The organism is Streptomyces sp. NPDC096040 (genome assembly GCF_040303265.1).
In the GTDB taxonomy this organism is placed as follows: domain Bacteria; phylum Actinomycetota; class Actinomycetes; order Streptomycetales; family Streptomycetaceae; genus Streptomyces.
Genome location: NZ_JBEOTA010000025.1, coordinates 1 through 55419 on the forward strand (window position 1 = coordinate 1; position 55419 = coordinate 55419).

55 protein-coding genes (1 of these 55 only partly in view) are annotated in these 55419 nt (G+C 72.1%); 17 read left to right on the forward strand and 38 right to left on the reverse strand.

All coding sequences use genetic code 11. The features are described 5' to 3' along the window. Window positions 1-101: 101 nt before the first annotated feature. Together ABTY98_RS30025 and ABTY98_RS30030 are read right to left on the reverse strand one after the other, a co-directional pair. Window positions 102-860 (reverse strand): class I SAM-dependent methyltransferase, encoded by a 759-nt coding sequence (locus ABTY98_RS30025; RefSeq protein WP_352224189.1) that lies wholly within the window; start codon window positions 858-860, stop codon window positions 102-104. A gap of 5 nt (window positions 861-865) precedes the next feature. After that, a complete protein-coding gene (locus ABTY98_RS30030) occupies window positions 866-1171 on the reverse strand; it encodes a 4a-hydroxytetrahydrobiopterin dehydratase (RefSeq protein WP_352224190.1) in 306 nt (101 codons plus the stop codon). Between the two features lie 168 nt (window positions 1172-1339). On the opposite strand from ABTY98_RS30030, the gene ABTY98_RS30035 reads away from it, so the two are divergent. From ABTY98_RS30035 to narJ, 5 genes are all read left to right on the forward strand, one after another. After that, complete coding sequence (locus tag ABTY98_RS30035; RefSeq protein ID WP_352224191.1) at window positions 1340-2170, forward strand: helix-turn-helix domain-containing protein; 831 nt, start codon at window positions 1340-1342, stop codon at window positions 2168-2170. Between the two features lie 86 nt (window positions 2171-2256). After that, on the forward strand, window positions 2257-3120 hold the full coding sequence (locus ABTY98_RS30040) for a Sco1979 family transcriptional regulator (protein ID WP_352224192.1): 864 nt from the start codon (window positions 2257-2259) through the stop codon (window positions 3118-3120). 141 nt (window positions 3121-3261) lie between these two features. After that, entirely contained in the window at window positions 3262-4920 is a 1659-nt protein-coding gene (locus ABTY98_RS30045) for an IS1182 family transposase (RefSeq protein ID WP_352224193.1), read from the forward strand. Between the two features lie 50 nt (window positions 4921-4970). Beyond that, a complete protein-coding gene (locus ABTY98_RS30050; RefSeq protein ID WP_352224194.1) occupies window positions 4971-5786 on the forward strand; it encodes an SAM-dependent methyltransferase in 816 nt (271 codons plus the stop codon). A 324-nt stretch (window positions 5787-6110) separates the two neighbouring features. Beyond that, on the forward strand, window positions 6111-6605 hold the full coding sequence (narJ, locus tag ABTY98_RS30055) for a nitrate reductase molybdenum cofactor assembly chaperone (protein WP_352224195.1): 495 nt from the start codon (window positions 6111-6113) through the stop codon (window positions 6603-6605). 33 nt (window positions 6606-6638) lie between these two features. Here the strand turns inward: narJ and dnaK are convergent, their stop codons facing one another. From dnaK to ABTY98_RS30085, 6 genes are all read right to left on the reverse strand, one after another. Further along, window positions 6639-8489 carry a molecular chaperone DnaK gene (gene dnaK, locus ABTY98_RS30060; protein ID WP_352224196.1) on the reverse strand — a complete coding sequence of 617 codons (1851 nt, stop codon included), beginning with the start codon at window positions 8487-8489 and terminating at the stop codon, window positions 6639-6641. Window positions 8490-8625: 136 nt separating this feature from the next. Continuing rightward, the gene (locus tag ABTY98_RS30065; RefSeq protein WP_352224197.1) at window positions 8626-9051 is read right to left on the reverse strand and encodes an OsmC family peroxiredoxin; all 426 of its coding nucleotides are present in this window, start codon (window positions 9049-9051) and stop codon (window positions 8626-8628) included. Window positions 9052-9120: 69 nt separating this feature from the next. Continuing rightward, window positions 9121-10932: a vWA domain-containing protein gene (locus tag ABTY98_RS30070; protein ID WP_352224198.1), complete on the reverse strand. Its 1812-nt coding sequence runs from the start codon at window positions 10930-10932 to the stop codon at window positions 9121-9123. Then, complete coding sequence (locus tag ABTY98_RS30075) at window positions 10929-11990, reverse strand: ATP-binding protein (protein ID WP_352224199.1); 1062 nt, start codon at window positions 11988-11990, stop codon at window positions 10929-10931. The genes ABTY98_RS30070 and ABTY98_RS30075 overlap by 4 nt, the downstream gene beginning before the upstream one ends. 358 nt (window positions 11991-12348) lie before the next feature. Then, window positions 12349-14370, reverse strand: coding sequence for an alkaline phosphatase family protein (locus ABTY98_RS30080; RefSeq protein WP_352224303.1), 2022 nt, complete (start codon window positions 14368-14370; stop codon window positions 12349-12351). A 134-nt stretch (window positions 14371-14504) separates the two neighbouring features. Continuing rightward, window positions 14505-14936, reverse strand: coding sequence for a hypothetical protein (locus ABTY98_RS30085; protein ID WP_352224200.1), 432 nt, complete (start codon window positions 14934-14936; stop codon window positions 14505-14507). 84 nt (window positions 14937-15020) lie between these two features. Between ABTY98_RS30085 and ABTY98_RS30090 the strand changes: the two genes are divergently transcribed. Both ABTY98_RS30090 and ABTY98_RS30095 read left to right on the forward strand, forming a co-directional pair. After that, window positions 15021-15794, forward strand: a complete 774-nt coding sequence (locus tag ABTY98_RS30090; protein ID WP_352224201.1) for an MBL fold metallo-hydrolase — start codon at window positions 15021-15023, stop codon at window positions 15792-15794. 14 nt (window positions 15795-15808) lie between these two features. Then, a complete protein-coding gene (locus ABTY98_RS30095) occupies window positions 15809-16441 on the forward strand; it encodes a DedA family protein (RefSeq protein WP_352224304.1) in 633 nt (210 codons plus the stop codon). A gap of 21 nt (window positions 16442-16462) precedes the next feature. Here the strand turns inward: ABTY98_RS30095 and ABTY98_RS30100 are convergent, their stop codons facing one another. The 3 genes from ABTY98_RS30100 to ABTY98_RS30110 form a co-directional block, all read right to left on the reverse strand. Continuing rightward, window positions 16463-17587, reverse strand: a complete 1125-nt coding sequence (locus tag ABTY98_RS30100) for an MBL fold metallo-hydrolase (RefSeq protein WP_352224202.1) — start codon at window positions 17585-17587, stop codon at window positions 16463-16465. Then, window positions 17584-18864, reverse strand: coding sequence for an aminotransferase class I/II-fold pyridoxal phosphate-dependent enzyme (locus tag ABTY98_RS30105; protein ID WP_352224203.1), 1281 nt, complete (start codon window positions 18862-18864; stop codon window positions 17584-17586). The genes ABTY98_RS30100 and ABTY98_RS30105 overlap by 4 nt, the downstream gene beginning before the upstream one ends. A 125-nt stretch (window positions 18865-18989) precedes the next feature. Further along, a complete protein-coding gene (locus ABTY98_RS30110; RefSeq protein ID WP_352224204.1) occupies window positions 18990-19691 on the reverse strand; it encodes a hypothetical protein in 702 nt (233 codons plus the stop codon). 209 nt (window positions 19692-19900) lie between these two features. Between ABTY98_RS30110 and ABTY98_RS30115 the strand changes: the two genes are divergently transcribed. Then, entirely contained in the window at window positions 19901-20281 is a 381-nt protein-coding gene (locus ABTY98_RS30115; RefSeq protein WP_352224205.1) for a DUF2795 domain-containing protein, read from the forward strand. A gap of 55 nt (window positions 20282-20336) precedes the next feature. Further along, on the forward strand, window positions 20337-20873 hold the full coding sequence (locus ABTY98_RS30120; RefSeq protein ID WP_352224206.1) for a type 1 glutamine amidotransferase domain-containing protein: 537 nt from the start codon (window positions 20337-20339) through the stop codon (window positions 20871-20873). A gap of 14 nt (window positions 20874-20887) precedes the next feature. On the opposite strand, the gene ABTY98_RS30125 is transcribed toward ABTY98_RS30120, so the two are convergent. From ABTY98_RS30125 to ABTY98_RS30135, 3 genes are all read right to left on the reverse strand, one after another. Continuing rightward, complete coding sequence (locus ABTY98_RS30125; RefSeq protein ID WP_352224207.1) at window positions 20888-21145, reverse strand: DUF6158 family protein; 258 nt, start codon at window positions 21143-21145, stop codon at window positions 20888-20890. A gap of 82 nt (window positions 21146-21227) precedes the next feature. Next, window positions 21228-22847 carry an ABC-F family ATP-binding cassette domain-containing protein gene (locus tag ABTY98_RS30130; protein WP_352224208.1) on the reverse strand — a complete coding sequence of 540 codons (1620 nt, stop codon included), beginning with the start codon at window positions 22845-22847 and terminating at the stop codon, window positions 21228-21230. Between the two features lie 77 nt (window positions 22848-22924). After that, the gene (locus ABTY98_RS30135; protein ID WP_352224209.1) at window positions 22925-23584 is read right to left on the reverse strand and encodes a histidine phosphatase family protein; all 660 of its coding nucleotides are present in this window, start codon (window positions 23582-23584) and stop codon (window positions 22925-22927) included. Window positions 23585-23656: 72 nt separating this feature from the next. Between ABTY98_RS30135 and ABTY98_RS30140 the strand changes: the two genes are divergently transcribed. The 3 genes from ABTY98_RS30140 (at window position 23657) to ABTY98_RS30150 (ending at window position 26300) form a co-directional block, all read left to right on the forward strand. Next, window positions 23657-25141: a bifunctional phosphatase PAP2/diacylglycerol kinase family protein gene (locus tag ABTY98_RS30140; protein ID WP_352224210.1), complete on the forward strand. Its 1485-nt coding sequence runs from the start codon at window positions 23657-23659 to the stop codon at window positions 25139-25141. Window positions 25142-25266: 125 nt separating this feature from the next. Beyond that, the gene (locus ABTY98_RS30145) at window positions 25267-26088 is read left to right on the forward strand and encodes a class I SAM-dependent methyltransferase (protein ID WP_352224211.1); all 822 of its coding nucleotides are present in this window, start codon (window positions 25267-25269) and stop codon (window positions 26086-26088) included. Window positions 26089-26129: 41 nt separating this feature from the next. After that, window positions 26130-26300 (forward strand): hydrophobic protein, encoded by a 171-nt coding sequence (locus ABTY98_RS30150; protein ID WP_352224212.1) that lies wholly within the window; start codon window positions 26130-26132, stop codon window positions 26298-26300. A gap of 21 nt (window positions 26301-26321) precedes the next feature. Here ABTY98_RS30150 and ABTY98_RS30155 read toward each other — a convergent pair whose 3' ends face one another. From ABTY98_RS30155 to ABTY98_RS30220, 14 genes are all read right to left on the reverse strand, one after another. Next, window positions 26322-26630: a gas vesicle protein K gene (locus tag ABTY98_RS30155; protein WP_352224305.1), complete on the reverse strand. Its 309-nt coding sequence runs from the start codon at window positions 26628-26630 to the stop codon at window positions 26322-26324. Between the two features lie 32 nt (window positions 26631-26662). Next, window positions 26663-26851: a gas vesicle protein gene (locus ABTY98_RS30160; RefSeq protein ID WP_352224213.1), complete on the reverse strand. Its 189-nt coding sequence runs from the start codon at window positions 26849-26851 to the stop codon at window positions 26663-26665. Continuing rightward, on the reverse strand, window positions 26848-27633 hold the full coding sequence (locus ABTY98_RS30165; RefSeq protein WP_352224214.1) for a GvpL/GvpF family gas vesicle protein: 786 nt from the start codon (window positions 27631-27633) through the stop codon (window positions 26848-26850). Before ABTY98_RS30165 ends, ABTY98_RS30160 begins: the two co-directional genes overlap by 4 nt. Further along, window positions 27630-27974, reverse strand: a complete 345-nt coding sequence (locus tag ABTY98_RS30170; protein WP_352224215.1) for a gas vesicle protein — start codon at window positions 27972-27974, stop codon at window positions 27630-27632. The genes ABTY98_RS30165 and ABTY98_RS30170 overlap by 4 nt, the downstream gene beginning before the upstream one ends. Then, entirely contained in the window at window positions 27971-29050 is a 1080-nt protein-coding gene (locus tag ABTY98_RS30175) for an SRPBCC family protein (RefSeq protein ID WP_352224216.1), read from the reverse strand. The genes ABTY98_RS30170 and ABTY98_RS30175 overlap by 4 nt, the downstream gene beginning before the upstream one ends. Beyond that, the gene (locus tag ABTY98_RS30180) at window positions 29047-29688 is read right to left on the reverse strand and encodes a DNA primase (RefSeq protein ID WP_352224217.1); all 642 of its coding nucleotides are present in this window, start codon (window positions 29686-29688) and stop codon (window positions 29047-29049) included. The genes ABTY98_RS30175 and ABTY98_RS30180 overlap by 4 nt, the downstream gene beginning before the upstream one ends. Then, window positions 29685-29948, reverse strand: a complete 264-nt coding sequence (locus ABTY98_RS30185; protein ID WP_352224218.1) for a gas vesicle protein GvpG — start codon at window positions 29946-29948, stop codon at window positions 29685-29687. The genes ABTY98_RS30180 and ABTY98_RS30185 overlap by 4 nt, the downstream gene beginning before the upstream one ends. Before the next feature lie 17 nt (window positions 29949-29965). Continuing rightward, window positions 29966-30730, reverse strand: a complete 765-nt coding sequence (locus ABTY98_RS30190; protein WP_352224219.1) for a GvpL/GvpF family gas vesicle protein — start codon at window positions 30728-30730, stop codon at window positions 29966-29968. After that, window positions 30727-31155: a gas vesicle structural protein GvpA gene (locus ABTY98_RS30195; RefSeq protein ID WP_352224220.1), complete on the reverse strand. Its 429-nt coding sequence runs from the start codon at window positions 31153-31155 to the stop codon at window positions 30727-30729. The genes ABTY98_RS30190 and ABTY98_RS30195 overlap by 4 nt, the downstream gene beginning before the upstream one ends. A 46-nt stretch (window positions 31156-31201) precedes the next feature. Further along, window positions 31202-31558 (reverse strand): gas vesicle protein GvpO, encoded by a 357-nt coding sequence (locus ABTY98_RS30200; RefSeq protein ID WP_352224221.1) that lies wholly within the window; start codon window positions 31556-31558, stop codon window positions 31202-31204. Between the two features lie 144 nt (window positions 31559-31702). Beyond that, window positions 31703-32638: a non-homologous end-joining DNA ligase gene (gene ligD / locus ABTY98_RS30205; protein ID WP_352224222.1), complete on the reverse strand. Its 936-nt coding sequence runs from the start codon at window positions 32636-32638 to the stop codon at window positions 31703-31705. Between the two features lie 48 nt (window positions 32639-32686). Further along, on the reverse strand, window positions 32687-34534 hold the full coding sequence (locus ABTY98_RS30210) for a transketolase (protein ID WP_352224223.1): 1848 nt from the start codon (window positions 34532-34534) through the stop codon (window positions 32687-32689). Beyond that, a complete protein-coding gene (locus ABTY98_RS30215) occupies window positions 34531-35874 on the reverse strand; it encodes an NAD(P)/FAD-dependent oxidoreductase (protein ID WP_352224224.1) in 1344 nt (447 codons plus the stop codon). The genes ABTY98_RS30210 and ABTY98_RS30215 overlap by 4 nt, the downstream gene beginning before the upstream one ends. 189 nt (window positions 35875-36063) lie before the next feature. Beyond that, window positions 36064-36534 carry a phage holin family protein gene (locus tag ABTY98_RS30220; protein ID WP_352224225.1) on the reverse strand — a complete coding sequence of 157 codons (471 nt, stop codon included), beginning with the start codon at window positions 36532-36534 and terminating at the stop codon, window positions 36064-36066. Window positions 36535-36621: 87 nt separating this feature from the next. On the opposite strand from ABTY98_RS30220, the gene ABTY98_RS30225 reads away from it, so the two are divergent. Continuing rightward, a complete protein-coding gene (locus ABTY98_RS30225; RefSeq protein WP_352224226.1) occupies window positions 36622-36972 on the forward strand; it encodes a VOC family protein in 351 nt (116 codons plus the stop codon). Here the strand turns inward: ABTY98_RS30225 and ABTY98_RS30230 are convergent, their stop codons facing one another. The 10 genes from ABTY98_RS30230 to ABTY98_RS30275 form a co-directional block, all read right to left on the reverse strand. Continuing rightward, a complete protein-coding gene (locus ABTY98_RS30230) occupies window positions 36973-38895 on the reverse strand; it encodes a DUF5107 domain-containing protein (protein ID WP_352224227.1) in 1923 nt (640 codons plus the stop codon). Between the two features lie 63 nt (window positions 38896-38958). Beyond that, window positions 38959-39510, reverse strand: coding sequence for a GNAT family N-acetyltransferase (locus tag ABTY98_RS30235; RefSeq protein WP_352224228.1), 552 nt, complete (start codon window positions 39508-39510; stop codon window positions 38959-38961). A 99-nt stretch (window positions 39511-39609) separates the two neighbouring features. Beyond that, on the reverse strand, window positions 39610-40533 hold the full coding sequence (locus ABTY98_RS30240; protein ID WP_352224229.1) for a S66 peptidase family protein: 924 nt from the start codon (window positions 40531-40533) through the stop codon (window positions 39610-39612). Next, a complete protein-coding gene (locus ABTY98_RS30245) occupies window positions 40530-42464 on the reverse strand; it encodes an LpqB family beta-propeller domain-containing protein (RefSeq protein WP_502994394.1) in 1935 nt (644 codons plus the stop codon). The genes ABTY98_RS30240 and ABTY98_RS30245 overlap by 4 nt, the downstream gene beginning before the upstream one ends. A gap of 8 nt (window positions 42465-42472) precedes the next feature. Continuing rightward, entirely contained in the window at window positions 42473-43777 is a 1305-nt protein-coding gene (locus ABTY98_RS30250) for a M20/M25/M40 family metallo-hydrolase (protein WP_352224230.1), read from the reverse strand. Continuing rightward, on the reverse strand, window positions 43770-44603 hold the full coding sequence (locus tag ABTY98_RS30255) for a M55 family metallopeptidase (RefSeq protein WP_352224231.1): 834 nt from the start codon (window positions 44601-44603) through the stop codon (window positions 43770-43772). Before ABTY98_RS30255 ends, ABTY98_RS30250 begins: the two co-directional genes overlap by 8 nt. A gap of 167 nt (window positions 44604-44770) precedes the next feature. Further along, on the reverse strand, window positions 44771-45496 hold the full coding sequence (locus ABTY98_RS30260) for a class I SAM-dependent methyltransferase (RefSeq protein ID WP_352224232.1): 726 nt from the start codon (window positions 45494-45496) through the stop codon (window positions 44771-44773). Window positions 45497-45920: 424 nt separating this feature from the next. Beyond that, a complete protein-coding gene (locus ABTY98_RS30265) occupies window positions 45921-48368 on the reverse strand; it encodes an ATP-binding SpoIIE family protein phosphatase (RefSeq protein WP_352224233.1) in 2448 nt (815 codons plus the stop codon). 175 nt (window positions 48369-48543) lie between these two features. Beyond that, the gene (locus ABTY98_RS30270; protein WP_352224234.1) at window positions 48544-50931 is read right to left on the reverse strand and encodes an MFS transporter; all 2388 of its coding nucleotides are present in this window, start codon (window positions 50929-50931) and stop codon (window positions 48544-48546) included. 180 nt (window positions 50932-51111) lie between these two features. Continuing rightward, the gene (locus tag ABTY98_RS30275; protein ID WP_352224235.1) at window positions 51112-51555 is read right to left on the reverse strand and encodes an SRPBCC family protein; all 444 of its coding nucleotides are present in this window, start codon (window positions 51553-51555) and stop codon (window positions 51112-51114) included. 181 nt (window positions 51556-51736) lie between these two features. On the opposite strand from ABTY98_RS30275, the gene ABTY98_RS30280 reads away from it, so the two are divergent. The 4 genes from ABTY98_RS30280 to ABTY98_RS30295 form a co-directional block, all read left to right on the forward strand. After that, a complete protein-coding gene (locus ABTY98_RS30280; RefSeq protein WP_352224236.1) occupies window positions 51737-52777 on the forward strand; it encodes an Rv2578c family radical SAM protein in 1041 nt (346 codons plus the stop codon). 152 nt (window positions 52778-52929) lie between these two features. After that, a complete protein-coding gene (locus tag ABTY98_RS30285; RefSeq protein WP_352224237.1) occupies window positions 52930-54498 on the forward strand; it encodes an alpha/beta hydrolase in 1569 nt (522 codons plus the stop codon). A gap of 56 nt (window positions 54499-54554) precedes the next feature. Beyond that, window positions 54555-54953 carry a RidA family protein gene (locus tag ABTY98_RS30290; RefSeq protein ID WP_352224238.1) on the forward strand — a complete coding sequence of 133 codons (399 nt, stop codon included), beginning with the start codon at window positions 54555-54557 and terminating at the stop codon, window positions 54951-54953. 46 nt (window positions 54954-54999) lie between these two features. Next, window positions 55000-55419: the 5' portion of a GNAT family N-acetyltransferase gene (locus ABTY98_RS30295; RefSeq protein ID WP_352224239.1), read on the forward strand. 114 nt of this gene lie beyond the right edge of the window; the window shows 420 of its 534 coding nt (coding positions 1-420); it begins with the start codon at window positions 55000-55002; its stop codon lies off the right edge, out of view.

A 55419-nucleotide genomic window follows, 5' to 3' on the forward strand; every position in this document is an offset into this window, starting at 1 on the left:
CCCGCGCCGCCCTCGTCCTGCTCCAGATCGAGCACGGACGCACCACCTGAAACGAAGATCACGAACCGTCACGAGAGGTTACCGAGAAGGGTTCACTGACTTCAGCCGTCCGCCGGTTTCCTGAACGCGCGGACGCGGAAGCGGGGGTCGGGGCGGTGGCGGTCCTGGTCGGGCAGGGCTGCCAGTTGGTCGGCGAACCGCTCGACGCGGGGGTCGCCGGGCCGTAGCACCGTGAAGCAGCCGCGCCGCAGGTCGGCGATGGTGGAACGGGGGGTGCGGCCCTGGCCGTGGCCGAGGAAGGCGGCCTGTCCGGCGGGAGACAGTCCGCTGTCCGAGGCGTGAGCCGCGACGACGGCGGCCTCGTCCGGGGCCGGACGGCGCGGGCGCGATGCGAGGACCGCGTCGATGTCGCTGCCGACGTCGTGCGCGGCGGCCTTGTCGACGGTGGTGACGTACACCCCGCCGGGCCGCAGCACCCGTGCGCACTCGGCGACGATGGCGCGGACCTCGGCGGTGTCCGCTATGAGATGGAGCAGCCAGACGGTGGTCACCGCGTCGAACGTGGCGTCAGGGAAGGGGAGTTGACAGCTGTCGGCCAGCAGGACCGATCCCGGCAGCCGGGCCGCCGCCAGCCGCGCCATGCCGTGGGCGCGGTCCGCGCCGGTCACCTGGAGCGCGGGGCGGGCGGCGGCGAGGCGGCGGGTGACGATGCCGGTGCCGCAGGCGAGGTCGAGGAGACGGCCAGGGCGGTCGGGACGGCTGGGGATCAGGCCGAGGACGGCGTCGGCGGCCGCCTCGGCGCGCGCTTCGCCGCCGCGCGTCGCGTCGTAGGCCCCGGCTTCCTTGTCGTAGTCGAGCACATGGCTCAGTGTGCGCCGTGGCCTGGGGCGATGTCCTCCACCCTGCGGGCGAGTTCGAAGTCCAGGCCGGTGACGGCGCCGCCCACACTGTGGGTGTTCACGGTGAGGGTGACCGTGTGGTAGCCGAGGGTGAGGTCGGAGTGGTGGTCGAGCTCGTCCTGGATCCGGGCGATGTGCACGACGAGTGCGGCGGCGGCGAAGTGCGAGTCGAGACGGTAGACGCGGGCGATCCGGTCGCCGTCCAGCGACCAGCCCGGCAGCTCGGCCAGCCGGTCCTCGATCTCCTGCTGCGCCAGCGGTTCGACGGCCATGGTGCGGCTTCCTTCCGTGGGGTGCCCGGGGGTATACGTGTGCTCAGCCTGCCATGACCAGGACTTCCGGGCGCGTTCGCACGGCGGTGCCGGTTCCACGTGTCCTGCACCCTCGACAGAGCCTCCTCGGCCCGGTCCCCCGCGCGCTCCTCGGTTACGGTCGTCGGTATGACCCTCGTCGCGTCTCGCCCCGCCTCCTCGCCCGCCCCCGACGGCAAGGGTGTCGGCCCGCTGCTGCGCGCCTGGCGGGAGATGCGGCGGGTCAGCCAGCTGGAGCTGGCACTGCGTGCCGACTCCTCGGCCCGGCACATCAGCTTCATCGAGACGGGCCGCTCGCGGCCCAGCGAGGAGATGGTGCTGCGACTGTCCGAGCACCTGGACGTGCCGGTCCGGGAGCGCAACGCGCTGCTGCTGGCGGCCGGTTACGCCCCGCACTACCCGGAGACCCCGCTGGACGACCCGGCGCTGGAGGCCCTGCGTGACGGCATGGAGCGGCTGATCCAGGGCTACGAGCCGTATCCGGCGCTGGTCGTGGACGCCATGTACACGGTGGTCGCCGCCAACCGGGGCATCACGATGCTGCTGGAGGGCGTACCGGAGTCGCTGCTCACGCCCGCGCCGAACGCGATGCGGCTGACCCTGCATCCGGAGGGTCTGGCACCGCGCATCCGCAATCTGCGGGAGTGGCGCGGGCATCTGCTGGAGCAGATGGAACGGCAGATCGCGCTCCACCGCTCGGACGCGCTGCGGGAGTTGTACGAGGAGGTCGCCGGCTATCCGGCCCCGGCGGGCGTGGCGGACGACGGACAACCCGCCGAACCCGTGGCCTACTTCGCGCTGCCGATGCGGATCGAGCACCAGGGGCGGGTGCTGTCGTTCGTGTCGTCGATCTCGACGTTCAACACTCCGATGGATGTGACGGTCGCCGAGCTGGCCATCGAGACGTTCCTGCCGGCGGACCCGGCGACGGCCAAGTTCCTGCACTCACTGGCAAGTTGACGTAAGAGGTTGCCTCGACCAGGTGTGCGAGACGGCATCGCGTGACACACTGCTCCCCGTACTTGTGCACGTAGGGGAGGCGTGGCGTGAGTGAGCGGCGTGCTGCGCCCACCGTGGGGCAGGTCGTGCTCGGCAAGCGGCTGCAGGAGCTGCGGGAGGCCTCGGGCCTCGGCCGGGACGAGGCGGCGCGGGTGTTGCGGGTCGCGCAGGCGACCGTACGGCGGATGGAGATGGCCGAGGTCGCGCTGAAGATCCCGTACGTCCAGGTGCTGCTGGAGACGTACGGGGTGCCCGAGGAGGAGCAGGCCGCGTTCGTGCGGCTGGCCGAGGAGGCCAACCAGCCGGGCTGGTGGCAGCGGTTCCACGATGTGCTGCCGGACTGGTTCAGTCTGTACGTGAGCCTGGAGGGCGCGGCCCGGGTCGTCCGCTCCTACGAACCGCACTTCTTCCCCGGCCTGTTGCAGACCGAGGCGTATGCGCGGGCCGTGCTGGAGGCCGGGACGATAGGGCACAGCGACCCCTCGGCCGTGGAACGGCATGTGTCCCTGCGCATGACCCGGCAGCGGCTGCTGGAGCAGGACGATCCACCCCATCTGTGGGTGATCATGGACGAGACGGTGCTGCGGCGCCCGGTCAGCATCCACTCCGAGGTGATGCGCGACCAGGTCGACAAGCTGCTCGCCTTCGTCGAACGGGATCGGATCACACTCCAGGTCGCCGAGTTCGCGAGCGGCCCGCACCCGGGGACGTACGCGCCGTTCACGCTGTTCCGGTTCGCCGAGCCCGAGCTGCCCGACATGGTCTTCACCGAGTATCTGACCGGCGCCCTCTACCTGGACTCCCGCGACGAGGTCGGCGCCCATCTGGAGGTCCTGGACCATATGACGGCCCGGGCCGCCTCGGCGCAGCGGACCGAGGAACTGCTGCGGGAGTACCGCGACAACCTCTGAGCTTGACTCTGTCGGTGATCTTGGAGTTTCCCGGTGGAACGGAGTGATCAGCGGGCATGCTCGGGGCTGTTCCGCAGGCCGACGCAGTTTCCGAGGTGTCCGTTGTCGCTCCGTCCTCGTTCCGGTGAGCAAGTCCCGTCTTTGACCGCGCAGATCGCGCGGGCGAGCAACCCGGGCGGCACGACGGCGATGTGGGTGAGAGACCGCCTCGACGGGCTGTGGTGCGACGAGGACTTCGCCGACTGGTACCCACGCGACGGCCGTCCCGGTCTCTCGCCCGCCCAGCTGGCCACCGTCTGTGTGCTGCAGTTCGTGCTCGGTCTGTCGGATCGTCAGGCGGCAGAGGCGGTGCGCTGCCGCATCGATTTCAAGTACGCCATGGCCTTGGAGCTGGACGATCCCGGCTTCCACCACAGTGTGCTGGCCGACTTCCGCGACCGTCTCGCCGAGGGCGACCGCGCCGACCGTCTTCTCGACCTCGCGCTCGCGCGCCTGAAGGAGGCCGGACTCGTCCGCGAGCGCACCACGCAGCGCACCGACTCCACCCACGTCCTGGCCGCGGTACGCGACCTGACCCGGCTGGAACTGGTCACCGAGGCCGTCCGCGCCGCGCTGGAAGAAGCCGCCCGCGCGGCCGGGCACCTTCTGATCGATCTGGTCGACGAGGAGTGGGGGCGCCGCTACGGCCGTCCAGTCCGCCTGGGCAAGAACCCCACCCGGCCCAAGACCAGGATCCTCGCCGCCGGCGACGACGCCTGTCGGCTGCTGGAACGCCTCCACCGGCACAAACCGGGCTACCGGCCAGGCCCGCAGGCCGAGGCCCTGCGGCAGATCGTCGTGCAGAACTACTACCGCGACGCGGCAGGCCGCCTGCGCTGGCGCACCGCCGACGACGGCGGGCTGCCGCCCTCCTCCTCGGCGGTCGTCTCTCCCTACGACACCTCGGCGCGCTACGTCCGGCACGGGCACATCATCAGATGGAAGGGGTTCGCCGCGCATGTCACCGAGACGTGCGCCTCCGACAGCGTCAACGTGATCACGGACGTGGCCACCACCTCGGCCGCCACGAACGACGGCCAGGCTCTGCCCGGCATCCACATCCGCTTGGCGCGTCGCGGACTGCTGCCCGCCGAGCACCTGGTCGACGGCGGCTACACCTCCCTCGTCCACCTGGAACGAGCCCAGCGCGAACACCAGATCACCGTCAGCGGCCCGCTGCCGGGCAACCCCACCCGCCAGCACCGCAAGAACGAGGGCTTCGACCGGGACGACTTCCACATCGACTTCGACCGCCGGCAGGTCACCTGTCCCCAGGGCCAGGTCAGCGCGGGCTGGCACGGCCCCTACCCGACGTCCTCGCCCACCGCGGCTCCGCTGATCGTGGCCCGGTTCACCAAGGGCCAGTGCCGCCCCTGCCCGGTCCGCACCCGGTGCACCACCACCGCCGACAGCGCCCGGACCGTGGGCTTTCCCCCACGAGAACTCCGAGACCTGCAACTCCGCGTCCGCGCCGAGCAGCAGACCCCCGACTGGAAGACCCGCTACGCGGTCCGCTCTGGAGTCGAGGGCACCATCAACGAGTTCGCCCACGGCCACGGCATGCGCCACTGCCGCTACCGTGGACAGCCGAAAACCCATCTGCAACACGTGTTCACGGCCATCGCCGTGAACATCGAGCGCCTCAGCGGCCTGCCACCGACTGAGGAAACTCCCTCACCACGGCCACCGACCGCCTTCCAGACCTTCCTGGACCAGCACGGCATCCCCCGGTCGAAGTCCTGGCGGACGCTGGGCAGTTGACCTCGACCGCTCCAAGATCACCGACAGAGTCAAGCTGAGGAGCAGAGACCGTGACCGCACCCGAGCCCGCGCCCACCGCCATCGACACCAGCCGGCCGCATCCGGCGCGGGTGTACGACTGGTGGCTGGGCGGCAAGGACAACTACCCGGTCGACGAGGAACTCGCCCGGAAGATCCTCGCCGTGGACGGCACGGTGCTGCGCGGGGCGCGCGCCAACCGCCGGTTCATGCAGCGTGCCGTGCGTGCCGTCGCCGAGTCCGGGACCCGCCAGTTCCTGGACATCGGCACCGGCATCCCCACGGAACCGAATCTGCACCAGGTGGCGCAGGGTGTCGCACCGGAGTCGAGGGTGGTGTACGCGGACAACGACCCGATCGTGCTGCGCCACGCCGAGGCCCTGCTGCGCGGCACGCCGGAGGGCAGCACCGCGTACGTCCACGCCGACGTCCGCGACCCCGACACCCTGCTGGCCCAGGCCGCCGAGACCCTGGACTTCGGGCGGCCGGTCGCCCTGTCGCTGGTGGCGCTGACCCACTACCTCGACGACGACCCGGACGGCGACGACGTCCACGGTCTGCTGAAGAGGTACGTCGAGGCGCTCGCCCCGGGCAGTCATCTGATCCTCTCCCAGGTCACACCGGACCTCAGCCCCGCGCCCGTGGAGCAGGCGGCCGCGCACTTCCGGCGCAGCGGGACGCCCTTCCACCCGCGCCCGCTGACCGGCTTCCACCGCTTCTTCGACGGCCTGGAACTGCTCGGCCCCGGGGTGATCCCGGTCTCCGGCTGGCGTCCGGACCCGGAGGACGTGGCCCTCCAGCAGGAGGGCATCGTGCCGGTGTACGGAGCTGTCGCCCGCAAGGCCTGAGCCGTTCGGGTGCTCCGGACCGGCGACGCGTCCGGATCTCCTGGACGGGGACCCGGCCGCACGGTTCGGCCGGGTGACCCGTTCGGATCGCCTGGACAGGTGCGTTCCCGCGGCCGCCCCTAGCGTCGAAGCGAAGGGGGAGGTGAGCAAGGGAGCGCAGGTGACCGACAAGCAGACACCCCCCGGGGAGCCCGGCGCGGACATACGCGGTACGCCGGCCTGCGGAGCCGGCCCTCCCTCGGGGGTGCGGCCTCGACCACGACGGCTGCCCCTGCATGGGCGGCGACGTACCGCCGCCACCACGGACGAGGCCAAGGAGGCCTGATGCCCACGGACGCGGTGTTCTACCAGGCGGCGGCGCTCTGCCTCACCTACCCGGACGACGACTTCATCGCCCGGCTGCCGCTGCTGCGCGAAGCCGCCCCGCAACTGAGGGAGTTCACCGACCACGCGGCGGTGACCCCACCGCGGGAGCTGGCCGCGCACTATGTGCAGGTCTTCGACGTCGATAACCGCAGGCGTCTGTATCTCAGTTGGTGGCAGGACGGCGACACCCCCCGCCAGGGCACGTCCCTGGTCCGCTTCAAGGACGTCTACAAGGCGTACGGCATCGAGTTCACCGGCGAGGAACTGCCGGACTTTCTGCCCGCCGTGCTGGAGTTCACGGCACGCACCGGCAACACGGACCTGCTCACCGAGCACCGTGACTGTCTGGCACAACTCCGCCGCAGGCTGACCGCCTTCGGCACGCCCTACGCCTGCGTCCTGGAGGCGGTCTGCGCGGCTCTGCCGCCCGCGCCCACCGGAGCGCGCCCATGACATCCTCCTGCGGGGCCCCTGCCCCGCATCGCCTCACCCGGTCGCGCCCCGCTCGTCGTCCACGATCTCCGCGTCCACCACTCCCTCTTCGTCGGCCTCGGGCGGGCGCTGCTCTTCGGTCGTCGAGCCGCCGGAGGCACCCGCGTACATGGCCTGACCCATCCGCTGACTGACGCTTGCCAGTTTCTCGACGCCCTGCCGTAGCTCCGCGGTGTCGGCGTTCCGTTCCAGCAGCGCCTTCAGTTCGGTGATCGCCGACTCCACGTCGGTCTTCGTGTCGCCCGGCACCCGCTCCTCGTTGTCCCGGATGAACTTCTCGGTCTGGTAGACCAGTTGCTCTGCCTGGTTGCGGGTCTCGGCGGCCTCGCGGCGTTTGCGGTCCTCCTCGGCGTACTGCTCGGCCTCCCGCATCATGCGGTCGATGTCGTCCTTGGCGAGGGCGGAGCCGCCGGTCACGGTCATCTTCTGCTCACGGCCGGTCGCCAGGTCCTTCGCCGAGACGTGCATGATCCCGTTCGCGTCGATGTCGAAGGCGACCTCGATCTGCGGTACGCCGCGCGGTGCCGGCGGCAGGCCGGTGAGGTCGAAGACGCCGAGCTTCTTGTTGTAGGCGGCGATCTCCCGTTCGCCCTGGTAGACCTGGATGCCGACCGAGGGCTGGTTGTCGGCGGCGGTCGTGAAGATCTCCGCACGCCGGGTCGGGATCGTGGTGTTGCGCTCGATCAGCTTGGTCATGATGCCGCCCTTGGTCTCGATGCCCAGGGACAGCGGGGTGACGTCGAGGAGCAGGACGTCCTTGACGTCGCCGCGGATGACGCCCGCCTGGAGGGCCGCGCCGACCGCGACCACCTCGTCCGGGTTGACGCCCTTGTGTGGGTCCTTGCCGGTGAGTTCCTTGACCAGGTCGGTGACGGCGGGCATCCGGGTCGAGCCGCCGACCAGGATCACATGGTCGATCGCGGACAGCTCCACGCCCGCGTCCTTGACGGCCTGGTGGAAGGGCTTCTTGCAGCGGTCGAGCAAGTCCGCGGTCAGCTCCTGGAACTGAGCCCGCGTCAGCTTCTCGTCCAGATGCAGCGGGCCCTCGGCGGAGGCCGTGATGTACGGCAGATTGATCGAGGTCTCCGTGGACGAGGACAGCTCGATCTTCGCCTTCTCGGCTCCCTCGCGGAGCCGTTGCAGGGCCATCCTGTCGTTGCCGAGATCGATGCCGTACTGCCCCTTGAAGCGTTTGACCAGGTGCTCGACGATCCGCTGGTCCCAGTCGTCGCCGCCCAGGTGCGTGTCGCCGTTGGTGGCCTTCACCTCGATCACACCGTCGCCGATCTCCAGCAGGGAGACGTCGAAGGTGCCGCCGCCGAGGTCGAAGACGAGGACCGTCTGCTCCTCGCCCCGGTCGAGGCCGTAGGCGAGCGCCGCGGCTGTCGGCTCGTTGATGATCCGCAGCACCTTCAGGCCGGCGATCTCCCCGGCCTCCTTGGTGGCCTGCCGCTGGGAGTCGTCGAAATAGGCGGGTACGGTGATCACCGCGTCGGTGACGTCCTCGCCGAGGTAGGCCTCGGCATCCCGCTTCAGCTTCTGCAGCACCCGCGCCGACAGCTCCTGGGCCCGGTACCGCGTGCCGTCGACGCTCCCGCTCTCGGGGAACCGCCAGGCCCCGTCGCCCATGTGCCGCTTCACCGAGCGCGCGGTGCGGTCCACGTTGGTCACCGCCTGCCGCTTGGCGACCTCGCCGACCAGCACATCGCCGTTCTTCGCGAAGGCCACCACCGAGGGGGTGGTGCGCGCCCCCTCGGCGTTGGCCACGACGGTGGGCTCACCGCCCTCCAGCACGGCCACCACCGAGTTCGTCGTACCGAGGTCGATTCCGACCGCCCGTGCCATGTCCGTCCCCTTCCGCCCGGCCACTTCCCCGACTCCAGCACAAAACTTGAGCGGGCCGTTGTCAATGCCGGGTACCCCGTAAACGACGATGCCGCGCCCCCTTGACGGGGACGCGGCATCCGAAGGGCCACGACGGTCAGGCGAGCTTCGCGTCCAGGGTGATGGTGGTGCCGGCCAGGGCCTGGCTGACCGGGCAGTTCTTCTTGGCGTCCTCGGCGGCGGCGGCGAAGCCGGCCTCGTCCAGGCCGGGCACCGTGCCCTCGACGGTCAGGTGGATCCCGGTGATGCCCTCGCCCGGCTGGAAGGTGACGTCGGCGTTGGTCACCAGCTTGGTGGGCGGGGTGCCGGCCCCGGCCAGGGCGTGCGAGAGGGCCATGGAGAAGCAGCTGGAGTGGGCACCGGCGATCAGCTCCTCCGGGCTGGTCTTGCCGTTCGCCTCCTGGGAACGCGAGGCCCACGTGACCGGCTGCTCGCCGATACCGGAGGAGTCGAAGGTGATGACACCGTTGCCCTCGAGGAGGTTGCCTTCCCAAACGGTGTGTGCGGTGCGCGTGGTGGCCACGGTTGTTCCTTTCGGCGTACGGGGGCGAGTGAACCGGTTTCGCTGCCTCCCATCCGATCACATCCTTGCTCACCGCACGCGGAAGACCGGCCCACGGGGAGTGAACGGCAGGCGACGGCCGTCGGGGACGAGGTACGCGTGCTCCCGCCGCACCCGCAGGACGTCGCACCAGCCGTCGGTGATCACCAGGACCGGTGCGTTCGGCGGAAAGTCGTCCGCGCGGTGCAACAGGTCGATACCGGGCTGGAGGACGGTACCGCCGCGGCCGTGCACCCGGACCCGCCCGGCGATCTCGGTCGTCGGCAGGTACCCGGCGTCGTGCGGGGCGGCGTCGCAGAACACGACACGGGCGGCCGGTACGTCACGGGCCTCGGCGTAGGAGGCGATCGCGCCGAGGGCCTTGCCGAGCAGGGTGCGGTCCATGGAGCCGGAGGTGTCCAGGACCACGCCGAAGGTGCAGCGGGCGACCTCCTCGGGCGGGAAGTACCGGCCGGCGCGCGGGATGTCCGGGGTGGACGACTGGCGGCGGGAGGGCCGGGCGTACGACCGTACGGCTTCCGGACGGGGCACGAACTCGTCGAACCAGCGGGCGAGTCGGGCGTCCCAGGGCAGCGGTGGATGGCTGAGCGCGCGGATCTCCTCGACCAGGCCGCCGGGCAGGAAACCGCGGCCCTGCGCCTGGTGCAGGTCGAGGCCCTGGCCAAGGCCCCGGCGGTAGAACTCGTCGAGGTCGGCACAGGCACCGGGCGGCCCGATCGGCGCGCCCAGGACATCGCCGCGCCCCTTGCCGCGCAGGGTGGCGAGGCGCCGCATCCGGCGCAGGTCGACGGCGATCCGGTCGTACACCTCCTCCGCCGACAGGTCTTTCAGCTCCGGGTCGTGCAGCAGCCCTTCGGGCATGGTGCCGACCTGCATCTCGACCAGCCAGCCATTGATGACGTAGTCGCAGGCGATGTTGAAGAGGTAGGGGTCGCGGCCGCCGAGGCGGTCGCCGTGGCGCAGGGCGGCGTGCAGCATCTCGTGGGCGAGGACGAACCGCCATTCCTCGCCGTCCAGGGTGCGCAGCGGGTTGACGTAGATCTCGCCCGCCTCGGGGTTGACGGCGGCGATGGCGATGTCGTGGGCACGGGCCAGTTCGGCGTCGGCGACCAGCTTGATCCCGGCCGCGATACCGCCGAGCAGCGGATAGGAGGAGACGAACCAGCTCAGCGCCTGTTCCCAGGGGCGCAGCGGAGTCGGCGGCCCGGTCATGGAGGTGCGGCGGCCGCCGGCCAGGTCCATCGCCCGGGACATGGTGCGGGTCAGCGCGTGCGCGAACCCGACCTGCCAGTCGGGGACTTGGCCCGCCCACTCGTTCCAGGAGAGGAGGAGCTGGTCGGGTTCGCCACCACTGGTGCCACCGCGCTCATAGGCGGCCGGGACACTGCCGACGCGGCGCCAGCCGGCGGCGAGGCGGTCCTCGTCACCCTCCGGGTAGGACGCCGGCAGATGGTCCGGTGCCTCGCCGACCGGGAAGGTCCGCAGGAAGCGGTTGACGACGGTGCAGCGGGCGGCGAGGTCGTAACGGTCCGGCTGCGTGCGCGGTCCGGTGGCGGCAGGCAGGTGACCGAAGCCCAGATGGATGGTGCAGTGCGCCAACGCCCAGGCCCACTCGGCGGGTTCGGCGCGCCGGGTGGCGTGGGCGTGCAGCACACCGTCGGAGTCGGCCCGGACGAGGCCTTCGTGGGGCGCCAGTTCGCAGTTCTCGTGCCGGCAGATGGTGAACTCGACCGCGCGCAGGGCAGGGTTGGCGCGCAGCAGCTCGACCCCGGCCGCGAAGTTCTCCGCGGCGGGGTCCTTCTTCTGTTCCTTCTTCTGTTCCTTGCGGCCGCCACGGCTCATCGTCGGGCCTCCACCAGCCGGGGCATGTCCCGGGCGGCCTCGATCAGGAACCAGGCGGGCAGCACGGGGTTGCCGTCGGTGTCGGAGGCGATGACGGTCTGGGCGACCTCGACGGAGATCTCGGCGAGCTGCACCAGCAGCGACTTGGCGCGGTACGCGGTCTGCCGGCCGTTCGCCGACATGTGCTCCTTGTCGACGGGCAGTTCCTTGACCAGCCGTCCCCGGAACGACTCGGCCAGGTAGTAGAGCAGGTCGCGGTCCTCGATCCGGTGCGGCCAGCCGGCGTCGCCCTTGAGGATCGCCTCGATCCCGAACCGGCTGCGCACGATCTTGACGTATCCGCAGAAGGCGGTGGCGTGGGGCGGGGTGAGCGTGCCGTGCGCGAGGACCTTCAGGGTCTCCTCGTCGAGGTCGCGCCCGAAGGAGTGCAGGGCGTCGGAGAGCATGTGCCAGGAGCGCGGGGTGGAGAACGGTTCCTCGGTCTTCGGCGGCTTGGACCACAGATGGTCGGGCCGGTCGGTGAGGTGGTCCAGGATCCACGGGTGGACGCCGTTGCCCGCGGCCCAGGCGAGCCAGTCGTTCGAGGAGGCCTCCAGGTGGACGTGGGCGAGCCGGTTGACGAGCGCGGAGGCGATGGGCCGGGCGAGGGCGTTGTCGGTGGCCCGGTTGCCGGCGCCGATGACGATCGATCCCTTCGGCAGCTCGTAGTTGCCGATCCGGCGGTCGAGAATCAGCGAGTAGAACGCCTTCTGCACATCCGGGGTGGCCGCGTTCAGCTCGTCCAGGAAGAGACAGTACGGCTCGTCCCGGGCGATCACCTCGGGCGGGCAGAACACCGACCGCCCGTCACGGATCTGCGGGACGCCGATCAGGTCCTCGGGCGCGAGCTGCGTACCGAGCAGACTCACACAGTCCAGCCCCAGAGATTCGGCGAACTCCCGCACCAGGGAGGACTTCCCGATACCGGGAGCGCCCCAGAGGAAGACCGGCCGGACGGTGGCGAGGCCGAGGAGGAGTTCGGGGAGACGGGCGGGGGTGACGGTGACGGCTGCCTGCAAAGGGTGGGCTCCTGAGGAGTGTTCGAGGAGGTGACGATTACCTCCGACCCGAACAGTGTGTGCCGGGAGCCGGGCGGACGCAGCCGATTTTTCACGGGTCGGCCTGAGTCGCCCCTCCAGGGGCGCGGGGCGGCGTCCATATGCGGTTTCGCTGCGTGGGCAGTTCCGCCGCGTGAGCGCAGCCACCGCGTGGGCGCAGCCACCGCGTGGGCGCAGCCACCGCGTGAGGCAGCCACCGCGGGAGCGGAACCACCGCGGGAGCGGCACCACCGCGGGAGCGGCACCACCGCGGGAGCGGCACCACCGCGTGGGCGGCACCACCGCGTGTGCACGTCCACCCACACCGTCCCGCAGCCCCCTACGCGGCCTGCCCCTCCTCCGCGGTCCTCTCCGCCTGCCCCGCAGACAACGGAACCTGCGGACCGTCGGCCTCTCGAAGCCACCGCCGCAGCACCCCGTGGACGGCCTCTGCCCCCACAAGGTCCTCGCCCTCCTCCACCGCTGCCGAAACGCACACCGGCGACAACAGGAACGGTCTCCCCTGAGCGCCCCCCAATCCCCCGTGCGACCCGATCTGCTCCTCGAACGCGAGGACCTCGCCGCCCTCCGGGTCGTACGACGAATTCACCATGATGTCCGCGGTGTGCGGGAACGAGTGCGTCCGCCGGACGGCGTCCGCCGCACCCGCGCCGAAGACGGCCAGCGGACCCGGATGCCCGTCGAGCCGGTCGAGGGGTATCTCCGCGCCGTACGCACCGAGCACGACCCCGCCGTGCTTTTCGCTGCGCACCAGCAGAAACCCGATGCCGGGGTGGTTGGCGAGGGTGGTGAGCAGTGCGGGGTACCGGGCGTCGATCTCCTCCTTGGTCATGCGGTGCGGCACCTCCGGGAAGGAGACCAGGCCGAGGTTGCCGGAGGCGAGGACGACCGGTTCCGAGTGCCGGGTGAGCCGGTGCTTCTCGCCGGCTTCCTCCACCGGTCTGCGCAGGGCCGCGCGGACGGCGGCGCGGGCCTCGGTGCCACTGTGAGTACGCTCGGCGCGACGCGGCACGTGCAGTCCGCAGCCGGCCCGGACCAGGTCGCCGAGGGTGAGGCCGTAGCGGCTGTGGAAGGTCTCGCCGGGGCTCTGCCCGTGGTCGGAGAGGACGACGATCCGGTACTGCCGCGGAGCGTGCTCGGCGACCTTCTCGATCAGCGCGAGGGCACGGTCGAGGCGTTGCAGCACCTTCTCGACGTCGCGGCTGTGCGGCCCGGAGTGGTGGGCGACCTCGTCGTAGGCGACGAGGTCGGCGTAGACGGCGGTGCGGCCGGCGAGCAGGTCGCCCATGACCGCGGCGACGACGACGTCCCGTTCGACGACGGTGGCGAAGGCGCGGACGAAGGGGTAGAGGCCGCCGCGTTTGACGCGTGGCCGCTGCTTGCGCATCCGGGCCGCCGTCGACTGGCCGATCTCGCGGCCGACCTCGGCGAAGAAGGAGAGGGCGGTGCGGACGGCGTTGGCCGGGTCGGAGAAGTAGGCGAAGTAGCCGGCGCGGGAACGGTTCTCCCGGCCTCGGCGGCGGGTCGCTATGGACAGCACGAGGGCCTGCTCGTCGGCGCCGCCACTGAAGAGGTTGCCGCGGCTGGCGCCGTCCAGGGTGAGCAGTCCCCCGTCGGCGGTGCGCTCGACGGCACGGCGCTGGAGTTCGGCGGCGCTGGTCGGCCGGTTGCAGACCATCACCTCCCGGCTGTCCTTCTCGTACCAGCGGAAGGCCGGGACGTCGAAGTTCGAGCCGTGCAGGATGCCGAGCTGGCTTGCGCCGGTCTGACTGGACCAGTCGGTGCGCCAGGGGTTGAGCCGGTGGGTGGTGTCCAGCCAGGCGGCGACCGTCGGCATCAGGCCCTTGGCGACGGCTGCGGTGAGGACGTCATGGCCGACGCCGTCGAGCTGGAGGAAGACGGTGCCGGGGGTGGCCGAGCAGGGCGGGTGGGAAAGGCGGCGGCGGGTGGCGAGGCGGGAGAGCCGGCGCCGGTAGGCGTCGTCGTCACGGACGGCGAGGGCACCGCCGGTGGCGGAGGCGACGGCGGACATCACGGCGGCCACGATCACGGCGGTCTCCGGGGCGGCCTCGCTCTGCCCGGAGGGGTTGATGCGCAGGGCGACGAGGAGGAGGGAGCCGTTGAGGAAGAAGACGAGCAGGCCGAGGACGAGTGCGGGCACGAGCAGCAGCAGTCGTACCAGCAGGGGCCATACGACGGCCGACAGCACACCGAAGGCGCCGGCGCCCAGGGCCGCGGTCATGGCGATCCGGGTGGCGCTGTCACCGTCGGCGGACTGGAGCTGGAAGTCGGGCAGGATTCCGGCGAGCACCAGCATGGTGACGGTGGACACCGCCCACACCACGACGCTCCGTCCGACCTGACTGACGACCCGCCGCCACCGCACGCCCCACCGACCTCACATCCGCGACCCGCGTCGGCCGCGGGTCTGCTGCCGTCAACACTGTCATACGGCCGTGGGGTGCGAGCGGGCGCTCACCCCCCGTCGTACCCCGCCGTCGGCATCGACAGTCTCCGGTGGACCCGCGCCTTCATCTGGGCGTCGTAGCAGGGTTCGGCCCGCCCCACCGTCTCCACCCGCACCCCGCGTCTCGCGCACTCCGCCGTGAAGTCCTCGACCGAGGACAGCGCGCTCTCCAGGACCCGTCTGCTCGGTGCGACGAAGATGTCGAGGCCGGGGCGGACACCCGCCCACAGGGCGCTGTGGTCGTGGCGCAGTCCGCGGACCAGGAGTTCGCGGGCGATGACATACCCGTGTTCCACGGCCCAGCGGGCACACATCGCGTGCTGGCTGCGGGAGTCGACCAGGAAGGGGTCGATCTCCAGTTCCTCCAGGGGCGTCAGACTCGCGATGGCGGTCACCCGCACCGGCGCGAACCCGCCGTAGGCACCCCGCACCTGTCCCATGGCGTCCCCCCTCACCTCCGGGTTTCGCCGCCGACCCTACTCCTGCACGTAGGCTTCGGGGAGTCGCGCGAAGGAGGCAAAGAGGTGCCGGTGGAGATCACCTGGTGGGGTCACGCCACCTGCACGATCGAGGATTCGGGCATACGACTGCTCACCGATCCTCTGTTCGCGCGCCGGCTCGCGCATCTGCGCCGGCGGCGGGGCGCCCCGCCGCCGGCCGAGGCCCGTCAGGCGGACCTCGTGCTCGTCTCCCATCTGCACGCCGACCACCTGCACGTCCCCTCGCTGGCCGGGCTCGCCCCGGGCACGCGCCTTCTTGTACCCCGGGGCGCACCACGCGCGGTGCCCGCGCTCCGCCGGCTCCGGCAGCTGCGGATCACCGAGGTCGGTGTCGGGGACGAGATATCCGTCGGCCCCCTCGTCGTACGGGCCGTGCCCGCGCGGCACGACGGCCGCCGGCTGCCGGTCGGCCCGCACCGCTCCCCCGCCCTCGGATATGTCGTCGAGGGCGCGGCACGGACGTACTTCGCCGGGGACACCGGGCTGTTCGACGAGATGGCCGAGGCGGTCGGGCCGGTGGATGTGGCCCTGCTGCCGGTCGGCGGCTGGGGGCCCTACCTGGGCGAGGGGCATCTCGACGCCGGGCGGGCGGCGCGGGCGCTGGCCCGGCTGGCGCCGCGCAGCGCGGTGCCGGTGCACTACGGGACGTACTGGCCGATCGGCATGGACGGGGTGCGTCCGCACGAGTTCCACGCGCCCGGCGACGAGTTCGTGCGTCTCGCGGCGGAGTACGCGCCGCGGGTGGCGGTGCACAAGCTCGGTCACGGGGAGAGCGTGCGGCTGGAGGTCGCGCGGTGAGGCTGCTGGTGGTGATGGCGGCCGCCGCCGGTGCCACGGCAGCCACCTCCTCGACCTCGTCGACGGAGTCCACGCAGCAGGTGATCGGCTATCCGACGCTGTTTCTGCTGGTGCTGGTCGGGGCGCTGGTGCCGGTGGTGCCGACGGGGGCGCTGGTGAGTTCGGCGGCGGTGGTGGCCTTTCATCAGACGGCGCCGTTCGCGCTGGCGCTGGTGCTGGTGACGTCGTCGCTGGCCGCCTTCCTGGGGGACGCGGCACTGTACTGGCTGGGGCGGCGCGGGATGCGGTCGAAGAACGGGTCGCGGTGGCTGGCGGCGATCCGGGCGCGGGCGCCGGAGGACCGGCTGGAGCAGGCGCAGGAGAAGTTGGCCGGGCACGGGGTGCTGGTGCTGGTGCTGTCGCGCCTGGTGCCCGCCGGGCGGATACCGGTGATGCTGGCATGTCTGCTGGCGGAGTGGCCGCTCAGACGGTTCGCGCGGGGCAATGCGCCGGCCTGTGTGGCGTGGGCCGTGACCTATCAGTTGATCGGGATTCTCGGTGGGTCGTTGTTTCCGGAGCCGTGGGAGGGCGTTGTGCTGGCGGTCGCGCTGACCGTGGTGATCAGCGCGACGCCGAGTGTGTGGCGGCGGGTTCGGTCTGCCGGGTGATGTCTCGCTGCGGGGTTTGAGTTACTGGGCGCTGTCCAGTGTGGCCCGCTCGAGAATCCTCGACCCTCCAACCGGCAGATCCCACAGGCACTCCCGGTCCAGGCCCGCCTTCTCCCAGGCCGTCCGTACCCGTGTCAACGGCTCCAGCACCGGTTCCGCGGAGAGGATGAAGGTCCCCCAGTGCATGGGTGCCATCCGCCTGGCCCCCAGGTCCTCGGTCGCCCGGACCGCCTCCTCCGGGTCGAGGTGGACGTCGCTGAGCCACCAGCGGGGGTCGTAGGCGCCGATCGGCATCAGGGCCAGGTCGATACCCGGGTAGCGGCCGCCGATGCGGGAGAACCAGTGGCCGTAACCCGTGTCGCCGGCGAAGTAGACGCGCTGCCCGTCGGGGGCGGTGAGGACCCAGCCGCCCCAGAGGCTGTGGCAGGTGTCGGTGAGGGTGCGCTTGGACCAGTGGTGGGCGGGGACGAAGTCGAAGCGGACACCGGACAGTTCGGCCGCCTCCCACCAGTCCAGCTCGGTGACGGTCGTGAAGCGGCGGCGCCGGAACCAGCTGCCGAGGCCGGCCGGTACGAACACCGGGGTGTCGCGCGGGAGTCGGCGCAGGGTGGGGGCGTCCAGGTGGTCGTAGTGGTTGTGGCTGATGACGACCGCGTCGACGCGCGGCAGGGTCTCCCAGTCGACGCCGACCGGGGTGACCCGGGCCGGGGTGCCGATGATGCGGCGGGACCAGACGGGGTCGGTGAGCACGGTCAGGCCGCCGATCCGGACTACCCAACTGGCGTGTCCCGCCCAGGTGACGGCGACCGTGTCGGTGTCGACGCGGGGTAGCGGGCCCGGCTCGTAGGGCAGCCGGGGGAGGTCGGCGAGGCCCTCGCGCCCGGGGCGCACCGAGCCTTCACGGGCGAACCGGGCCATGGCCTTGAGGCCGGGCAGCGGTGCGGTCAGACGGTCGTGGAATGTCCGTGGCCAGACCCGGAGTTCGCCCAGCGGGCGGGGTTCGGCGAGCGGCGGGAACGGAGGCGCGTAGGGAGTCGGGGCTGTGGGCGTGGTGGTGGCATCCCGGGTCGTCATGGCAGTCGTGTCGGCAGTCGTCGCGGGTGCAGTCGTCGTGGTGGACCCTGACTCATGCGTCTGCTGCGTCATCGAGGAGGCTCCCATCGCTGAGCGTCGTCGCGGAGATCGTCGAGTACCGACCTCAAGGACATCAACGCGCGTTGCACGTGTGGCAGTTCCAACGGCGCGGGTGACGTGAGGCATTCCAGCCGTTCCTCGTCGGTGCCGCCCAGCAGTGGCCCGGTGGCGAGCCGGACGCGCAGCGCCTGGAGGTCGTCGCCGAAGCGGTGCCCGCCGGGCGCGGGCATTCCGAGCCGGGCGGTGAGGAAGTCCTCCAACTCCTGTGCGTCGCCGACCCCGTGGGCGCCGAGTGCGGCGCGCAGTGGTTCCAGGTCGGCGTACAGGTGACGGCCCGCTTGCGGCGGCCGGGCCAGGCCGCCGCCGGCGACCACCGCTGTGTGTGCGGCGGCGGCCACGCGCGCGTGCAGGCGTACGGCGGCCTCCCGGCGGCCGGTGACGGGCCCGGGCTCGTCGAGGGCGTGGCCGGCGGCGACCGCGACCGGTCCGGCGAGGCGGGCGCCGAGCGCGGTGAGAACGTCGAGCACGCGCGCGTGCAGGGCCGTACCGGTGTCCCCCTCGGGGAACCGGGCGACGGCGGCGGGCCAGCCGGCCGGCAACAGGGCGCCGGCCAGGTCGGTGACGACGGTGACCCGGTCCGGGAGCATCTCGGCGGGGCTGAGCAGCACGGTGGCGTCCGGGGCGTGCAGGGTGTCGCGCCAGGTCTCGTCGCTGACCAGATGGAGTCCCTCGCCGGTCGCCGCCTCGACGGTCTCGTGCAGCAGTTCCGGCGGGGCGACGGTGGCGGTCGGGTCGTCGGCGACGGAGAGCACGAGGAGCCGCGGGTCACCGCCCTCCTCCCGGACCCGGCGCACGGTCTCCAGCAGCGCGTAGAGGTCGGGTACGCCCCCGGACTCGGCCGGAGTGGCCACGTGGAAGACGGGCCGGCCCAGGAGTCGGGCGTACGGCGCCCACCAGGCGGCGCAGGGGCGCGGCACCAGGACGTCGCCGCCGAGCGCGGCGGTGAGCGCCAGCAGGAGGGCCGGGGCGCCGGGGCCCGCGGTCACCCGGCCGGGCGTGACGGGCAGCCCGCGGCGCTCCCAGTAGCCGCAGGCCGCGTCGAGCAGCGCCGGGCCGCCGCCGACGGGTTCCTCTCCGCCCCGGCTCGCGGCGGCGGCCAGCGCGGCGGAGAGCTCGGGCAGGACGGGCAGCCCGTCGTCGGGCAGCGGCGGCCCGTACCGGACGGGTCCGTGGCCCCGCGCGGGTGCGTCCCGGACCGGCTCCTGACCCTCGGGATCCGTCCGCCGCATGTCCGCCTCCGCGCAGTCCGTGGTGCCGTGTGCCGTCCGGTCCGGGCCGTGCTCTTCGTCGGGTGGCGCGTACGGTGCCGGAGTGTGCCGGAGTGGTCGCCCCGGGGTACCCGGTGGCGGTCGTCTCACCCGTCCGCGCGGGACCTTCCGCCGGCCAGCCGGTACACCGCGCCACCGCACGCGGCCGCGATCAGCACGCCGCCCGCGACCAGTGCGGGAACCGAGTCGGTGAAGGCGCCGCCTTCCCCGGCCTCCACCCCGTGCTCCACGGTCGGCGGATCGCAGGACGTGTCACCGCCGCGTGGCTCGTCACACGCGTGATCGTCCGCACAGGAGCCGGAGGAGCCGAAGGAACGGGAGGAGCCGGAGGAAGCGCACTCGCGCCCGCCACCGGCGCACGACTTCCGCCCAGCGGAACAGGGCCGCTCGTCATTTCCCCCGGGCGCCGTGCCGACCCCGGCCTCTCCTCGGGAACCCGTGGCATCGTCACCGCGGACAGCCGTGCCGTCGTCGCCCCGAGCGGCCGTGCCGTCGTCCCCCCGAGCGCCCGTACCGTCGTCGCCCCAAGGGCCCGTGGCATCGTCGCCGCGTGGGGCCGTGCCGCCGTCCCCGTGAGGAACCGCGCCGCCCCCACCGGGAACCGTGCCGCCGCCGCCCGGGGGCACCCCGCCCCCCTGGCTCGGGGCGACGGTGGAGTGTGTGCTCCAGGGGCGCGCGCTGCCGGGGCTCGCCTCGGCGGCGGGGCCGGACGCGGCGGCCGTACCGGCGACGCCGAACGCGGCACCCGCCAGGACGGCGACGGACAGGGCGCGAGCGGTACGGCGCATGGGGTGGCTCCTCGGAAGTACGACTCCGGGGACACGCGGCTGGTGCCCCCGCAGCCATCACAGCCCGCCCCACGCCGTGCCGCGCGCGGCCGACCCCCATTCGCGGGACCCTCCCGCCCTTTCGGGTGACCTCAGGGGCCCGTTCCGGCGTGTCGGCCCCTCGTCACCGGGTACGCGTCCGGCACCCCCTGAAGCACCTGGAGGGAGATATGCAGCGAGGCAGTGACCGGCTGAGTGTTCACCGGGACGACGAGATGAAGCACGAGTTGCAGGGCCTGCTCAGGTCCGGGCATCCGACGCGCACCGAGGACTGGAACGACCCCGAGCCGCCGGCCGATGACGATCCGGAGATGTACCGCGCCCCGATGCAGCCGTGGACCAGTGAGCAGCCGTCACTGGCGACCGTACGGCTGGAACTGGCCCGGTCCCTGACCCGGCACGACTTCCCGGCGCAGCCGAGCGAACTGGCACGCGTGCTGCGCCGCGGCAACGCCCCCGACGCCCTCGTCCAGAGGGTGTCCCGACTGCCGCGTTCGACGCGCTACCGCAACCTGCTGGCGCTGGCCGAGGCCGTGGTCGGCGGGGAGTGAGCCGGGACGCCGGCACGGAAGCCACGGAAGCCAAGGAAGCAAGGGAGTGAACATCATGCGTATCGCGTTTCTGACCGCGCCCGAGGGCGTCGAGCAGGTGGAGCTGACCGAGCCGTGGAAGGCGGTCTCCGACGCCGGGCACGAGCCGGTGCTGGTGTCGACGAAGCCGGGAGAGATCCAGGCCTTCGACCATCTCGACAAGGCGGACACGTTCCCCGTGGACGAGGTGGTCGCTGACACCTCGGCGGACTCGTTCGGGGCGCTGGTCCTGCCCGGCGGGGTCGCCAATCCGGACTTTCTGCGGATGGACGAGAAGGCCGTCGCGTTCGCGAAGAGCTTCTTCGAGGCGGGCCGGCCGGTCGCCGCGATCTGTCACGCGCCCTGGACGCTGGTGGAGGCCGATGTCGTGCGCGGCCGGACCCTGACGTCCTGGCCGAGCCTGCGGACCGACATCCGCAACGCCGGCGGCACCTGGGTCGACGAGCAGGTCAAGGTCTGCGAGGCCGGGCCCAACACGCTGGTCACCAGCCGTAAGCCGGACGACCTCAAGGCGTTCTGCGAGGCCTTCCTCGACACGCTCAGCGAGGCCTGAGAAGGACGTCGGCCTCAGCTCGCGGAGGCGCCCGGTGTCGTCGTCTCGGCGCAACTGCGCTCCCGGGCGCCCTCCCGGGTGCGGCCGGCGGCGACGATGCGGCGCGGATTGCGGCGCAGGTACTCGCCCTCCAGCTGGGCCATGCGTTCGTTGTGGGCGCGCAGCGCGTCGTTGGAGCCGTACAGCAGGGTGTCGTGGCGCGTCCGGTGGATGGTCTCCAGCTCCTTCATGAGCTGCTGGTCGTCCAGCCGGCTGGGGTCGACTCCGGTCATGGTGGTACCCCGCTCGTCGTGTCCGTCCCGGCGGTCCGGATCCCTGTATCCACTCTACGGAGGTCCGGGCTCCCGGGCCTGTCTAGCGGGCTCGCTCCACCCGGCGCTCGTCCCACACCGGCTCCGGGGTCTCGCGGACCCGGCCGTCGGTGCCGAAGACCAGGTAGCGGTCGAAGGAGCGGGCGAACCAGCGGTCGTGGGTGACGGCGAGCACCGTGCCGTCGAAGGCCTCCAGACCCTCCTGGAGGGCTTCGGCGGACTCCAGGTCGAGGTTGTCGGTCGGCTCGTCCAGCAGCAGCGCCGTTACACCCTGTAGCTCCAGCAAGAGGATCTGGAACCGAGCCTGCTGGCCACCGGAGAGCCGATCGAAGGTCTGTTCGGACTGGTTCGTCAGCTCGTAGCGGCGCAGCCGGGACATCGCGGCGCCCCGGTCCTGGGAGTGTTCCGTCCACAGGATGTGGAGGAGGGTACGGCCCTGGAGCTCGGGGTGGGCGTGAGTCTGCGCGAAGTGGCCGGGCACCACCCGTGCGCCCAGCTTCCACTGTCCCGTGTGCGCCACCTCCTGGCCGGCCAGCAGCCGCAGGAAGTGCGACTTGCCGGAGCCGTTGGAGCCGAGGACGGCGACCCGTTCGCCGTAGAAGACCTCCAGGTCGAAGGGTTTCATCAGGCCGGAGAGTTCGAGTCCCGCGCAGGTGACGGCCCGCACACCGGTACGGCCGCCGCGCAGCCGCATCCGGATGTCCTGGTCGCGCGGCGGCTCCGGGGGCGGCCCGGCCTCCTCGAACTTGCGCAGCCGGGTCTGGGCGGCCGCGTACCGGGACGCCATCTCGTGGGAGACGGCGGCCGCCTGGCGGAGGTTCAGCACCAGCTTCTTCAGCTGGGCGTGCTTCTCGTCCCAGCGACGGCGCAGTTCCTCGAAGCGGGCGAAGCGTGCACGCCGGGCCTCGTGGTAAGTGGCGAAGCCGCCGCCGTGCACCCAGGCGTCGGCGCCGGTGGGCGAGGGCTCCACCGAGACGATCTTCTCGGCGGCGCGGGCGAGGAGTTCCCGGTCGTGGGAGACGAACAGGACCGTCTTGCGGGTCTCCTTGAGCTGCGCCTCCAGCCAGCGCTTGCCGGGGACGTCGAGGTAGTTGTCCGGCTCGTCGAGCAGCAGCACCTCGTCGGTGCCCCGGAAGAGGGCCTCCAGCACCAGCCGCTTCTGCTCACCGCCGGAGAGGGTGCGCACCTGCCGCCACTGGGCCTTCTCGTACGGCACGCCGAGCGCGGCCGTCGTGCACATGTCCCAGAGCGTCTCGTGTTCGTAGCCGCGCACCTCGGCCCAGTCGGCGAGCGCCTGCGCGTAGCGGAGCTGGGCGGCTTCGTCGTCGACGGTCATGATGTCGTGCTCGGCCCGGTCGACGGCCTGCGCGGCCTCCCGGATCCCGGGCGGCGCCACGGACACCAGCAGGTCACGCACGGTGGTCTCGTCCCGTACGGAGCCCACGAACTGGCGCATCACGCCGAGGCCGCCGCTCACGGTCACGGTGCCGCCGTGCGGCTTCAGCTCTCCGGAGATCAGCCGCAGCAGAGTGGTCTTGCCGGCGCCGTTGGGGCCGACCAGCGCGACGGCGGCCCCATCGCCGACCCGGAAGGACACATCCCCGAGCAGGGCCCTCCCGTCGGGGAGGTAGTACTCGAGATGCGCGGCTTCCAGATGTCCCATGGTCTGGGATTCTGCGTGGCGCCCCCGACCGGGGGCAAACCGTTATCAGGCCGACGCCTGCGGGTGCGGGCGCGTAGTCACTCCGCGGCGGACTCCAACGGCTCCCCCGTCGGCCCGCTCGCCCCTGCCGGCTCCACGACCGCGCCCTCCCAGGACACCGCTTTCCAGCCGTCCTGGGGTGAGCCCTCCAGGATGACCACGCCGGTGTTGTCGAGGGGGCGGGCGGCGGCGTAGGGGATGTCGACGTTGTCGGCGCGGGCCGCTGTCCACAGGCGGATCGCGGCGCCGTGGCTGATCACGGCGACTGTCCTGGCGCCACTCGCCGCGGCCTCGGCGATCACGGCGTCGTAGCGGGCCAGGGCCTCGTCTCCGGTCTCCCCGCCGGGCATGCGCAGCGCGGTGTCCCCGGCCGCCCAGGCGAAGACGGTTCGCATGTACTCCTCGCCCCGCTCGGAGTGACCGGGCAGCATCTCCAGGTCGCCGGCGGAGACCTCGCGGATGCCGTCGCGGACGATCGGGCGGAGACCGCGGGCCGCGGCCAGCGGGGCGGCGGTGAGCTGGGTGCGGGTCAGCGTGGAGACGTAGAGAACCTCGATGTCCTCGTCGGCGAGGGCCTCGGGAAGGGCCGCCGCCTGCTGTTCGCCGAGCGCGGTCAGACCGGGGCCCGGTACGCCGGTGTCGAGCAGGAAGTCGACATTGGTCGGGGTCTGCCCGTGACGTATGAGGAGCAGGCGCATCCGTGGGGTTCCTCTCACTCGACCGCACCGCGTACCGGCAGGAAACAGCCACTTCAGGGTAACCGGACCCGCATGAGCCCAGATGTTGACCTGACCGTCCTGAAGCCGGGCCGGCACGCGCTGCGCGACCGGCTGCTCGCTCTCGACCTGAGGCTGTTCGAGGTGGCCGCCGAGCGGAACTGGCCGTTCGCCGAGCCGGTGCTGCCCCGGCTGAGCCGCAGCGCCAACCACGGCGTGCTGTGGTTCGCGGTGGCGGCCGCGGTGGCCGCGTCCCGCACCCCCCGGGCCCGCCGGGCCGCCGCCCGCGGCCTGGCCTCGCTCAGCCTGGCCTCCCTGACCATCAACACCGTTGGCAAGCGCTCGGTGCGCCGGCACCGGCCGGTCCTGGACCCGGTGCCGGCGGTACGGCATCTGAAGCGGCAGCCGATCACCACCTCCTTCCCCTCCGGACACGCCGCGTCGGCGGCCGCGTTCGCGACCGGCGTCGCCCTGGAGTCCCCGGCGTGGGGCGCGGTGGTGGCGCCGGTGGCGTTCTCCGTCGCCATGTCCCGGGTCTACACGGGCGTGCACTTCCCGAGCGATGTGCTCGCGGGCGCGGCGCTGGGCGCGGGCGCCGCGTTCGCCCTACGCCGGCTGGTGCCGACCCGGGGCCAGAACGGCCCGCCGCCCCGGCCCCGTGCGGACGCCCCGGCGCTGCCCGACGGGGACGGCCTGGTGATGGTGGCCAACCGGGCCTCGGGCAGCGCCGACCGGGTCCGGGCGCTGCACGACGAGCTGCCGAAGGCCGAGCTGGTGGAGTGCGAACCGTCCGAGGTGCGGGCCGAGTTGGAGAAGGCGGCGCTGCGGGCGCAGGCGCTCGGGGTGTGCGGCGGCGACGGCACCGTGAACGCGGCCGCCCAGATCGCCCTGCGGCACGGCCTGCCGCTCGCGGTGCTGCCCGGCGGCACCCTCAACCACTTCGCCTACGACCTGAGTGTCGAGGACGGCCGCGCCCTGGGCCGTGCGGTGCGCGACGGCGAGGCGGTCCGGGTGGACGTCGGCCGCTTCGCCTGCGACGGCCGGGAGGGCGTCTTCCTCAACACGCTGAGCCTCGGCGTGTATCCCGAGCTGGTGCGCGAGCGGGAGCGCTGGGCGCACCGCATCGGCGGCCGGCCCGCCGAGGTGCTCGCGGCGCTGCGCGTGCTGCGCACGGACCGGCATCCGCTGGAGGTCGAACTCGGCGGCGAGGCCCACCCGTTGTGGCTGCTGTTCATCGGCAACTGCGTCTACCACCGGATGGGCCTGACACCGGGCCGCCGTACCGACCTGGCGGACGGACAGCTGGACGTACGGGTGGTGCACGGCGGCCGGCATCCCGCACTGCGCCTGCTCTCCGCCGCCGTCGCGGCCCCGCTGGTCAGTTCCCCCGCGCACGCGGAGGTGCGGGTGAGCCGGCTGCGTCTCACCGGCCTCAAGACCGGCACCCCGCTCGCGTACGACGGCGAAGTCACCGATGTGACGGGGGAGGTGACAGTGGAGAAGCTGCCCGAGGCGCTGACCGTCTACCGGTCGCACTGACGGACCGTCAGTCCATATCGTAAAACGCGGATCTCATCATTCGGCATGCGGGCGTAGCGTTGCGGACAGCGCGGGACGGGGTCGACCGGCCCCGTCCGCCCGGTGTGAAGCGAAGGGGCTGAGCCATGTCGAAACCGCAGGAGACCGCTGTCTACACGCACGGGCACCACGAGTCGGTGCTGCGTTCCCACACCTGGCGTACCGCCGCCAACTCCGCGGCGTATCTGCTCGGTGCGCTGAAGCCCCACATGAGGATCCTGGACATCGGCTGCGGCCCCGGCACGATCACCGCCGACCTGGCGGCACTGGTGCCCGAGGGCCATGTCACCGGCGCCGACCACGCGCCTGGCATCCTGGAGCAGGCCCGGTCGACCGCCGCCGGGCGCGGGCTGACGAACGTGGACTTCACGGTCGCCGACGTGCACGCGCTGGACTACCCGGACGACACCTTCTGCGTGGTCCACGCCCACCAGGTGCTCCAGCACGTGGGCGACCCGGTGCGGGCGCTGCGCGAGATGCGCCGGGTCACCAAGCCCGGCGGTTTCATCGCCGTACGCGACTCGGACTACGCGGCGATGACCTGGTACCCGGCGGTGCCGGGGCTGGACGAGTGGCTGGAGCTGTACCGGCGGGTGGCGCGGGCCAACGGGGGTGAGCCGGACGCCGGGCGGCGGCTGAAGTCCTGGGCGCTGGCCTCGGGGCTGACCGACATCACCGCCACCTCCGGCACCTGGACGTACAGCACGGCCGAGGAACGGGAGTGGTGGGGCGGGCTGTGGGCGGACCGCACGGTCGCCTCGTCCTACGCCGCGCGGGCCACCGAGGGCGGTCACGCGAGCACCGGTCAACTGCACGCGATAGCGGCGGCCTGGCGGGAATGGGCGGCCCAGGACGACGGCTGGTTCGCCGTCCTGCACGGAGAAATTCTCTGCCGGAAGCAAGTCTGATCCGTGTCATTCGGGAAACTCGGATCACAGGAGGTCAGACTATGGTTCCCATTCTGCTGGTACTGCTTCTGGTGCTGATACTTTTCGGTGCCGGATTCGCGGTGAAACTGCTCTGGTGGGTCGCGCTCGCCGTACTTGTGCTGTGGCTACTCGGATTCCTGGTCCGCGGCACGACCGGCGCCGGCGGCAGGGGCCGCTGGTACAGGTGGTGAGGCCACCTCCTGGTGGCCGGCTCACTCGCGCGGCAACAGCGGTCCCAGCGGCCCGAGGTCCAGATTCAGGTCCTCGGGCCGCAGTCCGTAGCGGTCCCGGAGTTCGGCCATGCGGTCCTCCAGGAGCATCAGGGTGAGCCCGATCCGCTCCTCCTGCTGCTCGGTGAGGTCCCCGGTGTCGAAGCGGCGCAGCGCCTGCCGCTCCATCAGCTGACGCAGCAGCTCCACGACGGTCAGCACCAGCTTGACCAGGTCGCGCTCGACGGTGTCCGGGTCGAGGTCCAGCCGGTTGCGGCGTTCGCCCGGCTCCAGGATCTCGCCCCGCTCCATGTTCTCGCCCGGCTCCGGGTCGCGGTGCTCACTCACGTCGGCTCCCCCCAGGGCGCGGGCACTTGGGCGTTGACCGAGCTGATCAGCGCGTTGAGGTCGATCCGGACGAGGTCGACATCCGCGATGCGCAAGGTGATGTCGCCGGTGATGACGACCCCGCCGGCCAGCAGCCGGTCGAGCAGGTCGACCAGGGCGACCTCACGGCGTTCGACGATGGTCACCGCCCGGCCCCCTCCCCCGGTTCCGGCGTCGGTTCCGTGAACGAATAGGCCGCCCAGGGGCCGGTGAGTTCCACCCGCATTCCGGGTGCCTCGTCCTTGGTACGGTCGACCAGTTCCACGAATTCCTCGGATTCCGCGCGTGCCACCAGATAAGCCGCGTTGAGTAGATTCTGTCCCGGTGCTCCGGAAAGCACCGCGTTCTGCGGTGGGTGCAACCGGGAATCCTCGGCGTGCTGGGAAAGCCGCCTGTGCAGGGCGGCGGCGAATTCCTCGGCGGCCCGCCATTTCTCCTCGTGCTCGCGGCTGCGCGTTCGCCGCTGCCGCAGATAGTCCCGCCCGCTGACGGGTTTGCCGACGGGCGCCGGCTCCTGCTCGGGCGGGTCGGCGTACAGCTTGACGCCCCACTCGACCCGTCCCTCGAGCCGGTCGAGGGTGCGCAGGAAGTCGGCCTCGCGGGCCTCCATCATGGTCCGTACGCCGCTGTCGTCCCGGAAGACCGTGGCGAGCCGCAGCGGCAGCGGGGTGGTGACCGTGGTGAGCGCGTCGATCACCCCCTGATGGGCGCGGGCGGTCGCGGCCAGCCAGTCCAGATCCTCCAGATGGTCCCGCAGGGGCCCCTCGGCGAAGTCCCCCTCCGGGACCGTGCTGACGACGGCGACCAGCCCGTGGTGCCGGAGCAGCCCGGGCGGGGCGCCGGCCACACCGGTGAGCTGGGACTGGAGGGCCGCCTCGAAGGGGCGGCAGACGGCGTACACGTACCGGAGTCCGGCCTGTGCGGTCATCGGTCCTCCTCCTGCTGCCGCCCGCGTCCGGCCTCCAGCGCCTCCAGCGCCGCGAGCCGCTCCCGCAACTCGTGGTTCTCCCGCGTGAGCTGGTCGCGGCGGGCACGGGTGGACAGCTCGGGGTCGTGCTCCCACCAGTCGATGCCCATCTCCTTCGCCCGGTCGACGGAGGCGACGACCAGGCGAAGCTTGATGGTGAGCAGTTCTATGTCGAGCAGGTTGATCCTGATGTCACCGGCAATGACGATGCCCTTGTCCAGGACGCGCTCCAGGATGTCGGCGAGGTTGGCACCTCCGCCGTCACGTCCGTACGGCTCGGGCAGCCGACCGGGCATCGTCATCGACGGCTCCCGGACTCGGCGTACTCGTCCTCGTCCTCGTCCTCGCGCTCGGTGCCCTCAGAGTCCTCGTACTCGTCCTCGGGCTCCTCCTCGGCCTCTTCGCCTTCCTCTTCGTACTCCTCATCCTCCCCCCGCCCGGCGGCCTCCGCCTCGTCGTACGGCTCCTCGTCCTCGTACTGCTCCTCGCCCTCGTTCTCCTCGTTCTCCTCGTTCTCCTCGTTCTCCTCGTTCTCCTCGTTCTCTTCCTCGGCCAGGGCGTCCTCGTGGCTGCGGACGACCTCGCCGTCGCGGATCTCGCCGCGCCAGCCGTCGTCCACCTCGCCCTTGATGGAGATGTGCCGGGCGAAGTGCTTGAGGTCGAGACGGGTCCGGCGGCCCGAGGCGCGCCAGATGTTCGCGGTCTTCTCGAAGAAGCCGCTGGGGTAGTACTCCATCACCAGGAGGATGCGGGTGAGGTTCTCGCCGAGCGAGTGGAACGTGACGACGCCCTTGTGGGTGCCCTTGGCGCCCTCCGAGGACCACTGGATGCGGTAGTCGGGGACCTGCTCGACGGTGTGGCCCTTCCAGCTGCGGCTGGACCACCAGATCTTGCCCTGCCAGTCCGACGTGGTGTCGTCGGTACGGCTGGCGCTCTTCACACCCTTGGCGAAGGTGCTGAAGTCCTGGTAGCGGGTCCACTGGTCGTAGGCGGTGCGCACCGGCACGCCGACGTCGACCGACTCGATGATGACGGTCGGCTTCTGACCGCTGCCCTTCCCCTTGCCCTTGCCGCCCCCGACGTTGCGCACCTTGTCCATGACGGTGTCCTTCGCGTGGGACAGGCCGATCTCCAGTGCGGAGCGCACCGGGCCCTTGCCCTCGGCGACCTTGCGGCCGGCGTCCAGGGCCAGCTGGGCGAAGCCCGGGCTGTTGCCCTCGGCGATGTCGTTGAGCTTGCCGGTGGTCTCGCCGAGCTTGCGTCCTGCGCCTACGAGCAGGCGCTGGGCCTGGGCGGCGAGGTACTCCTGCACCTCCGCCTTCAGGCGGTCGGCGGCCTCGGAGCGGGCCGCGTCCGTGAGCGGGCTGGTGTTGTTCATCGGTCACCGCCTCCCTTCGGGGCCCGGCCCGCCGTCTTCTTGGCGGCGGCCCGGCCCTGCGCGGCCTTCTTGGCCGGAGCCTTCTTGGCGGCCGTCTTCTTGGCCGGAACCTTCTTGGCCGCCTGCTTCGCCGGGGCCTTGCGGGCGGGCCCCTTGTCGCGCTTCTCCTCGCCACCGCCGCGCTCGTCGTCGTCCTCGGCCCGCCCGCGACGGTCCTCGTCGTCGTCCTCGGCCCGCCCGCGACGGTCCTCGTCGTCCTCCTCGGCGTCCTCCTCGTCGTCCCGGTCGTCGCCGAGACCGAGGGTGCCGGTGTCCGGCACGACGCCGGCCAGCTGGTCGCGCACCTCGGCGGTACGGCCGTGCAACCGGTCGGCGAGGGAGTCGAGCTGCCGTTCGACCATGGCACCGGAAGCGGCCCGGCCGACCCCGCGCAGATCCTCGCGCAGCTGGTCGCCTATCTCCTTGAACTGCGGGTTGTCACGCAGCTGCTGGTTGACGACGCTCATGAGCGCCCCCGGGCTCAGATTCAGCTTCTTGCCGGCAACCAGCGTGCCGACGGCAAAGGCCAGCTTCAGCTTCTTGGTCCGGCCCAGGAGGTATCCGGCCCCGATCGCGAGGCCCAGTCCTGTTCGGTTCATGTATGCATCCCATTGCCGGGCCCGGCGCCTTTGCGCAGGGCGATCTCCAGCCGGTCGAGGAGTTCGTCCTCGGCCCGGTCGAACTCCTCCTCGTCGATCTCACCGGCTTCCAGCCGTTCCTCAAGCCGGGCCAGTTCGGCCCGGATCGCGGCGGGGTCGTAGTAGATCCGTTCCGCCTCGTGCAGTACCTGCTCGACGACCCAGGCGCTGCCGCGCACGGGTGCGAAGGGCAGTAGCAGCAGCTCCTTGATCAGTCCCATGGGTACGTGCTCCTGCTCTAGGCCTCGGCGCCGCCTGCCGTGGTGCCGGCGGGCTCGGAAGCGCCCGGTTCGACGAAGCTGTACGGCGGCAGCGGCCCGTTGATGCGTATGTCCAGGTGCGGATGGCTCTTGCGCAGCCGTTCGACGGCGGCCAGGAAGTTCTCCGCGGAGTCCCGGTCGACGAGGAAGGACACGTTGGCGAGCCAGCCGGTGGAGTCGGGGCCCACGCTCACAGCCGCCGCCTCCGCTTCCAGTGCCTGCCGCAGCTCCACGGCGTCCTCGGCCTCCCGGGCCTGGACAGCGGCCACCACCATCTCGCCCAGTTGCAGCCGGCTCTCGTAGCTGCCGCCGCCCGCCTGCCGATTGGCCTCGGCGAGGGCGCGCAGCTCCGGGTTCTCGGACATCACCCGGTGCAGGACCGCCTCTTCGACGTGGCTGGCCTTGATGTTGTACTCGACCTTGCCGTCGAGGGTGCGCAGCCGCTCCTCGTAGTGGTCGGCGCGTTCGGCGAGGACGCCGGTGACGGCGTCGTCGTCCGGGGCGACACTGCCGAACCGCATGGGCAGCACACACCCGCCGCCGCCCGCCTCGGCCAGCACCTGCTGGTGAGCGAGCAGGTCCTTGCGCTTGGGGCGCAGTCCCTCCGGGGCCTCGCTCACCAGGGCGGCGAGCGGGCCCTGCGTCAGCACGCGCACCGGCCGGGCGGGGTCGCCGACGCCGCCCATGCCCTCGGGCAGTGAGGGGTGTCCGGCGGCCGTGATGCCGTAGACATAGGTGCTCACTCCTGCTCCTCCTTCCGGCGCGGGGCGGTCGACTTACGGGGGCGCGGGCGGGACTCGCTCTCCCCGGAGCGCTCGTCGCGAGCCTGCTGGAAGGCGTCGGAGATGGTCTCGGCGGCGCCGGAGAGGGCGCCCTTCGACTTGCCACGGGCACCGGACTCGGTGACCTGGCCGACCACGTCCGGCAGGCCGGGGCTCTTGTTCGGGCCGGACTCCAGGTCGAGCCGGTTACAGGCCTCGGCGAAGCGCAGATACGTGTCCACGCTGGCGACCACGACCCGGACGTCGATCTTCAGAATCTCGATTCCGACCAGAGAGACCCGAACGAACGCGTCAATGACCAGTCCTCGGTCGAGAACGAGTTCGAGTACGTCATAGAGGCCGCTGCTGCCGCCTCCGCCGGTCTGCTGTGCCGGTACGACCGTCATGCCTGTCCACCCTCCTTGTCGTGTGATGTCTCCGCTGGCAGGCGGCCTAGCGGCCGCCGGACCGGTGTGCGTCGGCGCGTCCGCGTTCGTAGCGGCCCATGCGCCGGTAGCCGGTGAGCTGCCCGTCGGGGTCGAGTTCGACCCGGTAGCTCGCCATCAGGCTCATCGTGTCGGGCACCCTGGGGAGTTCGAGGACCTCGACCTCCAACACCCAGCCGTCCTCCGTCTGTTCGAAGGACGACACGGACTCGGCGGCCATACCGGTGAGTTCGGCGAGCTGGGCACGGGCCTGGCGCAGCACCTCCATCGGGCGCGGCCGGTTCTCCTCGGGGCCGGGCCCGTCCTCGTGTTTGCGGTCTTTTGGTGAATCCTGCGTCTTTGACGTGTCATTTGTGTTCGTCATGGCCACCTCTTGGTCCGAGTGGCCGGAGGTCCCAGGATCAAACCTTCACAGTCGGCCGGTGACGCAACGCGTCCGGACGGCGACACCTTGCGTGCGCCGGAGCCGGCTCGGCCGATTCCGCCGTGAGGTGTGCCGGACCCCGGCTCAGCCGGTGCCGGCGCGCAGCGCGTCGAGGCGGCGGCGGGCCGGGCCCAGGGCGCGGCCACGGGACGGCAGGCCGCCCCAGGGGTCGGTGCGGGCCTGGTCGACGGCGTCGGCGATGGTCCAGCGGCGGGCGTCCAGGCCGGGGTCGTCGAGCTGGTCCCAGGTGACGGGTACGGCGACGGGGGCGCCGGGGATGGCCCGCACGGTGTAGGGGGCGACCGCGGTCTGGGCGTAGGCGTTGCGCCCGACGTCCAGGAAGAGCCGGTCCCCGCGGTCCTCCTTGCGGACGGCGGTGGTGAGCCGGTCGGGGTGTTCGGCGGCGAGCAGCTCGGCCAGGTCGTGGGCGAATGCGCGTACCTCGTCGAAGTCGTGCCGGCCGTTCAGCGGTACGACGAGATGGAGTCCCCGGGAGCCGGTGGTCATCGGAGCCGACGGCAGCCGCAGCCGGTCGAACAGGTCACGGGCCCAGCCGGCGGCCTCCCGTACCGGGGCGAAGTCGGTGCCGGGAGGGTCCAGGTCGAGAACCAGCTGGTCGGGGCAGTTGAGGCGGGTGGTGCGGGAGAGCCAGCGATGCAGGGTGATGCAGGCCTGGTCGGCGAGGTAGAGGAGAGTGGCGGTGTCGCCGCAGACCACATGGGTCACCGTGCCGCCCTCCTTGGCGACCTCGGCCCGCTCGATCCACTCCGGGTAGTGGTCCGGGGTGTTCTTCTGCATGAACCGGGGCCCGTCAAGGCCGTCGGGGTGCCGCTCCAGCATCAGCGGGCGCCCGCGCAGCTGTGGCAGCAGGTAGGGCGCGACGGACCTGTAGTAGTCGACGAGGTCGGCCTTGGTGTACTCCTTCGCGCCGTCGCCTCCGGGGAAGAGCACCTTGCCGGGCCGGTGCACCTCCACCGTCCGGCGACCCGCCCGCACCGGCCGCACCTCGTCACCGCTCATCACATGATCACCTCGTCGGCGGTCATCGCACGACCACCCCGTCACCGGTCATCGCACGACCGCCTCCTCGACCAGCAGTCGCCCGGCCGCCGCGATCGACTCGGCGTCGATGCCCGCCGTGTGCAGCTGCTGGTCGGGCGCGGCCGAGCCCGGCATGGTCCGCACGGCGAGCCGTACCAGGCGCGGTACCGGCCGGCCGTCGGCGAACGCCTCGGCGACCGCGTCACCGAGTCCGCCCTCCTCGCGATGGTCCTCGACGGTGAGCAGACAGCCGGTTTCCTCGGCGGCCCGGCGCAGGGTCTGCTGGTCGACGGGCTTGACCGAGTACAGGTCGACGACCCGGATCCGGATGCCGTCCTCGGCGAGCGCGTCGGCGGCCTTCAGCGCCTCGTGCAGGGTGACCCCGGCGGCGACCACGGTCAGCCGGTCCTCGGCGGAGGAGCGCAGCACCTTGCTGCCGCCCACCGGGAACTCCTCGTCCGGCCCGTAGATCACCGGGCTCGCACCGCGCGAGGTGCGCAGATAGCGGATGCCGTCGAGCCCGGCCATGGTCACGACGAGCTTGGCGGTCTGGTTGGCGTCACAGGGGTACAGCACGGTCGAGCCGTACACGGAGCGGAACATCGCCAGGTCCTCCAGGCCCATCTGGGAGGGCCCGTCCTGACCGATCGAGACGCCCGCGTGCGAGCCGACCAGGTTGATCCCGCTGCCGCTGATCGAGGCCATGCGGACGAAGTCGTGGGCCCTGGTGAGGAAGGCGGCGAACGTGGCGGCGTACGGCACCCAGCCGCGGGTGGCCATGCCGACGGCGCCCGCGACGAGTTGCTGCTCGGCGATGTAGAACTCGAAGTAGCGGTCGGGGTGTTCCTTGCCGAAGAACTCGGTACGGGTGGAGTCGCCGACCTCGCCGTCCAGTGCGACGACGTCGGCGCGTGCGGTGCCGAGCGCGGCCAGCGCCTTGCCGAAGGCGTCCCGGGTGGGAACCTCGTCGCCCTTGTCGTAGCGCGGGAGTTCGAGCGTGCCGGTGGGCACGGAGTGCAGGGCACGGGCCGCCGGAGGCTCCTGCACATGAACGTGGAGGTCGCGGATTCCGCCCAGTTCGGCGATGGCCTCCTCGGCGTCCGGCAGCGGCTTGCCGTGCATGCCCTCGCGGTCCTCGACGGCGGCGACGCCCCGGCCCTTGCGGGTGCGGGCGAGGATCACCGTGGGCTGTCCGACCGTGGACGCGGCCTCGCCATAGGCGCGGTCGACGGCGTCCACGTCATGGCCGTCGATCTCCACGGTGTGCCAGCCGAAGGCCTGGAAGCGGCGGGCGTAGGCGTCGAGGTCGTGGCCGTGCCGGGTGGGGCCGCGCTGACCGAGCCGGTTGACGTCGACGATCGCGGTGAGGTTGTCGAGGTGCTCGTACCCGGCGTGCTCGGCGGCCTCCCAGACAGAGCCCTCGGCCAGTTCGCTGTCCCCGCACAGCACCCAGGTCCGGTACCGGCCGTGCTCCAGCCGCTTTCCGGACAGCGCGATGCCGACGCCGACCGGCAGGCCCTGGCCGAGGGAGCCGGTGGCGGTCTCGACCCAGGGCAGCCGGCGCGGGGTGGGGTGCCCCTCCAGGTGGGAGCCGAGCTTACGGAAGGTGAGCAGTTCGGCGTCGTCGATGGCACCGGCCGCCTTGTAAGCGGCGTACAGCAGGGGCGAGGCGTGGCCCTTGGAGAGGATGAGGCGGTCGTTTCCGGGGTGGGCGGGCCGGTCGAAGTCGTAGCGCAGATGGTGGGCGAGCAGGACCGCCATCAGATCGGCGGCGGACATCGACGAGGTCGGATGCCCGGACTCGGCCGCGGCGGCCGCCCGCACGCTGTCCACGCGCAGCTGCTGGGCGAGTTCGACGAGTTCTGCGGTGTTCATGAGGCTCCTTCGGAGGGAGTGTCCGTAGTGGTTTCGGGGGCCTTCGGCAGCTCCGGTGAGGCCGTGTCCAGCGGCACCGACCAGGACCGCACGAGGCCCAACTGCACGCCCTGGCGCGGCAGTACGGCGTCCAGCAGCCAGTCGGCGGCGACCCGTACCCGGCCCGTGGGCATCGCCGCGAGGTGGTAGCCGCGGGTCACCAGCCCGGCGGCCGGCCCGGACAGGGGCACCCCGAGCGGGTCGGCGGCGGCCTGGAGGCCTCCGAGGTCGACGACGAACCCCAGGTCACGGTGGCGGTAGGGGCGCCGGGGCCTTCCGCTGCCGAGCGAGGCGGCCACGTTCTCGCCGGCCACCCGCCCCTGCCGCCAGGCGTGCTGGGCGGTCATCGGGGTGAACGCGCCGGGATTCGCCAGGTCCGGCACAGCGGCCGCGTCCCCGCAGGCGAACACGTCGTCGCAACCGGGGAGCTGGAGATACGGGTCGACGATCAGCCGCCCCTTCTCCAGCGGCCGCCCGGTGCCCTCGACCAGCGGGTCGGGCCGCACCCCCACACACCACACCAGGGTCCGGGAGGCGACGAACTCGCCGTCGGAGAGCAGCACCCCGTCCCGGGTGGCCTCCTTCACGGAGGTCCCCATGCGCACCTCGACCCCCCGCCGGCGCAGCACCCGGTCGGCCGTGCGGGACAGCTTGTCGTCCATGCCGGGCAGCACGCGGGGCGCCACGTCCAGCAGCAGCCAGCGTGGCCGCACCCCGTACGGGAGGGGGTTACGGCGGGCGAGCTCGGCGGTGAGCATCCGCATGTGAGCGGCCACCTCGGTGCCGGTGTATCCGGCGCCGACGACGACGAAGGTGCACCGGGCGGCGGCGAGACCGGCGTCCGCGGCGACGGCGGCCAGCTCGATCTGCCGGATCACATGGTCACGGAGGTAGAGGGCCTCGGGCAGTCCGCGGAAGCCGTGCGCGTGCTCGGCGACGCCGGGGATGGGCAACAGCTTGTTGACACTGCCGACGCAGAGCACCAGCCGGTCATAGCCGAGGGCACCGCGGACGCCCTCGGGGTCGGTGTACTGCACCCGCTTCCCGTCGAGATCGACGCCGTCCGCTTCCCCGAGCACCGTGCGCACTCCGCGCAGGGCGCCGGACAGGGGCAGGGCGATCCGCCGGGGATCGAGGATCCCGGCGGCGACCTGGGGCAGCAGGGGCAGATACAGAAAGTAGTCGGTGGGGTTGAGAAGAGTGATGTCGGCACGGTTCCGGGCCAGCCGCGCGAGGGTACGGGCCGCGCGATACCCGGCGAACCCGGCACCGACGATCACGATCCGGGGTCGACGACTCACGGTGCGCCTCCGGGGATGCGTCTGGGGTCCGAGGCTTCCCAGGTAACCGTAGGCGGGCCGGGCGGACGCCGCCCGCCGAAGGCGCCCGCACGGGGCGCCGGGAACCGCGCGACCGGCCGCACACAACCCGCGGCGGCGGTCGGCGGTCGGCACTCGGCGCTCCACAGCCGGCGAACGGCGCTGTCGGCCTCAGGCCCGACGGTGTGGCGCGCGCGGCGCCTCCTGGTCGGCATCAGGCGTCACCGGAGTGACCGGGGTGATCGGCGTGACCGGCGGCTCCGGCGGCATGGGCGGGTACGGCAGCCCCATCCCGCTGGGCGGCCCCGCGGGTGCCGTTCCGCCGACGACCCGATGGGGGGCGTGCGGCCTGCTGGGTCGGCCTGCCTCCCTCAGCAGATACGCGACCGCACCCAGGATCACCGCGGTGATCAGTGCCGCGGCCCACCCCGGGAGCACTGTCGCCAGCGCCAGGCCCACGGCCAATGCCACCGCGGCCCCGGCGTACAGGGCGACCGCACCGGAGGCGCCGTAGAGCACGGCGGCCCGCCGCCGCTTCCGGCCCTGCTCGCGCAGCTCATCCCGTACGGTCTCGCGTGCGACCTGCGCCAGTTCGTCGACGAGGTCCTTGTCCAGATGTTCGAGATGATCCAGATGTTCCATGTCTGTCGGGTACCCGGACATGAAAAGCCGTAACAGGAGATCACCGGAGGTGGCTTCTTCGCGTCCGGTGCCAACTAGGCTCGTCGCATGGAGATTCTGGGCGCCTCCCTGCGCATCTGCGTCGACGACCTCGAAACCGCGATCCCGTTCTACGAACGCCTCTCCGGCGGCAGAGCCCTCCGTTTCGAACGCGGGGGCGTCCAGGTCGCCGCGGTCGGCTCCTTCCTTCTGATGAGCGGACCGGAGCCGGAGCTGGAGGTGCTGCGCAAGGTGACCGCGACGATCGCGGTCCAGGACGTCGACGCGGCCCACCAGTTGCTGGACGACCTCGGCGCCCACATCCTCGCCGGGCCGGTGCCCACCCCCGCCGGCCGCAATCTGCTCGCGATGCACCCGGACGGCTCGGTGTTCGAGTACGTCGATCAGCGCCCGGCCTGATCAGGGGTTCCCCGGCCGCATCCGGAAGTCGTACCGACCGGGCAGCGGTTCGTCACCGAGCCGCTGCCACAACCGGCCGATGTCATCGGCCCCTTCCCGCAGGTCGGCCACCTCGAACCCGTCCTCGAACACGGCCCGGGCCGCTGCCCGCCGCCCCTCGGCGAGCAGCAACTCGGCCTCCAGGAGCCGGAACCGGCCGCGCTCCCGGATCGCCGGCGACAGCGCCTCCCAGACGGTGCGGGCGTCCGCGACCCGCCGTACCCGCAGCAGCGCTTCGAGGGCCTCGCGGCCCAGCGCGGCAGCGGCCGCCGTCCAGGCCTCGCCGTCGTCTCGGCGTTCCCGGCACAGGTCGTCGAAGGCGTCGGCGTACCGCTCGGCGGCCCGCTCGTGGTGCCCGTACTCCCGGTCGGCGACGGCGAGACAGCGCAGCAACGGCCAGAGGGACGGCGCGAGCTGGAGGGCCCGCTCCCAGCTGCGGACGGCCTGGGCGCGGTCGCCGGCGTGCCACTGGGCGACGCCGAGGTGGTACTCGGTGTGCGGGGTCGCGGGGGCCGTCTCCAGCATGTCCCGCCAGTGCGGGGCGACCAGGGTGGGTCCCGGCGGCCGTACCCGGCGGGGTTCGGGGAGCGTGCCGGTGCGGAGCAGTTCCAGCCAGGGCGCCTGGTCCTCGCCCAGCGTGGACTCGGCGAACGGTGTGCCGGGCAGCTTCCAGTCAGTGCGCAGCACTTCGAGCGCACCCCAGCCGGAGCCGACGGCAAGGATCTCGCCGGGTGCGGTGTCGGCGTACGGCTGCCAGGCCGCGTACGCGGCGTCGAGCGCGGCGCGGGGCAGGACGGCCGCCAGCCGCTCCTCCACCGTCTCCACGTCGTGCGAGGCGGACAGCGGCCCGTACGCCTCCAGCCACGACACCTCGCTCTCCGCCTCCAGCCGGACGTGCTCCAGCTGGGTGCGGGCGAGCCCGGCCTGGATCTCGCGGTAGCCGCCGGTGCCGGGTCCGCCGAGCCATTCCTGCCAGCGCCGGCCACCGGGTCCCGAGCCCCACACGAACAGCTTCCGGCCGCGCAGTTCGTCGGTCGACGTCTGCGCCAGCCCGTGCCCGTCCGCGTCCAGCGCGGCGATCCAGCGGCGCCGGCCGTCCGGTATGTCGTAGAAGTAGTCGGTGGCGTACGGGTGTTGCGCGTCGTACGACGGAACGGGTACCCGGCGCAGTCGGCGTTCGGGCCCGAACTCCCAGGCCTCCGCGGCCGGACCCACGACCCGGCGGTCCTCCGGTACGGCCGTGTTGGACCACCAGTAGAGCGGCACCGGGCGTTCGTGCGGGTTACGGACGCGGACGCCGACGTACAGGAAGTCGGAGCCGTCCGGCAGCCACAGGTCGACCTGGAAGGGCAGGTCGCGCAGCCGCTCCCACTCCCACAGCCGAAGCATGTCGCCGCCGTCGGGGGCGCGGACCCGGGCCGCGTGCAGCGGGGCGCAGGAGAGGGCGGTGTGGCCGGTGGCGCCGATGTTCCATTCGATCCCACCGGAGTACCAGGCGCCGTTGAGGGCGAAGTTGGCGGGCTGGAACACCGGGTTGCGGTAGAGGAGTTCGCGGCCGGTGGGCAGATGGACGAGGGAGGCGACGCGGCCGCCGAGGCCGGGCAGCACGGTGGCGCGCAGCCGGTCGTTCTCGATCACGAGCGTGTCGAGGGCGCGGGTTTCGCGGGTTCTGCCGTAGCCGTCGCGGATCCGCACCGGGAGGAGGCTGCGGAGCGGCTCGTAGCCGAGCTGCCGGGCCACGTCCGCGGGCAGGTCGTCCCGGTCGCGCTCGTCGGCGCGGTGGATCTCGCCCGGGGGGCGGAGCGGCGGCAGCGGGTTGTCCGGGCCCAACTCCGCCGCCGGCAGGGTCAGTACCTCACGTCGGATCCTCGTCACGATCACCATGGAACCCGGCGTGGGATGAGCTGACCAGGGGAGCTGCCGGTCAGGATTGCGCAAAGGCCGGGCTCAACCGCCCGTGCGCATCTCCGCCGTGATCGCCCACCGTTCGTGGTCCCGCCAGGCCCCGTCGATGTAGATCATGTTCGGCGAGAAGCCCTCAAGGCGGAAGCCGGCGCCACGCGCGAGCGCGATGGACGCGGTGTTGCCGGGCTGCACATTGATCTCCAGCCGGTGCAGCCGCGTCGGCCCGAAGGCGTGGTCCACGACCAGCCCCATCGCCTCCCGCATCAGCCCGCGTCCCGCCGCGTGCGCGAACACCCCGTAGCCGAGGGCACCGCACTGGAAGCCGCCCTCGACGATGTTGTTGATGTTGATGAACCCGGCGATCGCCCCGTCGTCCTTCTCGCAGACCAGGAACCCGGCCTTGCTGCGGTCCTCGATCAGCCGGCCCGCGTAGCCGGCGTAGGCCGCGTCCGTGGTGGGCGGGAAGAGCCAGGGCTGGTGGAGGTCCTTGCTCTCCCGGGCCCGGGCGATGAACTCGGCGCCGTCCTCGTAGGTGAAGGGACGGATGCCCACACGGGGGCCCTCGGCGAGATAGCGGGATGAGATGTGCGGCATCCGGCCACCCTACGCGGCGCCGCGGCCTTCGAGCTCGTACGCCCGGGCTGCGCCGGCGGCCCCCCGCCCCGCATGGCGAGCGCCGCTGCCCACGCGGCCTCAGCGCAGGGCCGGCTCCAGCAGCGTGAGCGTGCCCGCGTCGGCGTCCAGCTCCGCCGCGACGCCGAGCGGGATCGTCAGGGCCGCCTCGCAGTGCCCGAAGCCGAACTCCTCCACCACCGGCACTCCCAGCCCGCCGAGCCGGTCGGCGAGCGTCGCCCGCACGCCCTCGTACGGCCCGCAGCGGTCCCAGGACCCGAGCAGGATCCCGGCGACGCCGTCGAGCCAGCCGGACCGCAGCAGCTGGGTGATGCTCCGGTCGAGGCTGTACGGCTGTTCGCCCACGTCTTCCAGCAGGAGCAGGCCACCGCGCGCGCCCGGGTGGGTGTGCGGGGTGCCGATGCCGGTCGCGAGCAGGCGCAGGCAGCCGCCGACCGTGACGCCCCGGGCCCGGCCGGGCGAAAGCGCGGTGCCCCGGGCGGTGATGGTGCGGACCGTCTCCGGGGCGAACAGGGTGGCCCGCAGGTGCTCCTGTGCCTCGGCGCTCTTGACGAAGTCGGCGCCCGAGGCCACCGGGCCGTACAGGGTGGCGAGCCCGAGCCGGGTCGCGAACGCCTCGTGCAGCACGGTGGCGTCGCTGAAGCCGACGAACGCCTTCGGCCCCGCGGCCCGCATCGCCTCCCAGTCGAGCAGGTCGACGAGGCGCTGTGCGCCGAAGCCGCCGCGTGCGCAGAGCACGGCGGACACGGACGGGTCGCACCAGGCCCGCTGGAGGTCGGCGGCCCGGTCGGGGTCCGAGCCCGCCAGATACCCCAACCCGCCGTCCTTCGCGAGCGCATGGGGTGCCACCACCGGGTCGAGATCCCACCCGCGCAGGATGTCGAGGCCTGCCTGGAGCCGCTCCTCCACCACCGGCCCGCTCGGCGCGACGACGGCGACCCGCGCTCCGGGGGTGAGCCTCGACGGCCGTACCAACTCTCTCACTTCAGCAGCTCCAACTCGGGAATCCCGGGCACGGTCAGCCCGAACACCTGGGCGTACAGGGCGAGTTCGGCCTCCAGGGCGCGAACCATGGTCTCGGCGCGGCGGAAGCCGTGTCCCTCGCCCGCGAAGGTGAGGTACGCGTGCGGCACCTGGCGTCCGTCGAGCCTGGCGAGGAAGCGTTCGCACTGCACGGGCGGGCAGATCACGTCGTCCAGGCCCTGGAGCAGCAGGAAGGGCGCGGTGAGCCGGTCGGCGTGCTCGCTGGGCGAGCGCTCCGCATACCGCTCGGGCACCTCGGCCAGCGGGCCGATCAGCGACTCCAGGTACCGGGACTCGAAGTCGTGGGTCTCCCCGGTGCCCCAGCCGGTGAGGTCGAGGACGGGGTAGGCGATGGTCCCGCAGGCGTAGACGTCGGTTCTGGTCAGCGAGGCCGCGGCGGTCCAGCCGCCGGCGCTGCCGCCGCGGATGGCGAGCCGGGCGCGGTCGGCGGTGCCCTCCTCGGCGAGGGCGAGGGCGACGGCCGCGCAGTCCTCGACGTCGACCACGCCCCACTGCTCGCGCAGCCGGTTGCGGTACTCCCGCCCGTACCCGGTGGAGCCGCCGTAGTTGACCTCGGCGACCCCGATGCCCCGGGAGGTGAAGTAGGCGATCGCCAGGTCGAGGACGAGCGGCACCCTGCTGGTGGGGCCGCCGTGTGCCCAGACGACGTAGGGCGGCAGCTCGCCGTCGGGGGCGGTGTGGCCGGGGTGGTGGGGCGGGTGGATGTGGGCGTGCACCTCGCGGCCGCCCGGGCCGGTGAAGGTGCGGACCTGCGGCTCGGGGTAGTAGGCGGGGTCGACCGGGTCGCGGTGGGCGGCGCCGACGACCCTGGCGCGGCCGCTCGCGGTGTCGAGTTCGATCACCTCGTACGCGGTGCGGGGACTCGCGCCGACCGCGACGACGCGGGTGCCGTGCGCCGCGAGGGCGGGGGTGAACTCGGTCCAGGGTCCGGCGGCGTCGACGAGTTCACCGGATTCCGCGTCCAGAATCCCGAGGGCGGTCGACCCCCGGCCGTGGACGACGGCGATCAGCCCGTTGTCCAGCGGTGCGAACCAGCGCTGGCCGAGCTTCCAGAGCGGCCCGGCGAACTCCTCCTCGCGCCGGCACAGCGGGCTGCCGTCGCGGTAGAGGTTCCACCAGCCGCTGCGGTCACTCGCGTACAGGAGACGGTCGTCCGTGGACCATTCGACCTGGGCGATGGACTCCTCGGTGCCGCCCGCGACCGTGCGGACTCTGTGCAGCACACCGTCGTCGCCGACCTCGCCGACCAGCAGCTCCGTGCCGTCCCACGGCATCCGCGGATGGTCCCAGGCGAGCCAGGCGGCCCGCCGCCCGTCGTGCGAGAGGCGCGGCCCGGTCACGAACCGGTGCCGGTCGTCGGTGAGTTCGCGTACGGCGGCCCGGTCCCCGGCGGCCGAGCCGTCCAGCGGTACGGCGGCGAGCACCCGCCGCACATCGTCGGGGTGGTCCCCGGTGAACTCCTCCAGTACGCACCAGACTTCACCCCGGTCGAGCAGCAACCACGGGTCCGCCCACCGGGGTCCGGGGGGGGTCAGCGGGCGAGGCTCGGCGCCCGGCTCGTACCGGTACAGCCGCTGGTCGTCGAAGTGGACGAAGACCAGCAGGGGGTCACCGCCATCGGCGGGGACCGCACCGGCCCAGGGCTGTCCGCCGTACTCGATGACCCGGCTGCGGACGTTCCACGGCGCGGGCAGCACGGACTCCCGGGTGCTCCCCCGCACCAGGGTCCGGCGCCCGCCCTCCTGCGGGCGGGGTTCGGTCCACCAGGCCTCGCCGCCGACGAAGCCCACCCACTCGGGGCTGCCGTCGTGCGCGGCGGCCAGGGCCGCGTCGATGGGTGAGGGCCAGGAGCCGTACGGCTTCGTCTCCACGATGTCTCCTATGCCGTGCGCAGGAAGCGGTCCAGGACCCGGACGCCGAAGTGCAGGGCCTCGACGGGGACGCGTTCGTCGACGCCGTGGAACATGGCCTGGTAGTCGTAGCCCTCCGGCAGCCGGAGCGGCGTGAAACCGTAGCCGGTGATGCCGAGCCGGGAGAACTGCTTGGCGTCGGTGCCGCCGGACATGCAGTACGGCACCACATGCCCTTCGGGCGCGAACTCCTCGACGGCGGCGCGCATCCGGGCGTACGTCGGTGAGTCCACCGGCGCCTGGAGGGCGACCTCGCGGTGCTGGAACTCCCAGTCGACATCGGGCCCGGTGAGCTGGTCGAGGGTGGCACGGAACTCGTCCTCGGTGCCGTAGAGATGGCGTCCGTCGACGAAGGCGACGGCCTCGCCGGGGATGACGTTTACCTTGTAACCGGCGTTCAGCATGGTCGGGTTGGCGCTGTTGCGGACGGTGGACTCGACCAGTTTGGCGGCCGGGCCGAGCTTGTCGAGGAGCAGGTCGACCTTGTCCAGGTCGGGCTCGATGCCGTACAGGGCGGCGAGTTCGGTGAGGGCGGCGGTGACCGTCGGGGTGAGCCGGAGCGGCCAGGTGTGCTCGCCGATGCGGGTGACGGCGGCGGCGAGCCGGGTGACCGCGTTCTCCTTGTTGACCTTGGAGCCGTGTCCGGCGCGGCCGCGCGCGGTGAGCTTCAGCCAGCCGGTGCCCCGCTCCCCCGCGGCGATGGGGTAGAGCTGCCGTCCGGTGCCGTCGTGGAAGGTGAAGGCACCCGACTCGCTGACGCCTTCGGTGCAGCCCTCGAACAGCTCGGGGTGGTGGTCGGCGAGGAAGCCGGAGCCGTCCTCGGCGCTGGCCTCCTCGTCGGCGGTGAAGGCCACGACGATGTCTCGGCGCGGCCGTACCCCCTGCCGGGCCCAGGCCCGCACCACGGCCAGGATCATCGCGTCCATGTTCTTCATGTCGACGGCGCCCCGGCCCCACACGACCCCGTCGCGGATCTCCCCGGAGAAGGGGTCGACGCTCCAGTCGGCGGCCTGCGCGGGCACCACGTCGAGGTGACCGTGCACCAGCAGTGCGTCGGCCGACGGGTCGGTGCCCTCGATACGGGTGACGACGTTGGTGCGGCCCTCGGTCCGCTCAAGGAGGATCGGTTCCAAACCCGCTCCCGCCAGCTGCTCGGCCGCGTACTCGGCGGCGGGGCGCTCCCGGCAGTCGCCGCCGCCGAAGTTGCTGGTGTCGATCCGGATCAGGTCGGAGGTGAACCGGACGACCTCGTCCAGTGCCTGTTCGTCAGCCATACTGCTCCTCCACCGCGGCCGAGACGATCGTGGTGACGGCCTTGAAGGTGCGGATGCCGTCGTACATGGTGACGCTGGTGTAGGCGACCTTCCGTTCGCCGACCTGTGCCACGCCGGGCACGACGGTCGCGGCGAGGGCGAGGTGCGTGGCGTCGAACTCGACGGCGACTGTGTACGGTCCGCTGTCGACCGGAGCCCGGCGCACCGCGAGCGATGCCGCCTCCTTCGCCGCCGCTCGGATGTCGGCGGCGGTCCGGGCGGGCGCCCGGCACACGGCCGCGTACCGCGAGACATGGTCCTTCACGGCGACCTTCGGCGCCTCGGGCGCGTAGCCGAGCGCGTCCTCGCAGGTCAGGTCGTCGCCGGTGACGAGGACGACCGGGACGCCGTACTCGGCGACGACATGGGCGTTGAGCAGGCCCTCGCTGGCGCGCACGTCGTTCAGCCAGACGCCGGTGATGGAGTTGGCGAGGTAGGTGTGGGCGAGGACGCCCTCCATGCCGGCGCCGGTGTGGTAGCCGACGAAGGCGATGCCGTCGACGTCGCCGTGCTGGACGCCCTCGACCATCGAGAGGGACTTGTGGCGGCCGGTGAGCATCTCGGCGCGCTCGTCGAGCCGCTCCAGGAGCAGATTGCGCATGCTCCAGTGGGCCTCGTTGATGAGGACCTCGTCGGCACCGCCGTCGAAGAAGCCGAGGACGGCGGCGTTGACGTCCGAGGTGAACATCGACCGGCACCGCTCCCACTGCGGTGTGCCGGGCAGTACGTCACCTGGCCAGGTCACCCCGGTGGCGCCCTCCATGTCGGCGCTGATGAGGATCTTCATGGTGTGCCACGTTACGCGCCCCGGCGGCCACCGGCCAGGAAGTGGGCCGCAGGATCGGTTCGGCGGCCACGGCGTCCCCGCGGCACGCGGCTCTGACCGACCCGGCACATGAGTCCGCCCTTCGGCCGCGTCGCGTCGAAGGGCGGGCTCCGGGTGTCCGTCGGTGGTCAGTTCGCGCGTCCGGCCACCAGCCACTTCGACGGCAGCACGATCCGCTCGCCGTCCGGGGTGAACTCGGTGGTCGTCAGGGGCAGTTCGCCGCTCGCGAGGACCGTGAGGCCGGCGTTGCGCAGGTACTCGGGCACCGCGTCGTCGGCGACCTCGCCGGGGGCGATGCCGTGCCGGAAGACCGGGGCGAGCTTGGGCGGCGGGCCGGACGGGCTCTGGGCGAGACCGCCGAGGATGGGTCGGGCGGCCTCGGAGAGCTCGACGAGGAAGGCCCGGCCGCGACCGCCGACGAGCGTGGCCACGGCGTCGATCATCGGCTGCCGGTCGTCGGGTTCGCACTGGTGGAGAACGCCCCGCATATAGACGTTGGCCTCTCCGAGTTCGGCGTGCAGGGCCTCGGCCTCGTTCTTCTGCGCCGCGTCCAGCTGCCGGTAGCGGGCCTGTCCGGCGGGGTCGGCGTGCCGGGCGTGCTCCAGGGCGGCCTCGGCGATGTCGGTGCCCAGGACGCGCGGGAAGCGGCCGGCGAGGAAGCGGGTCTGGGTGCCGTTGCCGCAGCCGAGGTCGACCATGGGCAGGCCGAGGTCGGTGAGGTGGGGCTCGAAGAGGGAGACGTGGACCGCGGCGGTGACCTCCGGCTCGGCGTCCCAGAACACCGCCCCCGGCTCGTCGGGCGCCTCGCGCCAGAAGCCCTCCCAGGCGTCCCGGTATCGACTCGTCACGCTCATGCCCAACTCCCCAGGGTGTGACCGCAGATGACCGCCGTAAGTGACGGGCCAGTACGGTTTACCCTGTGCTGGTTTCGGCCACAAGCGCCTGGCGCGTTCCTTCACCCCACTTTCGACGAACGTGCGCCCCTTGGGGCCTGTCGTTTGGATCACGCCGCAGACGCGGGGTCTGGCACGCACTCCCCCAGAGGGGGACCCCCAGCCGCGTTGTCGTCACTCGCCGACGTCCCCCAGCCTTCGGCCGGGGGTGCCCCCACCGCGTCGCCGCCGCGATGGGGGCGCCCCCGCGCGAGCTTGTTCGAGCGTGGGGGAGGCTGATGTCCAAGCCTCCTCCGCCTTGCAGCCGCACGCACCACACCCCACTCACCGGCGCCGAACAGCCCCGCCGCTGCCCTGCGACCTGCTCCGAACGACAGGCGCCAAGTCAGCGGCGGCGTGAGGTGAGTTCGAACCAGACGGTCTTTCCGGCGGCCGTGCGGCTGGTGCCCCATTCCCTGGCCAGCGTGCTGACCACCCGCAGTCCACGGCCGGCCTCGGCGCCGGGGTCCGCGCCGAGCAGGGTCGGCAGGGTGTGGTCGTCGTCATCGACCTCGCAGAGCAGGGTCTCGCCGCGGATCAGCCGGAGTTGGACCGGGCGGCTGTGGGAGTGCCGTAGGGCGTTGGTGACGAGTTCGCTGACCATCAGTTCGGCGGGCTCGGCGAGGCGGGCCAGGCCCCAGTCGTGGAGTTGTTCGCGGACGGCGGCACGGGCCCGGCGGACCTCGGCCGGGTCGAGGGCGAGTCGCCATTCGGCGACGTCCTCCGGCTCGATGCCGTTGAGGCGGGCCATCAGCAGGGCGACGTCGTCCTTGCGGCCGCCGCGGGTGTTGAGGGCACGGATGATGGTGTCGCAGGCGTCGTCCATGGAGGCGGCCGGGTGGGCGGCGGACTCGCAGAGGGTGGCGAGGCCGACGCCGATGTCCTCGCCGCGCATCTCGACGAGTCCGTCGGTGCACATCACCAGCCGGTCGCCGGGCTCCACACGCACCCGCAGCGACTCGAAGGCGACCCCGCCGACCCCGATGGGCGCCCCGGTGGGCAGGTCGAGGAGTTCGCTGCGGCCGTCGACGGCCCGGACCAGCACGGGCGGGATATGGCCCGCGTTGGCGAGGTGGAGTTCGCTCTCGATCGGGTCGTAGACGGCGTAGAGGCAGGTGGCGAGATAGCCGTCGCCGAGCCGCTGGGCCAGGTCGTCGAGGTTGCGCAGGAGCTGCGCGGGCGGCAGGTCCATGGCCGCCATGGTCTGGACGGCCGTCCGCAACTGACCCATCATCGCGGCCGAGTTGAGGCCGTGGCCCATGACGTCGCCGACGACGAGGGCGGTGCGGGCGCCGGGGAGTTTCACGGAGTCGAACCAGTCGCCGCCGACGCGGCCGAGCAGGGTGCCCGGCAGATACCGGGTGGCGATGTCGCAGCCCGCCATGCGCGGCGGGATGTGCGGCAGCATGCTGTCCTGGAGGGTCTCGGCGACGCTCTCCTGGAAGGTGTACATGCGTGCGTTGTCGAGCACGAGGCCCGCGCGGGCGGCGAGTTCGGCACCGGTGACCCGGTCCATGTCGTTGAACAGCTCGCGCTCTGGGTGGCGCAGCAGGATCATGAAGCCGAGCACGACGTTGCGTGCCTTCAGCGGCACGACCAGCATGGACCGGCCGGTGATCAGTGGCCGGATGTCGCGCTTCTCGAACTGGGAGGCGATGGCGTGGCCCATCTCCACGCTGATGCGCGGCACCAGGACCGGTTCGCCGGTGGTCATGCACTGGAAGAACGGCGTGTGCGCGGGGAACGGCATGGCCTCGCCGACCGGTACGACGTCGTCCCAGCGGCCGGGTTCGTCGGTGTGCTCCAGGGCGACCCGGTGCCACATGGTGGTGGTGTCGGGCACCCCGTCCGGGAACCCCTCGCCGGCGACGACCTGTTCGCGCAGATAGGTGCCGGCGACGTCGGTGAAGCGGGGTACGACGGCTCTGCTGACCTCGATGATCGTGCGAGACAGGTCGAGCGAGGTGCCGATCTTCCCGCTGACCTCGTTGAGGAATTCGAGGCGCTCGCGGACGGCCGTGTACTCCAGGTCCTCGCCCTCGTCGTCGGTGAGGTCGGCGGGCAGCGGCAGGCCCTGGGCGGCCACCCGGGCGGCGCGCTCACGGCGGGCCTTGCGCTCGGTGCGCCGGGCGACGCCCCAGTCGGGGGTGACGGGTACCCGGTCGTTCTGGCTGAACTCCAGGATCGGATAGCCGAGTTCGAGGACCTGGGCGACGATCCGGGCGCTCTCGTCGACGCTCATGCTGGGCAGGATCTCGGGGAGCCTGCGGGCGAGTTCCTCGGCGCCGGGGAAGTCGGTGTGCAGGGCGAATCCGGGCGCTATGCGCTCGAAGGGGATGTCCTCGTCGCGCTCGGACCGGCGCAGCCGCTCGGCATCGGCGGCGAGCACAAGCAGCCGCTCGTCGCCCGGGCCGACCAGCGGATACGCCCACCACAGCACATCGGCGCGGTCCCGGTCCGGCACGGTGAGCCGGGCGCGGCCCGCGGCGGGGAAGTTCAGCCGTCCGTCGAGGGAGGATTCCAGGTCGGGGCCGAGTCCGTCGTAGGCCGCGTAGGCGCCGTAGGGGGTGATCTCGTCGTCCTCGGGGAGCGCCCCGGAGACCGGCAGCAGGTCGAGGACGGAGTGGCCGATCGCCTGCTCCTTGGCGGCGCCGAAGAGCCGGCGCGCGCCGGTGCTCCAGTGCGAGACCTGCCCGTCGCGGTCGACGACGACCACGGCCAGGGGGATACGGCCTGCCGTGCCCTCCCCAGCACCGAGGCTGGGAGGTGTGTCCCGCTCGCTGCCATGGTTCATGGACCAGGCCCTCTCTCCCCACGGCTCCGCAAAAGATCTGTGCCGCCCGCCACTACCGTACGGTGGCCGCCGGTTGCGATGTGTGGCAATCCTGGAATTGGTTTCACCGGAGCGCACCGGCGCGCAGGTCGGCGCCCCCGCGCCCGGTCCGGCCGGTCCTCGCGCTCCGGTCCGGTCAGTCCTCGTGCCCGAGTTGGAGATCGCGTTCGGTGCGGCCGCCGCCCGCGACCTGGAGCACGGTGGCGACCGGTGGGTAACCGGCGGTGATGACGGTGTACTCGCCGGAGGAGAGGTCGACGAACCGGAACGTTCCGTCGGGGCCGGTGGTGAGGGTGTCCACGACGTTCCCGGCGGCGTCGAGGAGGGTCACGCGCGCGTCCTCGACGGGCCGCCCGCCCCCGGCCCGGACGGTGCCCTTCAGTACGGCGCCGCCCGCGAGCTCGACGTCCTGCCGGGTCTCCCGGGACGCCTGGACGGTGACCGGGAGGGCGGCCGGGCGGAAGGCGGGGGCGCTGGCGGCGAGGGTGTACTCGCCGGCGACCAGCTCGGTGATGACATAGCCGCCCTCGCGTCCGCTGCGGGTGCTGGCGACGACCTCGCCCTGCACATTGGTGAGCGTGACGGTGGCGTCGCGGACGGGCGTGCCGTCGGCGGTGCGGACGGTGCCCGCGAGGCGTCCGGCGCCGCCGAGGACGACGTCCAGTTCGACGGGCCGCTCGCCGACGGTCACGGAGACGGCCTGCGGCTGGTGGCCGCCGGCGGCGGCGATCAGCACGTACGCCCCGGCGCCGGGCGTGGACAGGGCGTACCGTCCGTCGTCCCCGCTGGCGCCCCGGCCGATCTGCCGGCCGACGGCGTCGATGAGGGTGAGTGCGGCGCGGGGCACCACGGTCCCGTCCGAGTGCTGCACCGTGCCGCAGACCGGGATCCCGGCGCCGGTGAAGGACGAACGGGCCTGCGGGATCGGGGCGTTGACGGGGGCGGACGCGGTTTCGGCGGTGTTGTGGGACACCAGCGGTTTCTCCTTGAGGAAGCAGGCGATGAGCAGGCCGAGCACGAGCATCGGGACCAGGTAGAGGAAGATCCGGGGCATCGCGTCGGCGTAGGCGCGGATGTAGTCGTCGCGCAGTGCCGGGGGCAGCGCGTGGACGAGCTGCGGGGTGAGGGACTCGGGGTCGGGCAGCCTGGCGCCGGCGTGGGCGGGGAGACGTTTGCGCAGGGCGTCGGCGAGCCGGTCGGCGAACAGGGTGCCGAAGACGGCGGCGCCGACGCTGCCGCCGATCTGCCGGAAGTAGTTGTTGGCGCTCGTGGCGGTGCCGAGGTCGGCGGGCGGTACGGAGTTCTGTACGGCGAGGATCAGGACCGGCATCACCATGCCGATGCCGGCGCCGAGCACGGCCATCCAGATGCTGTACTGCCAGCGCGGGGTGTCGACTTCGAGCCGGGACAGCAGCCACATGCCGACGACGGACAGCGCCCCTCCGAGCACCGGGTAGATCCGGTAGTGCCCGGTGTGGCTGATGAGCTGTCCGGCGACGATCGAGGCGCCGACGATCCCGCCCATCATGGGCAGCATCAGCAGCCCGGACTCGGTGGCCGAGGCACCGTCGACCATCTGCAGGAAGGTCGGCAGATAGCTGGCCGCGCCGAACAGCGCGACGCCGATGACCAGTCCGACGAGCCCGGTCACGTTGAAGACGGAGTCGCGGAACAGCCGCAGCGGGATGAGGGGTTCGGCGGCGCGGTGCTCGGCGAGCAGGAACAGCACGGTGGCGACCACGGCACCGGCCCCGAGCCCGAGGATGACCCGCGAGCCCCACTCGTACTCCGTGCCGCCCCAACTGGTCAGCAGGACCAGGCAGGTGGACGCGGCGGCCAGCAGCAGGGTGCCCAGGACGTCGAAACGAGCGCGGACCGGGGGTTTCGGCAGCTTCAGCACGGCGGTGATGACGGCCAGCGTGACCAGCCCGAAGGGCACGTTGACATAGAAGCACCAGCGCCAGGAGAGGTGGTCGGTGAAGTAGCCGCCGAGCAGCGGCCCGGCGACGGAGGCCAGGCCGAAGGCGGCGCCGATCAGGCCCATGAAGCGGCCGCGCCGCCGGGGCGGCACGATGTCGGCGATGATCGCCTGGACGCCGATCATCAGCCCGCCCGCGCCGACGCCCTGCACCGCGCGGAAGGCGATCAACTGGTCCATGTTCTGGGCCCGTCCGGCCAGCGCCGAGCCGACGACGAAGACGAAGATCGCGAACTGGAAGACGCTCTTGCGTCCGATGAGGTCGCCGAGTTTGCCGTAGACGGGGAGGCCGACGGTGGCGGTCAGCAGATAGGCGGTGATCGCCCAGGACATCTTGTCCAGGCCGTGCAGCTCGCCGACGATCTTCGGCAGCGCGGTGGCGACGATCATCTGGTCCAGGGCGGCGAGGAGCAGGGCGAGCATCAGCCCGCAGAACACCAGCCGGGTGCGGCGCGGCGCGAGTCCTGGGTCCGGGGCGGGTTCCGGCACGGGGACGTCCGCGGGCGCCGCGGCCGGCTCCTCGTACTGCACCAGAGTCGTCCCCACGTACCGCTCCCCTCGTCGCGCCTGCGCACAGTTCCCGCCTTATTTCCCGTAGGGCGACAACTGTGGGCAAGCACGACGAGTTACGGCACGAGGGCGACCGGCCCGGAGATCCACTCGAACCGGTGAGGGGGGTCAACGCCCCCCGTTCATCCCGCGGTTACCTCCGCCGCAGGACCGGGACTACTTCTCCACCTCGGTGGCGAGCTTGCCGAGCACCTCGTCGTAGATCCGGCCGAGGCCCTTGGGCGCGAAGGTCTTCTCGAAGAAGCCCCCGATACCGCCGGCGCCCTGCCAGGTGGTGTGGACCACGACCTTGGAGCTGCCCTCGCCGGCCGGGGTGACGCGCCAGGTGGTGACCATGGAGGAGTTGCGGTCCTTCTCGACCAGCTCGCCGTCGGTGGGCTCACTGACCTCCAGGAGGCAGTCGCGGACGCGCTTGCTGGTGGCCTGGAGCTTCCAGTGGACGAGGGTGCCCTCGCCGTCGCCGCCCTCGCGCACCTCGTACTCGCTGAAGTGCTGGGGCAGCAGCTTCGCGCGCGTGCCGCTGTAGTCGGCGAGCGCGTCGAACACCGTCTCCGCGTCTGCCGCGACGACCCGCTCCGTAGTGGCCTCGACCTGCGCCATTGACTTCCTCCAGCACCTGAGTTCTCGGGGTTGGTGGCAAGCCAACCACCCCGGCGCCCGGCCGCCCAAATCGGGGTGCCGGAAGCGGTCGGAAACGGCGTCCGCGCGGTCTCCACAGATCGTTCGCACGATCATGGGAACAGATGTTCTATTCTGGGCGCAGTGCTACCGAGGAGGCGTCATGCGCTGGGAGAACCTCACCGAGGAGGCCGAACACGGCCGGGCCGGTACCGCGCTGTTCGGCGCGGAAGCGGTCACCACCCGCACCATCGACACCCCCGAGTTCCGGGGGATCACGTTCCACGAGGTGCGGGCGCGCTCGATCATCAACCGGGTGCCGGGCGCCTCACGGATGCCGTTCGAGTGGACGGTGAACCCGTACCGGGGCTGCACGCACGCGTGCGTGTACTGCTTCGCGCGCAAGACACACAGCTATCTGGACCTCGACACCGGGATCGGCTTCGACACCCAGATCGTGGTCAAGGTGAACGCGCCCGAGCTGCTCCGCCGCCAGCTGGGCTCACGGCGCTGGCAGGGCGACCACATAGCGATGGGCACCAACGTCGACTGCTACCAGCGCGCGGAGGGCCGCTACGGGCTGATGCCGGGGATCATCTCGGCCCTCACCGAGCACGCGAACCCCTTCTCGATCCTCACCAAGGGCACGCTGATCCTGCGCGACCTCGACCTGCTGCGGCGGGCGGCGGAGGTCACGGACGTCGGGATCTCGGTGTCGGTCGGCTTCGTCGACCCCGTGCTGTGGCGCACCGTGGAGCCCGGCACCCCGGCCCCCGAGCGCCGTCTGGAGGTGGTACGCGCCCTCGGCGAGGTCGGCATCGGCTGCGGGGTGCTGATGGCGCCCGTGATCCCCTTCCTGGGCGACCACCCGGCCCAACTGCGAGCCACCGTGCGCGCGATCGCCGCCGCCGGGGCCACCTCCGTGACACCTCTGGTGCTGCATCTGCGCCCCGGCGCCCGCGAGTGGTTCATGAGCTGGCTCGCGGCCCACCACCCGCACCTCGTCCGGCGCTACGAGCGGCTGTACGCGGAGGGCGCCTACGCGCCCAAGTGGTACCAGCGCCGGATCACCCGTCAGGTGCACGAGCTGGCCGAGGAGTACGGCATCGGGCCGAACCGCGCGGCGGCACCCCGCCAGATGCCGGTACCGCCGACCGAGGAGGAGCCCGCGCTGCCGGAGCCGACGCAACTCACGCTGCTCTGAGAGCGGTCGTCGCTGAGAGCGTTCGAGCGCAACCCTCGGCCCAATTGGGTCAATAATCGTCAGAACACGTTCTTCCTTGGGCCGTTCCCGGGACGATGCGGCGAGGACCGTGACACGTGCGGTCCGCGACACCTCCGTCCTGGGAGGACCCCATGCGAACACGCGCAGCCGTGCTGTGCGCCGCCGCCGCTGTCGTGGCCGGGTCGTTCACGGCCCTGCCCGCGAGCGCCACCGCCCGAGCCGCCGTCCAGGTGTCCTCGGTGACCTGGAAGAAGTGCGGCACCACCGACTATCCGACGTTGCAGTGCGGCACCGTCAAGGTGCCCCTGGACCACCGGAACCCGGGCGGGAAGCAGATCACGCTCGCCCTCTCCCGCGTCCCGCACACCGCGTCGGCGTACCAGGGTCCGCTGCTGGTCAACCCCGGCGGCCCCGGCGGCAGCGGGCTGACCCTCGCAGGCTTCGTCGCCTCCACGCTGCCGAAGAAGGTGGCGGCCCAGTACGACGTCATCGGCTTCGACCCCCGCGGCGTGGGCAGCAGCAGCCCGGCGATCGACTGCGCGCCCGGCTACTTCAAGCCGGTGCGCCCCGACTCGGTGCCGGCCACGTCCGCCCTGGAACGGGCGAACCTCAAGCGGGTGCAGTCGTTCGCGGCCGCCTGCGGCAGGAAGTACGCGAGCCTGCTGCCGTACCTCGACACGGTCAGCGCCGCACAGGACATGGACTCGATCCGCCAGGCTCTCGGGGCCCGCCGGATCAGCTACTTCGGCTACTCGTACGGCACCTACCTGGGCGCCGTCTACGCGAAGCTGCACCCGGAGCGGATCCACCGGCTGGTCCTGGACTCGATCGTGGACCCGACGGGCGTCTGGTACGACGACAACCTCGGCCAGGACTACGCCTTCAACGACCGCCATCGCGCCCTGATGGCGTGGATCGCGAAGTACGACTCCACCTACCGGCTCGGCACGGACCCGGCTCAGGTCGAGGCCAAGTGGTACGCCATGCGGGCGGCGCTGGCGAAGAAGCCGGCGGGCGGCAAGGTGGGCGCCTCGGAACTGGAGGACACCTTCATCCCGGGCGGCTACTACAACGGCTACTGGCCCTACCTGGCCGAGGCGTTCTCTGCCTACGTCAACGGGAAGAAGACGGCCGCGCTGGTCGAGGCGTACCAGAACTTCGCCGCCGTCGAGGCCTCGGGCGAGAACGGCTACAGCGTCTACGCGGCCGTCCAGTGCCGGGACACCTCCTGGCCCCGGGACTGGAACCAGTGGCGCAAGGACAACTGGGCGGTCTACGAGAAGGCGCCGTTCATGGTCTGGAACAACGCCTGGTACAACGCGGCGTGCGCCTCCTGGCCGACGTCCGCCCTGAAGCCGCTGAACATCGCCAACGGCAAACTCCCGCCGACCCTCCTCTTCCAGGCCACGGACGACGCGGCCACGCCCTACCAGGGCGGCGTCACGGCCCACCGGCTGCTGGCCGGCTCCAGCCTGGTCGTCGAACAGGGCGGCGGCAACCACGGCATCACACTGAGCGGCAACACCTGCCTGGACGACCACCTCGCCGCCTACCTGACCGACGGCAAGGTCCCGCACGGTGACGGCATCGCCGACGCGGTCTGCCGGAAGACCCCCGACCCGAAGCCCCTGAGCGCGAAGGCGGCGTCGACGTCGTCCCGCGGCTCGACCCTGCACGGGCTGCTCGGGTTCCGCGGCTGAGCCTGCCCTGACGCACCGTCGGGGGCGTTGTCGGACCCATGGTCCACCATGGACGCATGACCGACCTGACCCGCATCCCCGCCCCCGACGGCGTCGCCGCGGCCGCCCAGTACACCCATGTCGTCGCGGCCACCGGCCGGTTCGTCGCCGTCTCCGGTCAGCTGCCGCTGGACGAGAACGGCAAGCTCGTCGGCGAGGGCGACCCGGCCGCCCAGGCCCGCCAGGTCTTCGAGAACCTGCGCCGCTGTCTGGCGGCCGCCGGCGCCGGCTTCGACGACGTCGTCAAGCTCACCTACTTCGTCACGGACATGGCCCATATGCCGGCCGTCCGCGCGGCCCGCGCCGCCCACATACCCGACGACCGCCTGCCGGCGGCGTCCGCGGTTCAGGTGGCCGCACTCGCCGGTCCCCAGTTCCTGATGGAGATCGAGGCCTTCGCGGTGGTGGCCGGCTGAGCGAAATGCCGGGCGCGCGAAGCCGTCCGCTTTTTAGGGTGCCGTCATGGCCGACGACTTCCTCCTCATCCGACCGATGGCCCTCGACGACTGCGACCGTGTCTCGGAGATACGCGTGCGGGGCTGGCAGTACGCCTACCGGGGACTCATGCCGCAGCCGTTCCTCGACGGGCTCAGCGTCCAGCGGGACGCCGAGCGCCGGCGGGCCCGGTTCCGGGACGGTGAGGACGGCGTGACGGACCTGGTTGCCGTGCGGGGCGGTGAGATCGTCGGGTGGGCGGCGCACGGGCCGTACCGGGACGGGGAAGTGCACACCGGCGACGCCGAGTTGTACGCCATCTACCTCGACCCCGCGCACGTCGGGACCGGGGCCGGGCGCAGGCTGCTGGAGACGGTTCTCCAGCAGTGCGCCCGGCACGCCCGCGTGTACCTGTGGGTGCTGAAGGGGAACACGCGCGCCCGGCGG

Coding starts and splice junctions, on each gene's coding strand:
- ABTY98_RS30030 (WP_352224190.1), bottom strand. CDS start 1,171: ATGGCCGTCGAACCGCTGGCGCAGCAGGAGATCGAGGACCGGCTGGCC.
- ABTY98_RS30035 (WP_352224191.1), top strand. CDS start 1,340: ATGACCCTCGTCGCGTCTCGCCCCGCCTCCTCGCCCGCCCCCGACGGC.
- narJ (WP_352224195.1), top strand. CDS start 6,111: ATGCCCACGGACGCGGTGTTCTACCAGGCGGCGGCGCTCTGCCTCACC.
- dnaK (WP_352224196.1), bottom strand. CDS start 8,489: ATGGCACGGGCGGTCGGAATCGACCTCGGTACGACGAACTCGGTGGTG.
- ABTY98_RS30070 (WP_352224198.1), bottom strand. CDS start 10,932: ATGAGCCGTGGCGGCCGCAAGGAACAGAAGAAGGAACAGAAGAAGGAC.
- ABTY98_RS30085 (WP_352224200.1), bottom strand. CDS start 14,936: ATGGGACAGGTGCGGGGTGCCTACGGCGGGTTCGCGCCGGTGCGGGTG.
- ABTY98_RS30095 (WP_352224304.1), top strand. CDS start 15,809: ATGGCGGCCGCCGCCGGTGCCACGGCAGCCACCTCCTCGACCTCGTCG.
- ABTY98_RS30100 (WP_352224202.1), bottom strand. CDS start 17,587: ATGACGCAGCAGACGCATGAGTCAGGGTCCACCACGACGACTGCACCC.
- ABTY98_RS30105 (WP_352224203.1), bottom strand. CDS start 18,864: ATGCGGCGGACGGATCCCGAGGGTCAGGAGCCGGTCCGGGACGCACCC.
- ABTY98_RS30110 (WP_352224204.1), bottom strand. CDS start 19,691: ATGCGCCGTACCGCTCGCGCCCTGTCCGTCGCCGTCCTGGCGGGTGCC.
- ABTY98_RS30115 (WP_352224205.1), top strand. CDS start 19,901: ATGCAGCGAGGCAGTGACCGGCTGAGTGTTCACCGGGACGACGAGATG.
- ABTY98_RS30120 (WP_352224206.1), top strand. CDS start 20,337: ATGCGTATCGCGTTTCTGACCGCGCCCGAGGGCGTCGAGCAGGTGGAG.
- ABTY98_RS30125 (WP_352224207.1), bottom strand. CDS start 21,145: ATGACCGGAGTCGACCCCAGCCGGCTGGACGACCAGCAGCTCATGAAG.
- ABTY98_RS30130 (WP_352224208.1), bottom strand. CDS start 22,847: ATGGGACATCTGGAAGCCGCGCATCTCGAGTACTACCTCCCCGACGGG.
- ABTY98_RS30135 (WP_352224209.1), bottom strand. CDS start 23,584: ATGCGCCTGCTCCTCATACGTCACGGGCAGACCCCGACCAATGTCGAC.
- ABTY98_RS30140 (WP_352224210.1), top strand. CDS start 23,657: ATGAGCCCAGATGTTGACCTGACCGTCCTGAAGCCGGGCCGGCACGCG.
- ABTY98_RS30145 (WP_352224211.1), top strand. CDS start 25,267: ATGTCGAAACCGCAGGAGACCGCTGTCTACACGCACGGGCACCACGAG.
- ABTY98_RS30150 (WP_352224212.1), top strand. CDS start 26,130: ATGGTTCCCATTCTGCTGGTACTGCTTCTGGTGCTGATACTTTTCGGT.
- ABTY98_RS30155 (WP_352224305.1), bottom strand. CDS start 26,630: ATGGAGCGGGGCGAGATCCTGGAGCCGGGCGAACGCCGCAACCGGCTG.
- ABTY98_RS30165 (WP_352224214.1), bottom strand. CDS start 27,633: ATGACCGCACAGGCCGGACTCCGGTACGTGTACGCCGTCTGCCGCCCC.
- ABTY98_RS30170 (WP_352224215.1), bottom strand. CDS start 27,974: ATGACGATGCCCGGTCGGCTGCCCGAGCCGTACGGACGTGACGGCGGA.
- ABTY98_RS30175 (WP_352224216.1), bottom strand. CDS start 29,050: ATGAACAACACCAGCCCGCTCACGGACGCGGCCCGCTCCGAGGCCGCC.
- ABTY98_RS30180 (WP_352224217.1), bottom strand. CDS start 29,688: ATGAACCGAACAGGACTGGGCCTCGCGATCGGGGCCGGATACCTCCTG.
- ABTY98_RS30185 (WP_352224218.1), bottom strand. CDS start 29,948: ATGGGACTGATCAAGGAGCTGCTGCTACTGCCCTTCGCACCCGTGCGC.
- ABTY98_RS30195 (WP_352224220.1), bottom strand. CDS start 31,155: ATGACGGTCGTACCGGCACAGCAGACCGGCGGAGGCGGCAGCAGCGGC.
- ABTY98_RS30200 (WP_352224221.1), bottom strand. CDS start 31,558: ATGACGAACACAAATGACACGTCAAAGACGCAGGATTCACCAAAAGAC.
- ligD (WP_352224222.1), bottom strand. CDS start 32,638: ATGAGCGGTGACGAGGTGCGGCCGGTGCGGGCGGGTCGCCGGACGGTG.
- ABTY98_RS30210 (WP_352224223.1), bottom strand. CDS start 34,534: ATGAACACCGCAGAACTCGTCGAACTCGCCCAGCAGCTGCGCGTGGAC.
- ABTY98_RS30220 (WP_352224225.1), bottom strand. CDS start 36,534: ATGGAACATCTGGATCATCTCGAACATCTGGACAAGGACCTCGTCGAC.
- ABTY98_RS30225 (WP_352224226.1), top strand. CDS start 36,622: ATGGAGATTCTGGGCGCCTCCCTGCGCATCTGCGTCGACGACCTCGAA.
- ABTY98_RS30230 (WP_352224227.1), bottom strand. CDS start 38,895: ATGGTGATCGTGACGAGGATCCGACGTGAGGTACTGACCCTGCCGGCG.
- ABTY98_RS30235 (WP_352224228.1), bottom strand. CDS start 39,510: ATGCCGCACATCTCATCCCGCTATCTCGCCGAGGGCCCCCGTGTGGGC.
- ABTY98_RS30250 (WP_352224230.1), bottom strand. CDS start 43,777: ATGGCTGACGAACAGGCACTGGACGAGGTCGTCCGGTTCACCTCCGAC.
- ABTY98_RS30255 (WP_352224231.1), bottom strand. CDS start 44,603: ATGAAGATCCTCATCAGCGCCGACATGGAGGGCGCCACCGGGGTGACC.
- ABTY98_RS30260 (WP_352224232.1), bottom strand. CDS start 45,496: ATGAGCGTGACGAGTCGATACCGGGACGCCTGGGAGGGCTTCTGGCGC.
- ABTY98_RS30265 (WP_352224233.1), bottom strand. CDS start 48,368: ATGAACCATGGCAGCGAGCGGGACACACCTCCCAGCCTCGGTGCTGGG.
- ABTY98_RS30275 (WP_352224235.1), bottom strand. CDS start 51,555: ATGGCGCAGGTCGAGGCCACTACGGAGCGGGTCGTCGCGGCAGACGCG.
- ABTY98_RS30280 (WP_352224236.1), top strand. CDS start 51,737: ATGCGCTGGGAGAACCTCACCGAGGAGGCCGAACACGGCCGGGCCGGT.
- ABTY98_RS30285 (WP_352224237.1), top strand. CDS start 52,930: ATGCGAACACGCGCAGCCGTGCTGTGCGCCGCCGCCGCTGTCGTGGCC.
- ABTY98_RS30290 (WP_352224238.1), top strand. CDS start 54,555: ATGACCGACCTGACCCGCATCCCCGCCCCCGACGGCGTCGCCGCGGCC.